Annotated in this window: 40 protein-coding genes (1 of these 40 running past the window's edge); 30 read left to right on the top strand and 10 right to left on the bottom strand. The window is 74.6% G+C overall.

Annotated elements, in window-relative coordinates:
* Both HCK00_RS21470 and HCK00_RS21465 read right to left on the bottom strand, forming a co-directional pair.
* On the bottom strand, window positions 1-155 hold the 5' end (the start) of the coding sequence (locus HCK00_RS21470) for a cryptochrome/photolyase family protein (RefSeq protein WP_168103664.1). Its footprint begins 1510 nt before the window's first position; the window shows 155 of its 1665 coding nt (coding positions 1-155); it begins with the start codon at window positions 153-155; its stop codon lies beyond the left edge, outside the window.
* A gap of 406 nt (window positions 156-561) precedes the next feature.
* Complete coding sequence (locus HCK00_RS21465) at window positions 562-1308, bottom strand: N-acetylmuramoyl-L-alanine amidase (protein WP_168103663.1); 747 nt, start codon at window positions 1306-1308, stop codon at window positions 562-564.
* A 355-nt stretch (window positions 1309-1663) separates the two neighbouring features.
* Here HCK00_RS21465 and mnmA point away from each other — a divergent pair, with 355 nt between their 5' ends.
* From mnmA to HCK00_RS21450, 3 genes are all read left to right on the top strand, one after another.
* A complete protein-coding gene (gene mnmA / locus HCK00_RS21460; RefSeq protein WP_168103662.1) occupies window positions 1664-2836 on the top strand; it encodes a tRNA 2-thiouridine(34) synthase MnmA in 1173 nt (390 codons plus the stop codon).
* A gap of 205 nt (window positions 2837-3041) precedes the next feature.
* Window positions 3042-4334, top strand: a complete 1293-nt coding sequence (locus HCK00_RS21455; protein WP_168103661.1) for an AAA family ATPase — start codon at window positions 3042-3044, stop codon at window positions 4332-4334.
* On the top strand, window positions 4331-5161 hold the full coding sequence (locus tag HCK00_RS21450) for an RloB family protein (protein WP_168103660.1): 831 nt from the start codon (window positions 4331-4333) through the stop codon (window positions 5159-5161). Before HCK00_RS21455 ends, HCK00_RS21450 begins: the two co-directional genes overlap by 4 nt.
* A gap of 225 nt (window positions 5162-5386) precedes the next feature.
* Here HCK00_RS21450 and HCK00_RS21445 read toward each other — a convergent pair whose 3' ends face one another.
* On the bottom strand, window positions 5387-5716 hold the full coding sequence (locus tag HCK00_RS21445) for a DUF427 domain-containing protein (RefSeq protein WP_168103659.1): 330 nt from the start codon (window positions 5714-5716) through the stop codon (window positions 5387-5389).
* Between the two features lie 381 nt (window positions 5717-6097).
* Window positions 6098-7183: an alkene reductase gene (locus tag HCK00_RS21440; protein ID WP_168103658.1), complete on the bottom strand. Its 1086-nt coding sequence runs from the start codon at window positions 7181-7183 to the stop codon at window positions 6098-6100.
* Window positions 7184-7515: 332 nt separating this feature from the next.
* Between HCK00_RS21440 and HCK00_RS21430 the strand changes: the two genes are divergently transcribed.
* From HCK00_RS21430 to HCK00_RS21375, 12 genes are all read left to right on the top strand, one after another.
* Window positions 7516-8124, top strand: coding sequence for a TetR/AcrR family transcriptional regulator (locus HCK00_RS21430; RefSeq protein WP_168103657.1), 609 nt, complete (start codon window positions 7516-7518; stop codon window positions 8122-8124).
* Window positions 8125-8375: 251 nt separating this feature from the next.
* Window positions 8376-9065, top strand: a complete 690-nt coding sequence (locus HCK00_RS21425; protein ID WP_168103656.1) for an SDR family oxidoreductase — start codon at window positions 8376-8378, stop codon at window positions 9063-9065.
* 343 nt (window positions 9066-9408) lie between these two features.
* Window positions 9409-10422 (top strand): methionine synthase, encoded by a 1014-nt coding sequence (locus HCK00_RS21420; RefSeq protein ID WP_168103655.1) that lies wholly within the window; start codon window positions 9409-9411, stop codon window positions 10420-10422.
* Window positions 10423-10583: 161 nt separating this feature from the next.
* Window positions 10584-12821 carry an NAD-dependent DNA ligase LigA gene (gene ligA, locus HCK00_RS21415; RefSeq protein WP_168103654.1) on the top strand — a complete coding sequence of 746 codons (2238 nt, stop codon included), beginning with the start codon at window positions 10584-10586 and terminating at the stop codon, window positions 12819-12821.
* A 252-nt stretch (window positions 12822-13073) separates the two neighbouring features.
* Window positions 13074-15593, top strand: coding sequence for a putative bifunctional diguanylate cyclase/phosphodiesterase (locus HCK00_RS21410; RefSeq protein ID WP_446459018.1), 2520 nt, complete (start codon window positions 13074-13076; stop codon window positions 15591-15593).
* A 244-nt stretch (window positions 15594-15837) separates the two neighbouring features.
* The gene (gatC, locus tag HCK00_RS21405; protein ID WP_168103653.1) at window positions 15838-16134 is read left to right on the top strand and encodes an Asp-tRNA(Asn)/Glu-tRNA(Gln) amidotransferase subunit GatC; all 297 of its coding nucleotides are present in this window, start codon (window positions 15838-15840) and stop codon (window positions 16132-16134) included.
* 3 nt (window positions 16135-16137) lie between these two features.
* Window positions 16138-17631 carry an Asp-tRNA(Asn)/Glu-tRNA(Gln) amidotransferase subunit GatA gene (gene gatA / locus HCK00_RS21400; RefSeq protein WP_168103652.1) on the top strand — a complete coding sequence of 498 codons (1494 nt, stop codon included), beginning with the start codon at window positions 16138-16140 and terminating at the stop codon, window positions 17629-17631.
* Entirely contained in the window at window positions 17628-17867 is a 240-nt protein-coding gene (locus tag HCK00_RS21395; protein WP_168103651.1) for a hypothetical protein, read from the top strand. The genes gatA and HCK00_RS21395 overlap by 4 nt, the downstream gene beginning before the upstream one ends.
* 11 nt (window positions 17868-17878) lie before the next feature.
* Window positions 17879-19387 (top strand): Asp-tRNA(Asn)/Glu-tRNA(Gln) amidotransferase subunit GatB, encoded by a 1509-nt coding sequence (gene gatB, locus HCK00_RS21390; RefSeq protein WP_168103650.1) that lies wholly within the window; start codon window positions 17879-17881, stop codon window positions 19385-19387.
* Window positions 19388-19919: 532 nt separating this feature from the next.
* On the top strand, window positions 19920-22220 hold the full coding sequence (locus HCK00_RS21385) for an MMPL family transporter (protein ID WP_168103649.1): 2301 nt from the start codon (window positions 19920-19922) through the stop codon (window positions 22218-22220).
* A 444-nt stretch (window positions 22221-22664) separates the two neighbouring features.
* Complete coding sequence (locus HCK00_RS21380) at window positions 22665-22904, top strand: hypothetical protein (protein ID WP_168103648.1); 240 nt, start codon at window positions 22665-22667, stop codon at window positions 22902-22904.
* 389 nt (window positions 22905-23293) lie between these two features.
* Window positions 23294-26464 (top strand): helix-turn-helix transcriptional regulator, encoded by a 3171-nt coding sequence (locus HCK00_RS21375; protein ID WP_446459019.1) that lies wholly within the window; start codon window positions 23294-23296, stop codon window positions 26462-26464.
* A 344-nt stretch (window positions 26465-26808) separates the two neighbouring features.
* Here the strand turns inward: HCK00_RS21375 and HCK00_RS21370 are convergent, their stop codons facing one another.
* The 3 genes from HCK00_RS21370 to HCK00_RS21360 form a co-directional block, all read right to left on the bottom strand.
* Window positions 26809-26982 carry a DUF6191 domain-containing protein gene (locus HCK00_RS21370; RefSeq protein ID WP_168103647.1) on the bottom strand — a complete coding sequence of 58 codons (174 nt, stop codon included), beginning with the start codon at window positions 26980-26982 and terminating at the stop codon, window positions 26809-26811.
* 124 nt (window positions 26983-27106) lie between these two features.
* Entirely contained in the window at window positions 27107-28249 is a 1143-nt protein-coding gene (locus HCK00_RS21365; RefSeq protein WP_311765419.1) for a PQQ-dependent sugar dehydrogenase, read from the bottom strand.
* 489 nt (window positions 28250-28738) lie between these two features.
* The gene (locus HCK00_RS21360; RefSeq protein ID WP_168103705.1) at window positions 28739-29818 is read right to left on the bottom strand and encodes an aldo/keto reductase; all 1080 of its coding nucleotides are present in this window, start codon (window positions 29816-29818) and stop codon (window positions 28739-28741) included.
* A gap of 143 nt (window positions 29819-29961) precedes the next feature.
* Here HCK00_RS21360 and HCK00_RS21355 point away from each other — a divergent pair, with 143 nt between their 5' ends.
* From HCK00_RS21355 to serA, 6 genes are all read left to right on the top strand, one after another.
* Window positions 29962-31002, top strand: coding sequence for a 2-hydroxyacid dehydrogenase (locus tag HCK00_RS21355; protein WP_168103645.1), 1041 nt, complete (start codon window positions 29962-29964; stop codon window positions 31000-31002).
* A gap of 362 nt (window positions 31003-31364) precedes the next feature.
* On the top strand, window positions 31365-34319 hold the full coding sequence (locus HCK00_RS21350; RefSeq protein ID WP_375781990.1) for a putative bifunctional diguanylate cyclase/phosphodiesterase: 2955 nt from the start codon (window positions 31365-31367) through the stop codon (window positions 34317-34319).
* Window positions 34320-34524: 205 nt separating this feature from the next.
* Window positions 34525-36390: an acetolactate synthase large subunit gene (locus HCK00_RS21345; protein ID WP_168103643.1), complete on the top strand. Its 1866-nt coding sequence runs from the start codon at window positions 34525-34527 to the stop codon at window positions 36388-36390.
* Window positions 36391-36501: 111 nt separating this feature from the next.
* Complete coding sequence (ilvN, locus tag HCK00_RS21340; RefSeq protein WP_168103642.1) at window positions 36502-37026, top strand: acetolactate synthase small subunit; 525 nt, start codon at window positions 36502-36504, stop codon at window positions 37024-37026.
* Window positions 37027-37289: 263 nt separating this feature from the next.
* Window positions 37290-38288: a ketol-acid reductoisomerase gene (gene ilvC / locus HCK00_RS21335; protein WP_168103641.1), complete on the top strand. Its 999-nt coding sequence runs from the start codon at window positions 37290-37292 to the stop codon at window positions 38286-38288.
* 343 nt (window positions 38289-38631) lie between these two features.
* Window positions 38632-40224, top strand: a complete 1593-nt coding sequence (gene serA, locus HCK00_RS21330) for a phosphoglycerate dehydrogenase (protein WP_168103640.1) — start codon at window positions 38632-38634, stop codon at window positions 40222-40224.
* A gap of 196 nt (window positions 40225-40420) precedes the next feature.
* Here serA and HCK00_RS21325 read toward each other — a convergent pair whose 3' ends face one another.
* Window positions 40421-41617: a helix-turn-helix domain-containing protein gene (locus HCK00_RS21325; protein WP_168103639.1), complete on the bottom strand. Its 1197-nt coding sequence runs from the start codon at window positions 41615-41617 to the stop codon at window positions 40421-40423.
* Between the two features lie 182 nt (window positions 41618-41799).
* On the opposite strand from HCK00_RS21325, the gene HCK00_RS21320 reads away from it, so the two are divergent.
* The 7 genes from HCK00_RS21320 to cimA all read left to right on the top strand — a co-directional run bounded on the left by HCK00_RS21320 (window position 41800) and on the right by cimA (window position 54399).
* Window positions 41800-42726, top strand: coding sequence for a proline dehydrogenase family protein (locus HCK00_RS21320; protein WP_168103638.1), 927 nt, complete (start codon window positions 41800-41802; stop codon window positions 42724-42726).
* A 181-nt stretch (window positions 42727-42907) separates the two neighbouring features.
* On the top strand, window positions 42908-44539 hold the full coding sequence (pruA, locus tag HCK00_RS21315) for an L-glutamate gamma-semialdehyde dehydrogenase (protein WP_168103637.1): 1632 nt from the start codon (window positions 42908-42910) through the stop codon (window positions 44537-44539).
* Window positions 44540-45379: 840 nt separating this feature from the next.
* Window positions 45380-49159: a phosphodiester glycosidase family protein gene (locus tag HCK00_RS21310; RefSeq protein ID WP_240965908.1), complete on the top strand. Its 3780-nt coding sequence runs from the start codon at window positions 45380-45382 to the stop codon at window positions 49157-49159.
* Between the two features lie 354 nt (window positions 49160-49513).
* Complete coding sequence (locus tag HCK00_RS21305) at window positions 49514-49654, top strand: hypothetical protein (RefSeq protein ID WP_168103636.1); 141 nt, start codon at window positions 49514-49516, stop codon at window positions 49652-49654.
* A gap of 98 nt (window positions 49655-49752) precedes the next feature.
* Window positions 49753-50796, top strand: a complete 1044-nt coding sequence (locus HCK00_RS21300; protein ID WP_168103635.1) for a 3-isopropylmalate dehydrogenase — start codon at window positions 49753-49755, stop codon at window positions 50794-50796.
* 356 nt (window positions 50797-51152) lie between these two features.
* Window positions 51153-52253 (top strand): branched-chain amino acid aminotransferase, encoded by a 1101-nt coding sequence (locus HCK00_RS21295; RefSeq protein WP_168103634.1) that lies wholly within the window; start codon window positions 51153-51155, stop codon window positions 52251-52253.
* A gap of 472 nt (window positions 52254-52725) precedes the next feature.
* Entirely contained in the window at window positions 52726-54399 is a 1674-nt protein-coding gene (gene cimA / locus HCK00_RS21290) for a citramalate synthase (protein WP_168103633.1), read from the top strand.
* A gap of 167 nt (window positions 54400-54566) precedes the next feature.
* Here cimA and HCK00_RS21285 read toward each other — a convergent pair whose 3' ends face one another.
* Window positions 54567-55169 (bottom strand): YceI family protein, encoded by a 603-nt coding sequence (locus tag HCK00_RS21285; protein ID WP_168103632.1) that lies wholly within the window; start codon window positions 55167-55169, stop codon window positions 54567-54569.
* A gap of 271 nt (window positions 55170-55440) precedes the next feature.
* Between HCK00_RS21285 and HCK00_RS21280 the strand changes: the two genes are divergently transcribed.
* Entirely contained in the window at window positions 55441-57024 is a 1584-nt protein-coding gene (locus tag HCK00_RS21280) for an acyl-CoA carboxylase subunit beta (RefSeq protein WP_168103631.1), read from the top strand.
* Between the two features lie 77 nt (window positions 57025-57101).
* Window positions 57102-57341 carry an acyl-CoA carboxylase epsilon subunit gene (locus tag HCK00_RS21275; protein ID WP_168103630.1) on the top strand — a complete coding sequence of 80 codons (240 nt, stop codon included), beginning with the start codon at window positions 57102-57104 and terminating at the stop codon, window positions 57339-57341.
* Window positions 57342-57483: 142 nt separating this feature from the next.
* Here the strand turns inward: HCK00_RS21275 and HCK00_RS27020 are convergent.
* On the bottom strand, window positions 57484-57671 hold a 188-nt coding region (locus tag HCK00_RS27020; protein ID WP_206320703.1), incomplete at its 5' end, for a hypothetical protein.

The raw sequence follows: 57671 nt of genomic DNA, 5'->3' as shown, positions 1-57671 counted from the left end.
CCGGTGCCGGTGCCGGTGCCGGTGCCTGGGTCCGTGCCTGGGTCCGTGCCTGTGCCTGAGCCCGGGGCCGGGGCCGGGCCCGGGAGGAAGTGTGGGCCGAGCTGGTCGCCGAACAGCCAGTGGAAGCGGGGGGCGCTCCGCTGCGAGGTGCTCATCCGGGCATGGTGGCGGATTCCGGGCGGGGCGGGGGTGCGGGGCGCGCGTGGCGCGGCGGGGTGCCACCGCTTGGCGGGCTGGGGAGCGGGCGAGGGTTGGCGCTCGGGATCGGGCCGGGCGGGGGAGTGGGCTCGGGCGTGGGTGCGGTGCTTCGGGTCCGCCCGTCTGCCGGCGCCGGTGTGCCTGACGGTCCCGCCTGCCGGCGCCGGTGTCACGTGGTGCCCGTCGGGCCGCCGGGGGACGCGGGCCGACGGGCCCGGTCGGGTCAGGCTCCGCTCTCCGGCTCCTCCTCTGCGGCGCCTCGGGTCCGTCCGCGGGCCGGCGGCGGTGCGCCCGGCCCGTCCCGCGGGCCGGTGCCGGTGTGGCGTGGTACCCGTCCCGGCCCGGGGCCCGTCCCCGCCGGGCTCAGCCCTCCGCCTCGTCCCCGTCCTCGGGCTTACGGCTGGTGACGGGCACGTCGCGGACCATCCGCAGGTAGCGGTCCCAGTCCCAGTGCGGCCCGGGGTCGGTGTGGTCGGTGCCCGGTATCTCGACGTGGCCGACGATGTGTTCGCGGTCCCGGGGCAGGTCGTAGCGGTCGCATATCCCGGCGGTCAGCGCGGCCGACGCGCGGTAGGTGGCGTCGGTGATGGTGTCGGCCCGGTCCACGAACCCCTCGTGCTCGATGCCGACGCTCCGCTCGTTGTAGGAGCGGTTGCCCGCGTGGTAGGCCACGTCCAGCTCGCGCACCATCTGCGCCACGTGCCCGTCGGAGGTGCGGACCACGTAGTGCGTGGAGGCCCGGTGGCCGGGGTCCTGGAAGACCTTCACCGCCACCGCGTAGTCCCCCTGGATGACGTGGATCACCACCCGGTCGATCCGGAAGTCGTACGGGCGGTCGGCGCGCCGCCAGTTGGCGCCCGAGGCCGCGATCCACTCGGCTCCACGGTGGTCCACCTCGCCCTCCTTGCGGGGGCGGTCGATGCCGGGGACGCGGTACATCCAGCGGGGCCGTTCGGCGGCCAGGTAGCCGGCCGCGCCGAGCCCCACCGCTCCGCCGGTGAGGAGCAGGGCGCGCCGGGTGACGCCCCGGCGCGGCTGTTCCGCGGCCCGCCGGTCCGCGCGCCGCCGCGGCGGCGGCTCCTCGGCCCGGCGTGACTGCTGTGCTTCCATCCGCGTCCTCCGGGTCGGTCTGGGGTCGGTCCGGGGCCGGTCCGGGGTCGGTCCGGTGCGGGTCCGGCGCCCTGCCGGTGCCCCCGCCCCCGATCGGCCCGCGGACGGGCACCGGCGGCGCCGATGGCCCTGCGGTCCGGTGCCGCGCGCCCGCCCTGGTGTGCGCTTCTTCGATCCCCTGTTCGTTCAGGGATCAACGCACGGTCGGCGTCCGCGGTTCCGCGCGGACCTGTTCCCGGGCCCGTTTCCGGCGTGGTCTGCCCCGGTGGACGGCTTCCCTGCCCGGCGGGACGCCCGGCCGGGCAGCGGGCACGCGTTGGGCCCGGCCGCCGCGGGCCCGTACGCTGGTGGGGTTATGAACGATTTCCCCGGCGCACCCACCACCCCTCGCGAGGGCACCCGGCTGCGGGTCCTGGCCGCCATGTCCGGCGGGGTCGACTCCGCCGTCGCCGCGGCCCGTGCCGCCGAGGCCGGCCATGACGTCACCGGCGTCCACCTGGCGCTCTCCGCCAACCCGAAGTCCTTCCGTACCGGGGCCCGCGGCTGCTGCACCATCGAGGACAGCCACGACGCGCGCCGGGCCGCCGACGTCATCGGCATCCCGTTCTACGTCTGGGATCTCGCCGAACGCTTCCGCGAGGACGTGGTGGAGGACTTCGTCGCGGAGTACGCCGCCGGGCGCACCCCCAACCCCTGCCTGCGCTGCAACGAGAAGATCAAGTTCGCGGCGCTGCTGGACAAGGCGCTCGCCCTCGGCTTCGACGCGGTCTGCACCGGCCACTACGCCACGGTCGTGGAGCGCCCCGACGGCGGCCGTGAGCTGCACCGCGCCTCCGACGAGGCCAAGGACCAGAGCTACGTCCTCGGCGTTCTCGACGAGCGCCAGCTCGCCCACGCCATGTTCCCGCTCGGCGACACCCTGACCACGAAGGACGAGATCCGCGCCGAGGCCGGGCGCCGCGGCCTGGCGGTCGCGAAGAAGCCCGACAGCCACGACATCTGCTTCATCGCCGACGGCGACACCCAGGGCTTCCTCGCCAAGCGGCTCGGCACCGCCGAGGGCGACATCGTCGACGAGGACGGCAACCGCCTCGGCGGCCACCAGGGCGCCTACGGATACACCATCGGCCAGCGCAAGGGGCTGCGGCTGGGCGTCCCGGCACCGGACGGCAAGCCGCGCTACGTCCTGGACATCTCGCCGGTGAACAACACCGTCACCGTCGGCCCGCAGGAGGCGCTGGACGTCACCGGGCTGACGGCGATCCGCCCCCGCTGGTGCGGCGCCCCGCCCACCGGTCCGGCCGTGTACACGGCGCAGCTCCGCGCGCACGGCGGCGAGACCGAGGTGTGGGCCGAGCCCGCCGAGGGCGCGGACGGCGCGCCGGAACTCCGCGTCACCTTCACGGAGCCGGTCCGCGGCGTCGCCCCGGGCCAGGCGGTCGTCCTCTACGACGGCACCCGCGTCGTCGGCTCGGCGACGATCGCCACCACGGAACGCCGCCACGCGCCGGCGACCGCGGAGAGCTGAGAGCTGCTGGGGCCGAGCGTCACCGGTGGTGACAGTTCGTCGGCCTGCCACGCTGTGGCGGTCTGTGACGGTGCCTTCCGCTGTGCACGAGTGCAGCGTTTCTCTGGCGTGGGTAGGTGTGGCGTCATACGCTGTCTTGTGAGGGTTACCCGCATGGAAAAGCCTGGGGCGGGCATCGAGACATCGCCTCGTTGGGAGGTCGGCCGTGCTGCTCAGCTTCAGGGTGGCCAATCACCGCTCGATCCGCGCCGAGCAAGAGCTGTCGCTGGTGGCCACGGAGTTCAACGAGGGCACGGAGCGCGACACCGGAGTGCGGGTGGACGGCAGACCGGTCTCGGTCCTGCCCGTGGTGGGCATCTTCGGGGCGAATGCCTCGGGTAAGTCGAACACCCTCAGCGCCCTGCGCTCCATGCGTCGTGCCGTACGGGAGTCCTTCGCCGACTGGGGGAAGCACCCGGAGCGGGTCCCACGCGAACCCTTCGCGCTCGACCCCGAGGCGCGCGAGGAGACCAGCCTCTACGAGGTCGAACTGCTGCTCGGCCCACGCGGCAGGCGGGTGCGCTACACCTACGGTTTCGAGTTGTCGGACGAACGGGTCGAGGCGGAGTGGCTGCACGCCTATCCCTCCGGCCGCCGCCAGGTGTGGTTCGACCGTGAGGCCGGGCGGCCACCGGAGGAAGGCGGCGAGTTCAGATTTCCCGGTGCGGGCCTCAAGGGCCGCAAGGAGGAACTGGCCGAGAGCACCCGGCCGAACGCCCTGTTCCTCACCGTCGGAGCCACCCTCAACCAGCCCCAGCTGGCGGCCGTGCACCGGTGGTTCAACGACAACATCTGGCTGCTGACCCCGGGGGAGGACGTCTCCGCCCGCACCCGCTGGACCCGCGAACTCCTCACCGGGGCCGCCAAGAGCGACACGACGCTGCCGGAACGCATCGCGCGCATGCTGGCCGTCGCCGACTTGGGCATCACCGGCCTCACCACCGACCCCGAGACCGGCGAACTCCAGCTCCTGCACCGCGCGCCGGACGGCTCGGAGCAGCCCATGGACTTCGCGGACCAGGAATCCCTCGGCACCCACGCCTGGTTCGCCTTCCTCGGCCCGCTGCTGCACTTTCTGGACCGGGGCGGCGTCATGCTCGTCGATGAACTCGACTCCAGCCTCCACCCGCTGCTGGCGGCCGAGGTGATCCGCCTTTTCCAGGACCGCGAGGCCAACCCGCACGACGCCCAGCTCGTCTTCACCACACACGACGCGACCTTGCTCGGCCCGTCCGTGGTCGAACGCCCCCTGGACCGCGACCAGGTCTGGATCACGCACAAGAGCGCCACCGGAGAGAGCGAGTTGTACCCGCTCACCGCCGCACGCAAGGCCCGTAAGGACGACAACCTGGAACGCCGCTACCTCCACGGCCACTACGGTGGCATTCCCCGGCTGACCGCCGGGGAGATCGCGAGGGAAGCGGTCCGGTTCGCGGAGGAGCTGAAGGCGACAGCGTGAGCAAGGGGGACAAGGCACAGGACAGGCGCGGCGGACGCCGCCGGGATCGCGGCGGGGTACCCGACAGGCTGCGCCGTGCGCCCGCCTCGTACGGTGACAGGTCGAACCGCGTGGTCTACGTGGCCTGCGAAGGCTCCAAGACCGAGCCGGACTACGTCAGCCTGCTGAACAAGACCTACGGCCGGGACAAGAACTTCTGGCTGAAGTACTGCTACCCCGGGCACACCAATGGCCTGGACCCCGTGGAAACCGTCGAGCAGGTGCTCATGGAGGCCGGTCCGGGGGATGAGAAGTGGGCGCTTTTCGACCGCGACGCCGACGACAACCGCGACCGGAAGATTCCCGACGCCATGCGCCTGGCCGCGGACGAAGGTGTCCAGGCGGCGCTGTCGCATCCCTCGTTCGAGCTGTGGCTGCTGCTCCACTTCCAGCACTGGACCGGCCAGGAGCACGGCCACGACGAGAAGGTGAAGGACAGGCTGCGCCGGCACAAGGACGCCAAGGGCTTCAAGGACTACGACAAGGCGTCCGGCGACCGGGGCAAGGGCCTCAACGACGAGCGGGGGAAGGCTCTCCTCGGCCGCGAGGCCGCCGCGGTCCGGAACGCCAGGAAACTCGTGAAGGCATGCCCCAGCGGCCGCTGCTCCGCGGACCGTATCGAGAAGATCGCGCCGCTCCCGGCCGACGGCACGGAGAAGTACGCCGAGTGGACGGCGCGCACCGGGCACGCCCCCGGATGCGACCCGCTCAAGCGCGATCCGTCCACCGACGTCTGGCGGCTCCTCGTCGGCCTCGGCCTCGGAACGGAGGAGGACGGCGGCCGGTAGGGAGCCGCGAACGGACAGTTTCCGTCCGGCGCCCCGTCCGGACCAGGCTGCCGGGGTTCTCCCGCCCCCGCGCGCCCGCACCTCGTACCTGACCAGTCGGCTCCGGCTGCACATCCGGGCCCGGATCACCTCCGGCCGTGCCGGTATGAGCGGTTCAGCGCACGACTGGAGGAAATCGTCCCAGGCGAACGGCCCGCTCCGCGCACGTGGGTGACGGGCGGAACCTCAGCCGGGGACGACCTCCGTCTCGTAGAAGCAGAAGTGGTCCTTGATCTCGGCCACGTCGGGCTTCGGGGTGGGGTAGGCCCACACCAGGTCGGGAGCGTCCGGGCGGGACCAGTACGCGGCGTCGCCCTTGAAGGGGCAGTGGGTGGTGGTCGCGGACGGCGTGAGGAGGTCGGTGCGGACGTCCTCCGGCGGGAGGTAGTAGCGGGGCGGGCAGCCCGTCTCGCGCAGGATCAGCGGGTGGCGGCTCTCGGCGAGCACCTCTCCGGCGTGTGTGACGCGTACGTGCGCCGTGCCCTGTTCGACGGTGATGCGGTGTCCTGCGGTCATGGGGGACTCCTGCGTGTCGGAACTGCGGGAACTGTGGGAATTGCGGGGCCTGCGGGAGCTGCGGCTTTGGGGCGGGGCCCGGAGGCAGGTGCCGCCGGGGGCCGTCGCCCGCTTCTCCTCCATGGACAGCAAGCCGGCCGCGTCCCTTCTTCCCCGCAGGCCGGGCGGCCTCTTCCCCGCGGGCCGGGCGACCAACCCGCGGGCCGGGCCGCCACCCGGGGGCCGGTGCGGGTGGCCCGGCCGCTCAGGTCCCGGCGGCCGGTCGCCGCTCGTCCGGCCCCTCGCCGCGGATCTCCGCACGCGGCGAGGGGCCGGAGCTCCGGGACGTACGAGGGCCCTGCACGCGTCCGGCATGCTGTGGGCCCGTCGCTCGTTCCTCGCTCAGCCGGCGGTGAAGGCGGGGTAGTCGGTGTAGCCCTCGGCGTGACCGGCGTAGTAGGTGTCCCGGTCGCCGTCGACGAGCGGGTGTCCCTGCGCGAAGCGCTCGACCAGGTCGGGGTTGGCGATGAAGGGGGCGCCGAAGGAGACCGCGTCGACGATGCGGTGGTCGAGGATCTCGTTGCCGAGGGCCTGGGTGAAGCCGAGGTTGGCGACGATGTTGCCCTGGTGGTGGGCGCGGTAGCGGGAGAAGAGGGCGATGCGCTCCTCGATGGTGCCGGGGGTGCCCAGGAGGTGCAGATAGGCCAGGTCGCTGTCGTTGAGCTTCTTGAGCAGCTGGTCGTAGCCGGCGAGTGTCTCCTCGTCGGCGGTGAACGCGGTTCCGCTGGTCCAGCAGGGGGACATCTTCACGCCGACGCGGTCGCTGCCCCACACGTCACCGACGGCGTCGAGGATGTCGAGGAGGAAGCGGGCCCGCTTCTCGCCGCTGCCTCCGTAGGCGTCGGTGCGCCGGTTGAGACGGGGGTTGAGGAACTGCGGGATCAAGTGCTGACCCTGGGCATGGATTTCCACCCCGTCGAAACCGGCGCGGCGGGCGTTCTCGGCCGCGTGACGGTAGTCGCCGATCGTGCCGGCGATCTCAGCGGCGGTGTACGCGCGCGGGGTGAGGGTGTCCTTCGGGCCGGAGGGGGTGAAGGACTTCTCGCCGGGGTTGACGGCCGAGGGGCCCGCGGGCAGGCGGCCGCCGAGGTGGTCGGGGTGGGAGGCCGCCCCGACATGGCCGAGCTGGGAGACGATCCGTCCGCCCGCCTCGTGGACGGCCTCGGTGACCTTCGCCCAGCCGGCGGTCTGTGCGTCGGTGTAGATGCCGGGGACGTCGATGAAGCCGATCGCGTCGGGGCTGACCCAGGTTCCCTCGGTGACGATCAGTCCGGCGCCGGCGCGCTGTGCGTAGTAGGTCGCGTGCAGGCCGGTCGGGGCCAGCTCGGCGTTGTGAGCGCGGGCGCGGGTCATGGGGGCCATGACGACGCTGTTGGGGAGCTCCAGCGCGCCGAGGCGGACGGGGTGCAGCAGGGGCTGGGTGGTCATGGGCGACTTCCTTGTGCCGAGGGGGGGGGGATGGGGAGGCGGGCGAGGGAGGGGCGAGGCGCAGTCCTGTTGGAGGGCGGAGGCGGGCCGCCGAACTGCATGAGGCGTCCGCCCTCGCGCAGGGAGCCGAGGCTGACGGGGGCGAAGCCGAAGGCGGCGGTGAGGTCTTTGACCGTCGCCTTGGCGTCGCCCTCGTCACCCGCGAGGAACAGCACCTGGCGGCCGGCCTGGTGGTGCGGGCCGCTTATTGATGATGGGCATCATTGGAATGCCCGCTATGATGAGAGTCATCATCGAAAAGGTCAAGCCGAGAGCGACGCGAGAGGACGGCGATGCCGCGCATCACCCAGGAGGACAAGGCCCGCAATCGGCGGAACATCCTCGAAGCGGCGGGCCGCATGTTCCGCTCGCAGGGGATCGACGCGGTCGGCATCGCCGAGCTGATGAAGGAAGCCGGACTCACCCACGGCGGCTTCTACAACCACTTCGCCTCCAAGAACGACCTGGTCGTGGAGGTGTACGGAGCCTCCTTCGCCGCCTCGCTCGGAAGCCTGGCGCGGACGGTCGAGGACGGTTCCGGTCAGGGCGGCGCTCCGCTGAAGCGGGTCCTGGACGGGTACCTCTCCACGGCGCACCGCGACGCCCCGGACGGCGGCTGCCCCTCCGCCTCCCTGGTCACCGACGCCGGGCGGCACAGCGTGGCCGTGCAGAGCGCGTACGCCGAAGGGGTCGAGGGGTATCTCCGCGGCTTCGCCGCCGAGTTCCTGCGCGAAGCCGAGGAGAAGGGTGACGCACTCGACCCGGATGAGGCCCGGAGCAGGGCGATCCGCCTGCTCAGCGAAATGGTCGGCGCGCTGATGCTCGCCCGGGCCGTACGCCACGTCGAACCCGGGCTCTCCGACGAGATCCTGCGGACCGGCCGCGGCCGGGCCCTCGACTGACGCGACGTGGCCTGACGTCTGCCCGCCGGGATCGGCCGGCTCCGCCGATGCCCCGGAGGTGGCCGCGACGTTCGACGTGACTGCCGGAAACGGTCCACGGCATCCGGGGTGGTGCCCGTGTTCGAGGATCATGACCACACCGGCGGAGCGCCCGGTCCCTCGGCGGGTGGTCGGCCTCTGGTCGGATGGACGTGCCCTCGGCCGAGGGCGGTTCAATCCCTTGCAACCACTCCATCGACAGGGAAGCAGGTATGAGCGCACTTCTGATCACCGGGGCCGGGTCGGGCATCGGCGCGGCCGTGGCGCGCCGGCTGGACGAGCGGGGCGACGAGCTGTGGCTGCTGGCCCGCGACGCCGGGCGCGCCCGGGAGCTGGAGCGGGAGTTCCCCGGAGCGCGGACGGTCGTCGGGGACCTCGCCGCTTCCGAGAAGCTGTCCTGGGCGTTCAGCCACCAGGAGCTGCCCGGGCGGCTCGACGGGCTGATCCACTCCGCGGGCGTGGTCGACCTCGGCACCGTGGGGGAGCTGACCCCGCAGATGTGGAACCGGCAGCTCGCCGCGAACCTCGTCGCGCCGGCCGAGGTCACCCGGCTGCTCCTGCCGCAGCTCCGCGCGTCCCGCGGGCACGTCGTCTTCGTCAACTCCGGCTCGGGGCTGCGCGCCAATCCGAACTGGGCGGCGTACGCGGCGAGCAAGCACGGGCTGAAGGCGCTGGCCGACGCGCTCCGCGCGGAGGAGGCCGCGCACGGGGTGCGGGTCACCTCGGTCCACCCGGGTCGCACCGCCACGCCCATGCAGGAGAAGGTGCACCGCCAGGAGGGCAAGGAGTACGAGGAGGGCCGGTGGATCCGCCCCGAGTCGGTGGCCACGACGGTGCTCACGGCGCTCGACCTGCCCGGGGACGCGGAGGTCACCGACCTGTCGGTGCGGCCGGGTCCCTGAGCCCGGGGGCCCCTGGGCCGGGTCCCTGAGCCCGGGGGCCCCTGGGCCGGGTCCCTGAGCCCGGGGTTCACGGTCCCGGGCCCCGGCCTTCGCTCGCGGGCCCCGGGACCGCCGCTCGCGGGCGCCGTCACCCGGCCACCGCCCCGGGACGCGGAGGTCGCACCGGCCCGTCCTTCCGGCCCGGGTCCCGGCCCCGTCCCGCGGTGGCCACCGCGCCATCCCGGCTCCGCGCAGACCGCTCTCCGCTCCACCGGGAGCGTGGCCTCCGTGGCCGGGCGCCCGGGGCCCGGCCCTCACCACCTCCCGGTCCGCCCCCTCGCGCGCCGTCTCGTACGCTGCACCGGTGAGTGAGAAGAGCAGGTTCATCTGGGGCCCGGCCGCCGCGACCGGGGTGGGGTCGATGCCGGGGCAGGACGCGCGGGAGGCGGCGAAGACCGTCACCGGCTCGCTGGAGTCGTTCCCCTTCCTTCCCGAGCTGCCCGCCCGCGGGCCGGGCGCCGACATGCTGGGCCGCACCATCGGGCTGCTGGCCGAGCTGTACGCGCACGTCGAGCCCAGTGGCTGGCGGCTCGCGGACCGGCCCGGCCGGGACACCCGGCGCGCCCGCTCCTGGATGCGCGAGGACCTCGACGCGCTGGAGGAGTTCACGCAAGGGTTCGAGGGCCCGCTGAAGGTGCAGGCCGTCGGCCCGTGGACGCTCGCCGCCGGGCTGGAGCTGCGGGGCGGGGAGGCGGTGCTGAGCGACGCCGGGGCCTGCCGTGACCTGGCCGCCTCGCTCGCCGAGGGGCTGCGCGGCCACCTCGCGGACGTGCGGCGCCGGGTGCCCGGCGCGCGGCTCGTCCTCCAGCTGGACGAGCCGTCGCTCCCCGCGGTGCTGCACGGCCGGGTCTCCTCCGCCAGCGGCTACCGCACCCACCGGGCCGTGGACCGCGGTGTCGCCGAGGGCGCCCTGCGCGAGGTGCTCGGGGCGGCCGGGGACGCGCCGGGGGTGGTGCACTGCTGCGCCCCGGAGGTGCCGTTCCGGCTGCTCCGCCGCGCGGGCGCGGCGGGGGTCTCCTTCGACGCCGCGCTGCTCACCGAGCGTGACGACGAACCGGTCGGGGAGGCGGTGGAGGGCGGAACGGCCCTGTTCGCCGGGATCGTGGCGGGCACCGACGGCCCGTTGTCGGACCCAGGCCGTAGTGTCATGGGGGTACGGACGCTCTGGCGCAGGCTGGGGCTGGCGCCGGGGGCTCTCGCCGAGTCCGTGGTGATCACCCCGGCCTGCGGTCTCGCGGGCGCCTCACCGGCCTACTCCCGGGCCGCCCTCGCGCACTGCGTGCGGGCGGCCCGGTCCCTCGCGGACCACCCGGAGTGACGGAGCGGCGCGGCTGAACGGCCGGGCGCCGCCCTCCGGCCGGGCCACCGCGGTGGCCCGGCGCGCGGACGGGTGCGGGGGTCGCGGGGCGGCCGTGGGGCGGCCGGGCAGGGTCGAGAACGGCCGGGGACGGCCGAGACGGTCGAACGGGAGGACACACGGTGGCCGGTGAAGAGCAGCGGACCGAGCGGGCAGCCGCGGAGACGGGAACGGCGGCGCCCCCGGAGGCCCGGGAGCGCCACCGGCAGCTCGCCGAAGAGGTGGAGGAGCACCGCTTCCGGTACTACGTGAAGGACGCCCCGGTCGTCAGCGACGCCGAGTTCGACCGGCTGCTGCGCTCCCTGGAGGAGCTGGAGGAGGAGTATCCGGAGCTGCGCACCCCGGACTCGCCCACGCAGAAGGTCGCCGGGGCCTACGAGACCGAGTTCACCGAGGTCGCCCACCGGGAGCGGATGCTCAGCCTGGACAACGCCTTCGACGACGAGGAGCTGTCCTCCTGGGGCGAGCGCATCGGCCGGGAGCTCGACGGCATCGAGCACCACTTCCTCTGCGAGCTGAAGATCGACGGCCTGGCGGTGAACCTCACCTATGAGCGGGGCCGGCTGGTCCGGGCCGCCACCCGCGGCGACGGCCGCACCGGTGAGGACATCACGCCCAACATCCGCACCATCGCCGACGTCCCGGAGCGGCTCCACGGTGCCGGGGACGGCGAGAGCGGCGAGGACGGCGGCTTTCCCGAGCTGCTGGAGATCCGCGGCGAGGTCTTCTTCCCCATGGAACGGTTCACGGAGCTCAACGCCCGTCTGGTGGAGGCCGGCAAGCCGCCGTTCGCCAACCCGCGGAACGCCGCCGCCGGCTCGCTCCGCCAGAAGGACCCGAAGGTCACCGCGAGCCGCCCGCTCCACCTCGTGGTGCACGGCATCGGCGCCGCCGAGGGTTTCCGCGCCACCCGGCTCTCCGAGGCGTACGACAAGCTCAGCGCCTGGGGCCTGCCCACCACCCCGTACGCCCGGGTCGTACCGGACCTCGCCGGGGTGCGGGAGTTCATCGCCTACTACGGCGAGCACCGGCACTCCGTGGAGCACGAGATCGACGGCGTCGTCGTCAAGCTCGACGAGGTGCCGCTCCAGGGCCGGCTGGGCTCCACCTCGCGCGCGCCCCGCTGGGCCATCGCCTGGAAGTACGCGCCCGAGGAGGTGAACACCAAGCTGCTGGACATCCGGGTGGGCGTCGGCCGCACCGGCCGGGTCACCCCCTACGCCGTGGTGGAGCCGGTCACCGTGGCCGGCTCCGAGGTCGAGTTCGCCACCCTGCACAACCAGGACGTCGTCAAGGCCAAGGGCGTGCTCATCGGGGACACGGTCGTGCTGCGCAAGGCCGGGGACGTCATCCCGGAGATCCTCGGCCCGGTGACGGACCTGCGGGACGGCGGCGAGCGGGCGTTCGTCATGCCCGGACACTGCCCCGACTGCGACACCCCGCTGCGCCCCATGAAGGAAGGTGACATCGACCTGCGCTGCCCCAACGCCCGCGGCTGCCCGGCGCAGCTGCGGGAGCGGGTCTTCTACCTGGCGGGCCGCCGCGCGCTGGACATCGAGCACTTCGGCTACGTCGTCGCCACCGCCCTCACCCAGCCGCTGGCGCCGGCCGAGCCGCCGCTGCGCGACGAGGGGGATCTCTTCGACCTCACGGTCGAGCGGCTGCTGCCCATCACCTCCCATGTCCTCGACCCGGACACGGGGCTGCCCAAGCGGGACGCGAAGACGGGCGAGCCCAAGGTGGTGACCCTCTTCGCCAACCAGAAGGGCGAGCCGCGGAAGAACACCCTGGCCATGCTGGAGAAGATCGCCGCGGCGAAGACCCGGCCGCTGGCCCGGATCATCACGGGGCTGTCGATCCGTCATGTGGGGCCCGTCGCCGCGGAGGCGCTGGCGCGGGAATTCCGCTCGCTGGACCGGATCGCGGCGGCGGACGAGGAGGAGCTGGCGGCCGTGGAGGGGGTCGGGCCGACCATCGCGGCCTCCGTCAAGCAGTGGTTCGCGGAGGACTGGCACCGGGGGATCGTCGAGAAGTGGCGGGCCGCGGGTGTGCGGCTGGAGGAGGAATCCGGCCATGGTGAGGGCCCCCGCCCCCTGGAGGGCCTCACCGTCGTGGTGACCGGAACGCTGGCCTCGCACACCAGAGATGGCGCGAAAGAAGCGCTCCAGAGCAGAGGCGCCAAGGTCACCGGGTCCGTCTCCCGCAAGACGGACTTCGTCGTGGTGGGCGACAACCCCGGCTCCAAGCACGACAAGGCCGTCCAGCTCAAGGTTCCCGTGCTGGACGAGGCCGGGTTCGCCGTTCTCCTCGAACAAGGACCCGACGCGGCGCGCGATGTCGCGCAGGTGTCCGCCGAATAGCCCGCGTATGACACCCGTTCGGCGCATACCAGAAGGACCGCTCCGTCTGGTGTGCATTCGGGCAACCCCTGCGGATCGCTGCCCGTCCGGCGGCCGGGCATCCTACTGTTGAGGGTGTGTGCCCGCCGTGCGCGGCCGCGCGGTGGACTCGCAGGGGACACCACCCCGACCGAGCCGTCGGGTGCCCGGCCACGCTCCACTCCGCACCGGCCCCGCACGGGGACGGGCACCGCCGGCTGTGAGAGGACGGGAATGAAACCGACCGACAGCGCCGACGCGGCGTCAGGGCTACGCCGGGCCGGCGAGCCCGCGCTGCTGCCGACGGCCGTGGTGGCCGTGGCCGCCTGCGCGCTGGCCGCCGGTGTGGTCCGCGTGCTGCTGAGCGGGAGGGCGCTGTTCCCCACGGGCGCCGAGGGATGGAGCCTGGCCGTCCTCACCGGGGTCATCGTGGGTCATCTCGTCGCCCTCGGCCGCGGCCGCTGGTGGGGCGGCACGGGCTCCGGCGCCGCGCTCACCCTCGCCGTGCTGCTGCTCTACGGCTGGGTGCCGGCCGTGCTGGTCAGCCTCGCGGTGATCGTCCTGGTCAGCGCCGCGCGCCACCAGCGCTGGAGACAGGGGCTGCTCCACGGCTCCGTGGACATCGTCGGCATCGGGGCGGCCGCACTGGTGCTGGCCGGCTGGGGCGTCCGCCCGTCGGTCGAACAGCCCTGGTCGCCCGCCGAGTGGGATCTCCTCGTCCTGCCCGAGCTGCTGCTCGCGGCCGTCGCCTACCTGCTGGTGACCCGCGTCCTGCTCTGGCAGTGCCTGGCCCCGCGCGGCGGCGGGCTGCCCAGCGTCGCCCGCACGGCGCTGATGCGCCAGGCGCTCGTCGCCGTGGCCCTGCTCGGCATCGCGCCCCTCATCTGCGTGGTCGCCGTCGAGATGCCCGTGCTGCTGCCGCTGTTCGCCGTCCCCCTGATCGCCCTCGACTCCACCTTGTGGATCGCCCGCGCCCGGGCCGAGGAGCAGCTCCGCGACCCGCTGACGGGGCTGCCCAACCGTCAGTGGCTGCTGGAGCGCACCTGGTCCGCACTGGACGACGCCGAACGGATCGGGGCCCGCGCCGCGCTCGTCCTGATCGACCTCGACCGTTTCCGGTCCGTCAATGACACCCTCGGTCACCTCGCGGGCGACCGGCTGCTGCTCCAGATCGCGGAGCGGCTGCGGGTCGCCCTGCCGCCCGGGGCGGAGGCCGCGCGCCTCGGCGGGGACGAGTTCGCGGTGCTGCTCCCCGTCGCCGACTCCATCACGAGCGCCCAGCGCACGGCGCGCCAGCTCGTCGGCCGGCTCGGCTCGCCGCTCGACCTCGACGGGCTGACGCTCGTCCTGGAGGCCAGCGCCGGAGTGGCCGTCTTCCCCGACCACGCCCTGGACGCCGAGGACCTGCTGCGCCGCGCCGACGTGGCGATGTACCAGGCCAAACGCGACCGCAGCGGCTGCGAGGTCTACGAGGCAAAACGTGACGGCAACACCCCCGACCGGCTGGGGCTGCTCGGCGACCTCCGCCGCGCCCTCGACGCGGGGGACGTGGAACTGCACTACCAGCCGAAGGTCGGTTTCGACGGCCGGGTGCGGGGCCTGGAGGCCCTGGTCCGCTGGGTCCACCCGGAACGCGGCCGGGTCAGCCCGGACGAGTTCATCGCCATCGCCGAGTCCTCCGGGCTGATGCCCCATCTGACGGAGTACGTGCTGGAGACGGCGCTCCGGCAGGTCGCCGCCTGGCGCGAGAAGGGCCTCATGGTCCCCGTGGCCGTCAACGTCTCGCCGCGCGACGTCCACACGCCCGGGTTCGCCGGATCGGTGGCCGCCCGGCTCGCGCGCCACGGCGTGCCGCCCTCCGCGCTCCAGCTGGAGATCACCGAGCATGTCCTGCTGGAGGACCCGCAGCGCGCCGCGGACACCCTCGCCGGGCTGACCGGGCACGGCGTCAAGATGTCCCTGGACGACTTCGGCACCGGCTACTCCTCGCTGGTGCACCTGCGGCGGCTGCCGGTGAGCGAACTCAAGATCGACCGTTCCTTCGTGGCCCGGCTCGCCGTCGACGCCGAGGACGCCGAGATCGTCCGCTGCACCGTCGACCTCGCCCACTCCCTCGGGCTGCTGGTGGTCGCGGAGGGCGTGGAGGACGACGAGACCTGGGAGCGGCTGCGCGCCCTCGGCTGCGACGCCGTGCAGGGCTGGCTGGTCGCCGCCGCCATGCCGCCCGACGAGACCACGGCCTGGCTGCGGCTGCGGGGGGAGAGCGGCTGGCGCCGCGAGCCGGCGGCGCGGACCGCGCCCGCCCGCCCCGAACTGCCGGTCCGCCCCGACCCGGCGACCCGGGCGGAGCCCCCGCGGGCCGAACCGCCACGGGCGGAGCCGCCCCGCGTGGAGCCTCCTCGACTGGAACCGCCCCGCCCGGAGCCCTCTCGACTGGAACCGCCCCGCCCGGAGCCCTCTCGCCTGGAGCCGCCCCGCCCGGAGCCCTCTCGCCTGGAGCCACCCCGCCTGGAGCCGCCCCGGCCCGAGCCCTCCCGTCCCGAGGCCCCCCGCGCCGAGCCGCCCCGCGCCCCCGACGCCGGGCGTGGCGAACCGCCCCGCCCGGAGCCCGCCCGGCCCGAACTGGCCGCCGCCTCCGCCCCGACCCCGGAGCGCACCGACCGCCCCCGCCCCGCCCCGGGCCCCGGCCGGCCGCCGGGCCGCCGCCCCGCGTCCGAGGGCGCCGACCGGCCTTCGGGACAGCGCGTCACCTGAACCGCGCCCGTCCCTGAACCGCGCCGTCCCCGGGCCGCGCACGTCACGGCGTCGCCGCTGCCGGGCGGCGGCGGGAGGTCCTTCGGGCCCCGCGTCCTCCGGCCGGCGCCCGCGTCCCCGCGCCCTCCGGGCGAGCGGCGGACCGCTCCGCCGCCCCCGCCGGGTACGGGGGTTTCGCCGCCGGACCTCCCGCCGCCATAGGATTGGCCGGATCACCCACACATCAACCCCTGAGGATCGCCGAATGCCTGGCATCACGCGCGAGGAGGTCGCCCACCTCGCCCGGCTGTCACGTCTTGAGCTGAAGGACGAAGAGCTCGACCACTTCGCCGGACAGCTCGACGTGATCATCGGCGCGGTAGCCCGCGTCTCCGATGTGGCCGACGAGGACGTACCGCCGACCTCGCACCCCCTGCCGCTGACCAACGTCATGCGCGCCGACGAGGTCCGTCCGTCGCTCACCCCCGAGCAGGCGCTCTCCGGAGCCCCGGCGCGGGAGCAGCAGCGTTTCAAGGTGCCGCAGATCCTGGGGGAGGACTGAGCGATGACCGACCCCATCCGGCTGACCGCGGCGGAGACCGCGGCGGCCATCGCTTCCGGAACCTTCACCGCCGTCGAGGTCACCGAGGCCCATCTGGCCCGCATCGAGGCCGTGGACGGGAAGGTGGGCGCCTTCCTCCACGTGGACCGCGAGGGCGCGCTGGCACAGGCCCGCGCCGTCGACGAGCGCCGTGAGCGCGGCGAGGCGCTCGGCCCGCTGGCCGGCGTCCCGCTGGCGCTCAAGGACATCTTCACCACCGAGGGGGTCCCCACCACCTGCGGGTCGAAGATCCTCGAAGGCTGGCTGCCGCCCTACGACGCCACACTGACCAAGCGGCTGCGGGACGCGGGCGTCGTCGTCCTCGGCAAGACCAACATGGACGAGTTCGCCATGGGCTCCTCCACCGAGAACAGCGCCTACGGGCCCACGGCCAACCCCTGGGACCTCACCCGGATCCCCGGCGGCTCCGGCGGCGGCTCCTCCGCGGCGCTCGCCGCGTACGAGGCGCCGCTGGCCATCGGCACCGACACCGGCGGCTCCATCCGCCAGCCCGCGGCGATGACCGGCACCGTCGGCGTCAAGCCGACCTACGGCGCCGTCTCCCGCTACGGCATGGTGGCGTTCTCCTCCTCCCTCGACCAGGGCGGGCCCTGCGCCCGTACGGTCCTGGACGCGGCGCTGCTGCACGAGGCGATCGCCGGGCACGACCCGCTGGACTCCACCTCCATCGACCGCCCGGTGCCGCCGGTGGTCGAGGCGGCCCGCGACGGGGACGTCCGGGGCATGCGGATCGGCGTCGTCCGGGAGTTCGCCGGCGAGGGCTACCAGGCCGGGGTCATGCAGCGGTTCGGCGAGGCCGTCGACCTGCTGCGGGAGCTGGGCGCCGAGGTCACCGAGGTGTCCTGCCCGTCCTTCGACAAGGCGCTGGCCGCGTACTACCTCATCGCGCCCTCCGAGGCCTCCTCCAACCTGGCCCGCTTCGACGCCATGCGGTACGGCCTGCGCGTCGGCGACGACGCCACCCGGTCCGCCGAGGAGGTCACGGCCCTGACCCGCGAGGCGGGCTTCGGCGCCGAGGTGAAGCGGCGCATCATGCTGGGCACCTACGCGCTCAGCTCCGGCTACTACGACGCCTACTACGGCTCCGCGCAGAAGGTCCGGACCCTGATCACCCGGGACTTCGAGCGCGCCTTCGCCGAGGTCGACGTGCTCGTCTCGCCGACCTCGCCGACCACGGCGTTCCCGCTCGGCGAGCGGACGGACGACCCGCTGGCGATGTATCTCGCCGATCTGTGCACCATCCCGGCGAACCTGGCAGGCAACGCGGCCATGTCCCTGCCCTGCGGCCTGGCGCCGGAGGACGGGCTCCCGGTGGGCCTTCAGGTCATCGCGCCCGCGCTGGCCGACGACCGGCTCTACCGGGTCGGCGCCGCCGTCGAGGCCGCGCTCACCGACCGCTGGGGACACCCGCTGCTTGAGGAGGCACCCGCACTATGAGCTCGTTCGCCAAGGCCAAGGGCTTCAGGAAGTCCAGGTTCGGCACCTACCTGTCCATCGGCACGACGCTCTTCGGCGTCGTGAGCATCTGGAAGCAGGTGCGCACCGCCCGCAGCGAGAACGACGCGCTGATGCTGGCCGACGCGGTGGCCTCCGGCGCCGCCGTCGCCACCGGCGTGGCGGTCCTCGTCCGTGAGCTGCGCCGGGCCGACTCCGACGACATCCTGCTGGGCTGAGGGGAGAGTCCGTGACCGTCACCGACCTGGTGTCGTACGAGGACGCCCTGGCGTCCTTCGACCCCGTCATGGGCCTGGAGGTCCATGTCGAACTCGGCACCGCCACCAAGATGTTCTGCGGGTGCTCCACCGCGCCGGGCGCCGAGCCCAACGCGCACACCTGCCCCGTCTGCCTCGGCATGCCCGGCTCGCTGCCCGTCGTCAACGCGACGGCGGTCGAGTCGGCCGTGCGGATCGGCCTTGCCCTCGGCTGCGACATCGCCTCCTGGTGCCGCTTCGCCCGGAAGAACTACTTCTATCCGGACATGCCGAAGAACTATCAGATCTCCCAGTACGACGAGCCGATCGCCTTCGACGGCCACCTGGACGTCGAACTGGAGGACGGCGAGGTCTTCCGTGTCGGCATCGAGCGCGCCCACATGGAGGAGGACACCGGCAAGTCCACCCACATCGGCGGCGCCACCGGCCGGATCCACGGTGCCGTGCACTCGCTGCTCGACTACAACCGCGCCGGCATCCCGCTGATCGAGATCGTCACCAAGCCGATCGAGGGCGCGGGCGCGCGGGCCCCCGAGGTCGCCCGCGCGTACGTCGCCGAACTGCGTGAGCTGATCCGGTCCCTCGGCGTCTCCGAGGCCCGGATGGAGATGGGCCAGCTCCGCTGTGACGTCAACCTGTCGCTGCGCCCGCACGGCCGGGAGACGTTCGGCACCCGCTCGGAGACGAAGAACGTCAACTCGCTGCGGAGCGTGGAGCGGGCCACCCGCTTCGAGATCCAGCGCCACGCGGCGGTGCTCTCCTCCGGCGGCACGATCGTCCAGGAGACCCGCCACTTCCACGAGGAGGACGGCTCCACGACCTCGGGCCGGATCAAGGAGGAGGCGGAGGACTACCGCTACTTCCCCGAGCCGGACCTGGTGCCCGTCGCCCCGGAGGGGGCGTGGGTGGAGGAGCTGCGCGCCGCGCTGCCGGAGCTGCCGCGGCTGCGGCGGCAGCGGCTCAAGGCCGAGTGGGGCCTGAGCGACCACGAGATGCGCTCGGTGCTGAACGCCGGGGCCATCCAGCCGATCCTGGACACCATCGCGGCGGGCGCCCCCGCCGACCAGGCCCGCAAGTGGTGGATGGGGGAGCTGGCGCGCCGCGCCAACGAGTCCGGCACCGAGCCGGCCGCCCTGCCGATCACCCCGGCGCAGGTGGCCCGGATCACCGCGCTCGTCGCCGACGGCTCCCTCAACGACAAGCTGGCGCGCCAGGTCATCGAGGGCGTGCTGGCCGGTGAGGGCGAGCCGGACGCGGTGGTGGAGCAGCGCGGGTTGAAGATCGTCTCGGACGAGGGCGCGCTCGGCGCGGCCGTGGACGAGGCCATCGCGGCCAACCCGGCGATCGCCGACAAGGTGCGCGGGGGCAAGGTCGCCGCGGCCGGCGCGCTGGTCGGCGCCGTCATGAAGACCACCCGGGGCCAGGCGGACGCGGGCCGGGCCCGGGAGCTCATCCTGGAGCGGCTCGCTCCGCAGGGCTGAGGTTCGGGCCCGGAGCTCCCGGCGGGGCTGAGGTTCCTGAGCGGAGCTCCCCGCGGGGTCGAGGCTCCGCTCCCGGGCTCGCCCGGGGCTCTCCGCGGGGCCGGGGGCGGCGGGCCGTACGGCCAGGCCTGCCGTCCCCCGGCCCCCGGCCGGCGGGCCGGGCGGGCACCGCCCGTGCCCGTCCGTCCGGGCCGTCCGGGCAGTCCGGACCGGCCGGCCCGCACGCCGTCCGGCGGGGGCCGGGACCGGGTGGATATGGGCCCGACCGCACCGCTCACCGGGGCGGTCCTCCCGACGGGGAGGGCCGCCCCCGCGGCGTTCCCGGGCCCGGGCTACGCGGGCGTTCCCGGCCGGCCCCCGCGGCGATTCGGGCCGGGTCGCGTGCCGTCGTGGCCAGGGCCGGCAGGGCTGTGAGTTCCCGCACAGCGGCCCCGTTGATCTCCCCGCCCGGGTAAAAGTGGAATTCGTACTTCCGGCGCACCGCGGGGCACACTGCCTCCACCCGTGCCCCCCGTCCCAGGGAGTCCTGTCCATGGCCGCTCTGGCCCGCTGGTGTATCCGCCGCCGCCTGATCGTCGTCCTCCTGTGGTTGCTGGCCCTCGGCGGGACGGCCCTCGCCTCCTCCCTGGCCGGCGCCGACCCCTCGGACGACTACCGGATACCCGGCACCGAGTCCGGCCGGGCACAGGCCCTGCTGGAGAAGAACTTCCCCGGTCAGGACGGGGACCGCGCCACGATCGTCTGGCACACCGACGACTCCACCGTGACCGCCGGGGCGGTGCGCGAGCGGATGACCGGAGCCCTGGACGAGATCGCCGGGCTCCCCGGCGTCTCCTCCGTCACCAGCCCCTACGGCGCCCAGGACACCGGCCGGATCAGCACCGACGGCCGGACCGCCTACGCCACCGTCGTCTTCGACGCCGACCCCGGCGAGGGCGCCGCGCAGACCGAGCGGCTGGTGGAGACCGCCACCGCCGCCCGGACCGGAACCCTCGACGTGGCGGTGGGCGGCAACGCCGTCGACCAGCCCACCCAGAACCTGAACCACACGGCGGAGATCGTCGGCCTCGCCGTCGCCGCCGTGGTGCTCTTCCTCGCCTTCGGCTCGCTCGCCGCCACCGCCCTCCCGCTGGCCACCGCGCTGGCCGGGGTGGGCACCGGGTACTTCACCCTCGGCCTGCTCGGGAACCTGTTCACGGTGGCCGACTTCGCGCCGGTGCTGGCCGTGCTCGTCGGCCTCGGGGTGGGGATCGACTACGCGCTGTTCATCGTCACCCGGCACCGCCGCGGTCTCCGCGAGGGCCTGAGCGTCTCCGAGGCCGCCGAGCGGGCGGTGGCCACCTCCGGCCGCGCGGTCGTCTTCGCGGGCGGCACGGTCTTCATCGCCCTGCTCGGGATGCTCGTGCTGCGGGTGGACTTCCTCAACGGGGTGGCCGTCGCCGCCTCCACGACCGTGCTGCTCTCCGTCGCCGCCTCCATCACCCTGCTGCCCGCCCTGCTGAAGGTCATCGGCCTGCGGGCGCTGAGCCGCCGCGACCGCCGCCGGCTGGCCGAGCACGGTCCCGAGCCGGAGCGGCCCACCGGATTCTCCGCGCGCTGGTCCGGCTTCGTGGAGCGGTGGCCGAAGCTGCTCGGTCTCGTCGCCGTGGCCGTGATGGCGGCCCTCGCGCTGCCCACCCTCGGCCTCCACCTCGGCACCTCCGACCAGGGCAACCATCCCGCCGGCTCCACCACGCGGCAGGCCTACGACCTGATGGCCGACGGCTTCGGCCCCGGCAGCAACGGGCCGCTGACCCTCGTCTCGGAGATCGGCTCCCCCGCGGACCGGGCCGCCTTCGAGGCGCTGCCCGGCACCCTGCGCGCCACCGACGGCGTCGCCGCGGTCACGGCACCCACCACCGACGCCGACGGCGACACCGGCATCGTCACCGTCGTGCCGGAGACCTCACCGCAGTCCGTCGACACCTCCGACCTCGTCGAGCGGCTGCGGACCGACGTCCTGCCGGCCGCCCAGGAGGGCAGCGGGCTCCGTACCCACGTGGGCGGTCCCACCGCCGCCTTCGACGACATCGCCCGCGTCATCACGGACAAGCTGCCGCTCTTCGTGGGCACCGTGATCGCCTCGGGAAGCCTGCTGCTCCTGCTGGCCTTCCGCTCCATCGGGATACCGGTGAAGGCCGCCCTGATGAACGTCATGGCCGTCACCTCCTCGCTGGGCATCGTCACCGCGATCTTCCAGTGGGGGTGGGGGAGCGAGGCCATGGGGCTGGGACGGGGCGGGCCGATCGAGCCCTTCCTGCCCGTGATCATGGTCTCGGTGCTCTTCGGGCTCTCCATGGACTACCAGGTCTTCCTGGTCAGCCGGATGTACGAGGAGTGGCTGCGGACCCGCGACAACCGGCGCTCGGTGCGGGTCGGCCTCACCGAGACCAGCCGGGTCATCAACTCCGCAGCGGTGATCATGATCGCCGTCTTCGGCGCCTTCGTCCTCACCGGCGACCGGATCATCGCGATGTTCGGCCTCGGGCTGGCGGCGGCCGTCGCCCTGGACGCCTTCGTCCTGCGGACGCTGCTCGTGCCGGCGCTGATGCATCTGCTCGGCAACGTCAACTGGTGGCTGCCGAAGTGGCTCGACCGGCTGCTTCCCCGGCTGAGCATCGAGGCCCCGGACGTGGCCGGGGGCCCGGAGGGGCCGGAAGGACCCGAGGGACGGCGGGAGGACGAGCGGGACGGCCAGGGCGGGCCGGGTGGGCCGGGTGGGCCCGGCGGGCCCTCGTCCGCGCTCCCCGGTCCGCGGCACGCCGACGGGGCCACCGTGCCGCTGCCGGGCTGAGACGGGGCGGGACGGGGGCGCGGCGGGGCGGGTCCGGCGGGTCCTGGGGAGCGGAAGCGCCGGCCGGGGGTGCCAGGAGCGGGTGAGCGGCCTCTCGGGGCCGGCGCCGTGGCCGCGGTCGCGGCGCGGCGGCTGACGTGCGGGAACGAGGGCGGCGGGGGAGCGGGACGGGACGCTTGCGGGCCGACGGAACCGACGGGGTCGAGGGAGCCGGCGGGGTGACGGCGCCGATCCGGGGCCCGCGTCCTTCCGTCCTGAGGCTCACCGGGGCCGGGTCTGAGGACCGCTCCCGGCGGGCCTGAGGCCGGCGCGTCCGGTCCTGAGCCCTGGGCCGCCGGTCCTGAGGCTGCCGGAGGGGTGAAGATCGGTCACCGTCCCGATGCGGGACCAGGCCCCGGAGGGCGAGGGTGGAGCCACCGACCCTCTCGAATCCGGAGGCCCGTCATGTTCGACTACGAGCTGCACCTCTTCCGCCAGGCCGAACTCCGCCGGGAGGCCGCGGAACAGCGCAGGGCCCGGGAGGCCGTCCGGGCCGCCGAGGCCGCTCGCGGGAGTGAGGCCGGCCCCGGGGACCCGGGGAGCGGCGGCGCCCGCCGTTCCCGCCGGGGTGGCGGCCGTCCGGGCGGGCGGCGGACGCGTGGGGCCGGACCACCGCGGGCACCCGGCCGCACCGCCCGCGCCTGACCGTCCCGCTCGCCGTGTCCCGCGCCGGATCGTCGCGCTCGCCGTGTGCCGGGCCTGACCGGTCGCGGCCGGCGGGGCCCGGTGTACCACCGGCCCTGTGCCACCCGCTCCGGCGCCGCCGTCCCGGTCCCGGTCGCCTGCCGCCGGCGCGTGCTCGTCCCCGCCGGCGGCGGCCGCGGTCCGCCGCGTGGCGCGGGCCCCTGGCAGGGATCCGGCCCGGTCGGTCCCGGCGCCCGGGGCGTGCCGTCCCGCGGGGCCGCCGGGCCCCGTCCGCTCCTCCGTCGCGCGGGGCCGCCCCGCCCCCGTCCGCTCTTCCGTCCCGAACGGCTGTGCCCGTGTCCTCCCCCGATGCCATGCTGTACGGCGTGCGAGCAGCCTCCGTCAGTCCCGTGTTCGTCGGCCGTGCCGAGGAACTGGCCACGCTCACCGGCGCGCTCGCCCGCGCCGCCGCGGGCGAGCCGCAGACCCTGCTCGTCGGTGGCGAGGCGGGGGTGGGCAAGAGCCGCCTGCTGGAGGAGTTCCTCGCCGTCGCCCGGCGGGACGGGGCGGAGACCGCGGTGGGCGGCTGTCTCGAACTCGGCGCGGACGGTCTGCCGTTCGCCCCCTTCGCCACCGCGTTCCGTGCCCTGCGCCGCCGGCTCGGCCCGGAACTGGAGCAGGCGGCGGCCGGCCGTGAGGGTGATCTGGCGCGGCTGCTGCCCGACATGGCGCCGCCGGAGCCCGCGCCGCGGACCGGCCTGGGCCGCGAGGGTGAGGAACAGGAGGGCCGCGCCCGGCTCTTCGAGGTCACCGCCCAACTCCTGGAGCGGCTCGCCGGCGGGCGCACGCTGGTCGTCGTCATCGAGGACCTCCACTGGGCCGACCGCTCCACCCGGGAACTGCTCGGCTACCTCTTCCGGTCCCTGCACTCCTCCCGCCTGGTGCTGCTCGCCAGTTACCGCACGGACGACGTCCACCGCCGCCACCCGCTGCGGCCCTTCCTCGCCGAGCAGGACCGGCTGCGCACGGTGCGCCGTGTGGAACTGCCCCGGCTCAGCCGGGAGGAGGTCCGCCGCCAGCTCGCCGGCATCCGCGGTGCCGAGCCCGGCGACCGCCTCGTCGATCAGATCTTCGAACGCTCCGAGGGCAACCCGTTCTTCGTCGAGGAGCTGGCCACCAGCGACCCGGCCTCCTGCGGGCTCAGCGACTCCCTGCGCGACCTGCTGCTGGTCCGGGTGGAGGCGCTGCCCGAGGACGTCCAGCGCGTCGTGCGGCTCGCCGCCCGCGACGCGGCGGTGGGGTACCGGCTGCTCGCGGCCGTCACCGGCATGGGGGACGACGAACTCATCGAGACGCTGCGGGCCGCCGTGGGCGCGGGTGTCCTCGTCCCCACCGGCGACGGGGACGGCTACCGCTTCCGCCACGCCCTGCTCCGCGAGGCCGTCCTGGACGATCTGCTGCCCGGTGAGCGCTCCCGCCTCAGCCGGCGCTATGCCGAGGCGCTGGAGGCCGATCCGGCGCTCGTCCGGCCCGAACAGCGCGCCGCCCGGCTCGCCAGTTACTGGTACACCGCCCACGACGCGGTCAAGGCGCTGCCCGCGGTACTCGCTGCGGCCGGGGAGGCCCGCCGCCGGCACGCCTACGCCGAACAGCTGAAGCTGCTGGAACGCGCCATGGAGCTGTGGGAGGACGTCCCGCCCGGCGAGCGGCGCGGCCTGCCGGAGCTGGGCCACCCGGAGTCCTACCCCCGCTGCGGCTGCGCCGGGGAGGGGTGCGACTGCCGCCCCACGCTGGTGGACGTGGTGGCCGACGCCGTGGTGGCGGCCCGCTGGGACAACTCCGCGGAGCGCTCCCTCGCGCTGGCCGGGAAGGCGCTGAAGATGCTCGACGAGCGGCGCGACCCGGTCCGCGCCGCCTGGTTCTGGGCGCAGCGGTCCCGGCTGATGACGGCCACGGGCCGCGGGGACGGCTGGGCGGAGATCGCCCGCGCCCAGGAGCTGCTGCGCGGGCTGCCGCCGTCCGGCGTCCACGCCGACGTCCTGAACCTCGCCGTCACCTGGCATTCCGTGCACGCCTCGGACGGCGACACCCTGGCCCTGGCCGAACGCGCGGTGGAACTGGCCGGGCTGGTCGGCACCGCGGCGGTGAAGATCTCCGCCCGGGTGACGCTCGCCTGGCTGCGCATCGGCGCGGGCGAACAGGAGCAGGGCATCGCCGAGATGTACGCCGTGCGGGACGAGATCGCGCGGTCGCCCGTCCCCCGGGTGATGGGCCGGGTCCACGGCAACCTCGTGGACCTCCTCCACAAGACCGGCCGCTCGGCGGAGGCGGTGGAGGCCGCGCGGGAGGGCATCGCGGCCCTGGAGGACGAGGGCCTGCGCGACGGCGCCGCGTTCGTCGCCGGCAACCTCGCCGAGGCGCTGCTGGAACTCGGCGCGTGGGAGGAGGCCGCCGGAGTCCTCGGCGCCTACCGCGGCCAGGCCCGCACCTCCTGCGCCCGCGCCTCGATCGCCCTTCATGACGCCGCGCTCGCCCTGGACCGGGGCGATCACGACCAGGTGGGCGCCCACGTCGACGACTGCCGCCGCCACCTCGGCCGGAACAGCTCGGAACCGCAGTACGAACTGCCGCTCGCCGTGCTGGGGATACGGCGCGCCTCGGCGGCGGGCCGGTTCGAGGAGGCCCGCTCCGTCCTCGAACGCGCCCTCGGCCCGCTGCCCCTGCTGGGCCAGGAGCCGTACGTCTGGCGGCTGCTGGTGGCCGGCGCGGCTCTGGCCGCCGACGCCCGGGGGCTGCCGGGCCACGACGAGGCGGAGTGGCGGGCCCTGACCGGCCGGCTGTGGGCGGCGGCCCGCCGCGTCGCGCACCGGGCGCCGCTCTGGGCCGCCTGGTCCCGCCGGTTCGACGCCGAACTGGCCCGCGCCCGCGGTGAACACGACCCCGGCCGCTGGGCGGAGGCGGCCGCGGCCTTCGAGCCCTACGGCTACCCGTACGCCTCCGCCGTGATCGCGCTGCGCCGGGCCGAGGCCGTGCTCGGCGCGGCCGGCTCCTGGGGACCCGCGGCGGCCGGCCCGCTGAGCGCGGCGGACGGGCCGGCCGGCGCCGGCGGGGCTCCGGAGGCGGGCCGCGGGACGCGCGGGGAGCAGGGCCGGGAGGCGGTACGGGAGGCGGCGCGGGAGACGGCCGGGCGGCTGCTGGCGGAGGCGTACTCCACGGCGGTGCGGCTGGGCGCCCGTCCGCTCCGCGAGGACATCACGATGCTGGCCCGCCGGGCCCGGCTCCCCCTGCCCGGGCCGGGCGCGCCAGCCGGGGCGGAACCCGGCGCCCCCGGTCCGCGCGCCCCCGGCGACCCGGCCGCGTCGCTCGGGCTGACCCCCCGGGAGCGGGACGTCCTGCGGCTGGTCACCGCCGGGCGGAGCAACCGGGCGATCGCCGGTGAGCTGTTCATCTCCCCGAAGACCGTCAGCGTCCACGTCTCCAACATCCTGGCGAAGCTGGGCGTGGCCGGACGCGGCGAGGCCGCCGCGCTCGCGCACCGGCTGCGGCTGTTCGCCGGGGAGGAGACGGAGAGCGTCCGCTGAGAAGGGGCGGGACGGGGCGGGGCGGCGGGGGCCGGCCGGCGAGGGCGGGGCGGCGGGGCCGCGGTGACCTGCCGGCTCGCGGGGGCTCGTTCCCAGGGGTGGTGCGGCGCGAGCGGCGCGGGCCGGGTGCCCACGGGCGGCGCGCGCCGGGGCCCGCCGGGCGGGCGGAGAGCGCGTCCCACGGGGGCAGCGGCGGGTGGTGTCCTGTCACGCCGGAGACGCCGAGGACGCGCGGGCCGGGCCTCCGGGGGCCCACCCGGTGGCACCCCGGCGGGCCGTGCGCCCAGGCCCGCCGGTGCCCCGGGAGGAGCGGGGGAACGCCGAGGCGAACGACGGGGAGCCGCTCAGGCGGTGCCCTCCCGGGGCGGCCGGATCAGCACCCGCCCCGAGGCCAGGTCCACCGGGCCGCGCCCCGGGTCGGCGTCCCCGGGGGAGCGCACGACCAGTTCGAGACGGTTGCGCTCCTCCTCGGTGTGCGCCCGGCCGGGCGCGAACAGTTCGTGGAGGATGTTGAACATCGGCGTCGTCCCGTCTTAGGTCCCGCTCGGAGTCTCCCGCGCCCCGTGCACCGCGGGGGCGATTCGCCGCGCCGCGCCCCCCGGCGTCGCCGGAGTACCGCCCGTACGGCCGCGCCGCCCCGTCTCAGGAGACCTCGAGCCGCAGGATGCGGTCGTCGTCGCCGTCCGGCGAGCCCCGTCCGTCGGTCTCGCTGGTGACCACCCACAGATCGCCGTCGTCCGTGGCGACGACGGTGCGCAGCCGGCCGTACTCGCCCTCCAGGAACGCCTGCGGGTCCGCCGCCGGGCGGGCGCCGTCCAGCGGGATCCGCCACAGCCGCTCCCCGCGCAGACCCGCCATCCACACCGAGCCCTTGGCCACGGCGATGCCGCTGGGCGAGGCCTGGTCGGTCCGCCACTGCTCGACCGGGGCGGTGAACTCGCCGCCGCTCCCGTCGCGGCCCTCCGCCTCCGGCCAGCCGTAGTTGCCGCCCTTCTCGATCAGGTTGAGCTCGTCCCAGGTGTGCTGCCCGAACTCGGAGGCCCACAGCCGCCCCTGGGCGTCCCAGGCCAGCCCCTGGACGTTGCGGTGGCCCCAGGAGTACACGACCGACCCGGGGTCGGGGTTGCCCTTCGCCGGCTCCCCGTCCTCGGTCATCCGCAGGATCTTCCCGCCGAGGGAGTCGCGGTCCTGGGAGAGCCCTTCCCGGCCGCTGTCGCCGGTGCCCGCGTAGAGGTCGCCGTCCGGGCCGAAGGCGATCCGGCCGCCGTTGTGGATCGTCCCCCGGGGGATGCCGCGGAGCACCGTGTCGACGGCGCCGAGCTGCTTGCCGGCGGGCCGGTCCGGGGAGTAGAGCATGCGCACGATCCGGTTGTCGGAGGCCGTGGTGAGATAGGCGTAGATCATTTTCTCGCCGTCGTCCGGGACGGCGATGCCGAGCAGGCCCCCCTCGCCCTCGGCGGCCACCCCCGGCACCGTGCCGGCCTCGGTCTTCTTCCCGCTGCCGGCGTCCACGCGGAGGATCTTGCCGGAGTCGCGCGAGGAGACCAGGAGATCCCCGCCGGACAGCGGCGCGAGCCCCCACGGGGTGTCCAGGCCCGTCGCCACCGTCCCGGTGACCTTCGCCGACCCCTTGGCCGGGGCGGGGGAGGGGGACGCCGACGGGGTGGAAGAGCCCTCGGAGGTCGGGGACGCGGAACCCGCGGCCCCACCGGCCCCGCCCCCGTCCGAGGAGCAGCCGGCGGTGAACACCAGCGCGGCCGCGGCCAGCGCGGCGGATACGGTCACAGCGGGGCGTCGTCGCACGACGGGCTGTCCTCTCCTCGGGTCCGGGCGGCGGCGCGGGGGAAACCGCCGCCTCTGTCGGCGTCCACTCGGCCGGCACCTACTCGATGACTCGGCACCACCGAGTGTGCAGGCTTTCCCCACGGAAGCGGAAACACCCCACCGGACGCGGAGGGCCGGCCGGGCGGTGGCGGGGCCGGGAGGTGGCGGTGGGGAGGCGGGACGGAACGGCACCGAACGGTACCGAACGGCGCCGAACGGCACCGAACGGCACCGAACGGCGCCGCGGGCGGCGTGAAACTGCGCCGGGCCGCCGGGTCGCCGGGCGGAGCCGCCCCGCCGAAGCGGCGCTCCGTCCGGGCGTTTCCGGTCCGCGGCGCCCGTGACCGCCATCCCGTCGCAAAGGGCCGAAGGGCCAAAGGGCCAAAGGGCAGAGCGGCAGGCGGGAGCACCGGCGGAGCCGCGTGGAACCGCACCGGCGAGCCCGGTCGTTCACGGCCGGGTGGCCGGCTCCCAGGAGCCCTGCGCCGCCGGGAGGCCGGCGATCTCCGCGAGGTCCCGCTCCGTCAGCCGCAGGGCCGCGGCGGCCGCGTTCTCCACCGCCCAGTGGGCGTTCTTCGTCCCCGGCACGGGCACCACGTGCCGGCCCCGGGACAGCACCCAGGCGAGTGCCACCTGGGCCGGCGTCGCCCCGTGCCGGGCGGCCACCCGGCGCAGCCCGGCCACGATCGGCTGGTTCGCCGCCATCATCTCCGCCGTGAACCGTGGGTGCCGGGCCCGCAGGTCGTCCGGTTCGAACCCCTGACCGGGGGTCAGGGTGCCGCTGAGGAAACCGCTGCCGAGGGGCATCGCGGCGAGGAAGCCGACCCCGCGCGCCTCGCACCAGGGCACCAGGGACGTCAGGGCCTCCGGCGACCACACCGACAGCTCCGCCTGGACCCCGCTCACCGGGAAGACCTGCTGCACCCGCTTCAGCTGCCGCAGGGTGCCCTCGTACACGCCCGCCGGCCGGGGCGGTCCGGTTCCGGCCGCTGCTCCGTTCCCGCCGGTGGGGCGGCGGCGCGCCCGGGGCGCCCGGCCTTCCGGCCCACGCGGCCGCACACCCACCGCGCACAGCCCCAGCGCCCGGACCTTGCCCGCGGTGACCAGGTCGGCCATCGCCCCCCAGGTCTCCTCCACCGGGACCTCCGGGTCCGCGCGGTGCAGCTGGTACAGGTCGATCACGTCGGTCTGCAGCCGGCGCAGCGACGCGTCGCAGGCCCGCCGCACGTAGGCCGGACGGCCGTTGGCGACGATGTGCTGGTCGCCGGCGAGCAGCCCGCACTTCGTGGCCACGAAGGCCTCCGCGCGCCGCTGCCGGAGCACCCGGCCCACGAGGAGTTCGTTGGTGAACGGCCCGTACATGTCCGCGGTGTCCAGGACGGTGCAGCCGTGGTCCAGGGCGGCGTGCACGGCGCGCAGCGAACGCTCGCCGTTCTGCTGCGAGGTGGTGTAGCCCCAGCTCATCGGCATACAGCCGAGACCCGTCGGCCCCACCGAGAAGGCACCCGCGCCGATCGTCCTGCGCTCCACCTGGTTCCGCACCCCTCCTGGGCCCCGCCCGGCCCGCCCGCGCGGGGCGAAGGGGCCGTGGTCCTGTGCCGTGGCCAGGGGCGACCGCCCCCCGCAGCACAGTAACCTCTGCCGGCCGGGCCCCCGGCACTAGGCTCCTGGGCATGAGTTCCGACGTGTGGCTGCCCGTTCCGCTCGACGCCCCCGGGGACCCCGACGGCTCCGGCGGGCCCCCCGGTCGCTTCCGCTACCTCCACTGGGACGGTGAGTCCGGCTTCCCCGGTGACCCGGCCCGCTGCGTCTTCTACGGCGTCCCGTACATGAAGAGCCAGGAGACGGTCCTCCGGCCGCTGAAGCAGATGACCTCCCTCCAGGTCGTCCAGACCCTCACCGCCGGCGTCGACCACGTCCTGCCGGCCGTGCCGGAGCTGCCGCCCGGCACCCGGCTGTGCAACGCCCGCGGTGTCCACGAGGCCAGTACGGCGGAGCTGGCGCTGACGCTCATCCTGGCCTCGCTCCGCGGCGTCCCGTCCTTCGTCCGGGCCCAGGACGCCGGGGAGTGGCGGCCCGCCTTCCGCCCGGCGCTGGCCGACAAGCACGTGCTGATCGTGGGCTACGGTTCGATAGGCAGCGCCGTCGAGGACCGGCTCACGCCTTTTGAATGTGCGCGGGTGACGCGCGTCGCGCGCTCTGCCCGAGCCACCACGCGCGGCCCCGTGCATCCGATGGAAGAACTGCCCGGACTCCTGCCCGAGGCCGATGTGGTGGTGCTCGTCACCCCGCTCACGGAGGAGACCCGGGCCATGGTGGACGCCGGTTTCCTGGCCCGGATGAAGGACGGGGCGCTGCTGGTGAACGTCGGCCGGGGCCCCGTCGTCGACACCGGCGCCCTGCTCGCCGAGACCGCGGCCGGGAGGCTGACCGCGGCGCTCGACGTCACCGACCCCGAGCCGCTGCCCGCGGGCCATCCGCTGTGGAGCACGCCCGGGGTGCTCATCACCCCGCATGTGGGCGGTCCCAGCTCGGCGTTCCTGCCGCGCGCCCGGCGACTGCTGCGGAGCCAGTTGGAGCGCTTCGCCGCGGGGCAGACGCTGGACAACGTCATCGTCGAAACCGCCGTGACGGCCGCGGACGGTGCTTCCGACGGGGACGGCGCGGCCGCCGGTGGCGCGGGCGCGGGTGCCGCGGCGGAGAGGGAAGGCTGAACGGCCCCGCACGGGGACGGCCCTGCGGGCGGCTCCGCCCGCGGGGCCGGGGACGGTTCACGCGGGCGGGGCGACACGATCTGCTGCCGCACGAGCGCGGAGTGTACTTGACTCCGAGTAAATTGTCACGCAGCGTGTGTGAGCTATGTCGCTGCGTGACGATGCTGGTGTATCGTCCCGACCGGGGACCGTGCCGCGAACCCTTCGCGGTGCGGCGAAGGACCGTGACTCAAGGGGGGCGACGGCATGCGCGGCCGATGGAAGAACGAGGATCAGGTGGGGACCGGCCGCCGGCGACAGCCGGCCCCCGGGCCCCGGAGGGGCGAACCGCACCGCAGGACAACACCGCCCTGGGGGGTCCGGTGAGCGCCCGGGGGGCGGCGGCCCCCGGACTCCGCAGAGGGCTCCTCCCGCAGCTGTTCTTCGCGCTGGCCTGCGCCGGATACGCCACCGGCGCCGCCCTCGGCTGGGGGTCCCCGACCCTCGCCCTGGCCATGGGGGACTTCGGTCTCAGCGCGGCCGCCCTCGTCGCCGCCGTGTCCTGCGCCTGTTATGCCCGGATCCGCCCCTGCCAGCGCCCGGCCTGGCTGCTGTTCGCGCTCTCCTCGGTGATGGCCGCCGCGGGGAACTTCGTCTGGGGCTGGTACGAGGTGGTGCTGGGCCGGCCGGTGCCCGAGCCCTCGGCCGCGGACTACTGCTTCCTGCTCTTCGCGCCGCCCGCCATCGTCGGCCTGCTGGTCCTGGCCAAGCGCCCCGTGACGAGGGCCCGCTGGGTCTGCCTGGGGCTGGACGCCTGGCTCATCGGCGGCTCGCTGCTCACCCTCTCCTGGAGCCTGGCGCTGGCGCACGCCGCGGACGGGCCCGGCGGCAGCGTGGCCCAGACCGCCCTCGCCCTGGCCTATCCGCTGCTCGACATCGCGCTGGTGAGCATGGTGCTCGTGCTGCACTTCCGGCGGTCCTCGCCGAACCGCAGCGCCATCAACACCGCCATCGCCGCGCTCGCGCTGACCGTCCTGTGCGACGCCCTCTTCACCTCACCCCTCTTCCGTGAGGGCTACCATTCCGGGCAGTTGCTGGACGCGGGCTGGTTCACCGGATCCCTGCTGCTCGCCTACGCCCCCTGGGTCGGCCGGCACGACAAGGCCGAGGAGGAGCGGGAGCGCCGTACCCACGCCGCCGTCCGCGACGGCACGGCGCCCTACCCCGGCGGCATGCCCTTCGCCGGTTCGCTCGCCGCGCTCGCGCCGTATCTCGCCGCCGCCGTCTGCACCCTGGGCATCCTGCAAACCGTGATCGCCGGCGACCGGGTCGACCCCGTCGTGATCGTCACGGCCTGCACCGTCGTGCTCGCCCTCGTCGTGCGCCAGGGCATCATGCTGATGGACAACATCTCCCTCACCCAGGAACTGGCCTACCAGGAGAGCCACTTCCGCTCGCTGGTGCAGGGGTCGAGCGACGTCATCATGATCGCGACCCCCAGCGGCACCCTGCGCTACGTCTCCCCGGCCGCGGCCGGGGTCTACGGCATCGGTCCGGAGGACCTGGTCGGCTCCCGGCTCTCCTCGCTGATCCATCCCGAGGACGTGGACGGCGTGATGCGCGAGGTCGGGCGGCTGCTCTCGGCACCGCCGGAGACCGAGCCCACCACCCGGATCGAGTGCCGGTTCCGCGCGGGAGGAGGGCGCGCCGCCGGCGGCGCCTGGCTCAACGTCGAGTCCACCGTCAACCGGCACGAGGGCGGGCTGATCTTCAACAGCCGTGACGTCACCGAGCGGGTCCGTCTCCAGGCGCAGCTGAGGCACAGCGCCGAGCACGACCCGCTGACCGACCTCCCCAACCGGGCCCTCTTCACCGAGCGGGTGCGCCGCGCCCTCGGCGGCCGCCGGTCCACCGACCCCGGCACCGCCGTGCTCTTCATCGACCTCGACGGCTTCAAGGCGGTCAACGACACCATCGGCCACCAGGCCGGTGACGAACTGCTGATCCACGCGGCCCGCCGGCTGCGGGAATCCGTACGGGCCGGGGACACCGCCGCCCGCCTCGGGGGCGACGAGTTCGCCGCCCTCATCCTCGGGGACGGCTGCCGGAACCGGGCCGACTGCGAGCTGCGCATCTCCGAGATCGCCGACCGGCTCCGGCTGGCGCTGTCCGAGCCCTACCGGGTCGCCGGCACCGAGGTCCGGGTGGCGGCCTCGATCGGTGTCGCCTTCGCCGAACCAGGCATCAGCCCCGGCACGCTGATGCGCAACGCCGACCTCGCGATGTACCGCGCGAAGGCCGCCGGCAAGGACCGGGTCGAGCTCTACGTCCCGGCGATGCAGGAGGAAGTGGTCCGCCGGACCGAACTGGCCGGCCGGCTCCGTGCCGCGCTCGACGACGGTGAGTTCGCTCTGCTCCACCAGCCGGTGGTGGAGCTGGTCGGCGGCCGGCTCAGCGCTCTCTCCGCGCAGGCCCGCTGGCGGTCCGCGCAGGGCATCCTCTTCGCCCCCGCGGAGTTCCTGCGGGTCCCGGAGCCCGGCAAGGGCAAGGGCGGCGACCGCGGCGCCGAGCTGGACCGCTGGCTCCTGGAGCACGCCGTGGAGCAGGCGGCGGCCCGGCACCGTGCCGGATACCCCGTCCCGGTGACCGTCCGGCTCTCCGCGGCCCGGCTGATGGACCGCACCATGCCGCTGGGTACGGTCGAATCGCTGCTCAGCCGGCACGGGCTGCCCTCCGGCGGGCTCGTCATCGAACTCTCCGGCGGCGACCCCAAGGTCCCGCTGGACGAGCTGGAGCGCCGTCTCGCCGCCCTGCGCAGGCTCGGGGTCCGGATCGCCCTGGACGCCTTCGGCAGCGGCTACGCCGCGATCAGCGCGCTGCGCCGGCTGCCGGTGGACGTGCTCCGGCTCGACCGCGAGCTGGTCGAGGGCCTGGTGGAGTCCCCGCGCGCCCACAAGATCACCGCCGGGCTGCTGAGGATCGCGGCCGATCTGGGTCTGGAGACGGTCGCCGACGGCGTGGACCGGCCCGAACAGGTGGCCGCGCTGCGTTCCCTGGGCTGCACCCATGGCCAGGGCATGGCCTTCTCGGGGCCGGTCGACGAGTACCGGCTGCGCCGCGCGCTGGCGCGCGGCGGCTACCCGGTGCCGCACGCCGGCGCGGGAGGACTCCGCGAAACCGTGCCCGCGGGCCGGGCGGGGACGCCGTCCCTGCTGGTCCCGGAGGTACAGGCGGTGCCGAGGCACTCGCTGGGCGGGGAGCCGTGGGAGGGGACACGGGACACCATGCCCGGTACGGCGCTCCGCTCGAATAGTGAGACGCCGGTCCCACCCACTTGACACTCCCCGCGGGCCGGGGAAGAGTCGGAGCCATGCGCACCCGAATCCTCGTACTTGGACAGCGCGTCGGCTGAAGCAGGTCCCGCACCACGCCTGCTGACCACACCGGCGCGCTCCCCTCGCTTGCCTCGCGGCACGAGGGGTTTTTTGTTGCACCGGTGACCACAAACCGGAACAAACCCAGACAGACCATCTCGGAAAGAGAATGCCGATGACCGAGCAGGCCACCGGGGTCCCGCACCCGCACCCCCGGCCCCGTGGCGGTGCCCCCTCCAGCAGCACCGTCGAGAAGGACGTCACGGGCGCGCAGTCCCTCATCCGGTCTCTTGAGGAGGTGGGCGCGGACACGGTGTTCGGCATCCCCGGCGGCTGCATCCTCCCGGCGTACGACCCGCTGATGGACTCCTCCCGGGTCCGGCACGTCCTGGTCCGGCACGAGCAGGGCGCGGGCCACGCCGCCACCGGCTACGCGCAGGCCACCGGCAAGGTCGGCGTCTGCATGGCCACCTCCGGCCCCGGCGCCACCAACCTGGTCACCCCCATCGCCGACGCCCACATGGACTCCGTCCCGCTGGTCGCGATCACCGGCCAGGTGGCCTCCCGGGCCATCGGCACGGACGCCTTCCAGGAGGCGGACATCTGCGGCATCACCATGCCGATCACCAAGCACAACTTCCTCGTCACCGACGCCGACGAGATCCCCCGCACCATCGCCGAGGCCTTCCACATCGCGGCGAGCGGCCGCCCCGGCCCGGTCCTGGTGGACATCGCCAAGGACGCCCTCCAGGCGAAGACCACCTTCACCTGGCCCGCGCCCGTCGAACTGCCGGGCTACCGGCCGGTCACCAAGCCGCACGCCAAGCAGATCAGGGAGGCGGCCAAGCTCATCTCCCAGGCCCGCCGTCCCGTGCTGTACGTCGGCGGCGGGGTGCTGAAGGCCCGCGCCACGGCTGAGCTGCGGGTGCTCGCCGAGCTGACCGGGGCGCCGGTCACCACCACCCTGATGGCGCTGGGCGCGTTCCCCGACAGCCACCCGCTGCACGTGGGCATGCCGGGGATGCACGGTTCCGTGACCGCCGTCACCGCGCTGCAGAAGGCCGACCTGATCATCGCCCTCGGCGCCCGCTTCGACGACCGCGTCACCGGCAAGCTGGACTCCTTCGCGCCGTTCGCCAAGGTGGTGCACGCCGACATCGACCCGGCGGAGATCGGCAAGAACCGCACGGCGGACGTGCCGATCGTCGGCGACGCCCGCGAGGTCATCGCCGATCTGATCGTCGCCGTGCAGGCCGAGCACGAGGAGGGCCGCGCGGGCGACTACCGCGACTGGTGGACCAGCCTCAACCGCTGGCGGGACACCTACCCGCTCGGATACGACCTGCCGGAGGACGGCAGCCTCTCGCCGCAGCAGGTCATCCAGCGCATCGGCGAACTCGCCCCGGACGGCACCGTCTACACCGCGGGCGTCGGCCAGCACCAGATGTGGGCCTCGCACTTCATCCGCTACGAGAAGCCGGGCACCTGGCTCAACTCCGGCGGCGCGGGGACGATGGGCTACGCCGTCCCGGCCGCCATGGGCGCCAAGGCCGGCCTCCCCGGCTCCACCGTCTGGGCCATCGACGGCGACGGCTGCTTCCAGATGACCAACCAGGAGCTGGCCACCTGCGCGCTGAACAACATCCCGATCAAGGTCGCGATCATCAACAACGGCGCTCTGGGCATGGTCCGCCAGTGGCAGACCCTCTTCTACAACCAGCGGTACTCCCACACCGCGCTGCACTCCGGGACCGTCCCGACGGACGGCGCGGCGGCCTCCCAGGGCACGCGGGTCCCCGACTTCGTGAAGCTCTCCGAGGCCATGGGGTGTGTCGGACTGCGCTGTGAGAACCCGGAGCAGCTGGACGCCGTCATCGAGAAGGCCAACTCGATCAACGACCGGCCCGTCGTCGTGGACTTCATCGTCCACGAGGACGCGATGGTCTGGCCGATGGTGGCGGCCGGCACCTCCAACGACGAGGTCATGGCGGCGCGCGGCGTCCGTCCCGACTTCGGCGACGGCGAAGACGACTGATCCCCCGGATCCGCGAGCCCGGTCCCGGGCCGCGGGCCGCGCGGGCCGGCCCGGCTCTGCCGGGTCACCCGGTCCGTGCGGCCCGCGCGAGAAGAAGAGAGACCCAGCCCCATGACCAAGCACACCCTCTCCGTCCTGGTGGAGAACACCCCCGGCATCCTGGCCCGGATCGCCGCGCTGTTCTCCCGGCGGGGATTCAACATCGACTCGCTGGCCGTCGGCGTCACCGAGCACCCGGACATCTCCCGGATCACCATCGTGGTGAACGTCGAGTCGCTGCCGCTGGAGCAGGTCACCAAGCAGCTCAACAAGCTCGTCAACGTGCTGAAGATCGTCGAGCTGGAACCCGGCTCGGCGGTGCAGCGGGAACTCGTCCTGGTGAAGGTCCGGGCGGACAACGAGACGCGCTCGCAGATCGTCGAGATCGTGCAGCTTTTCCGCGCCAAGACCGTCGACGTCTCCCCCGAGGCCGTCACCATCGAGGCGACGGGCAGCAGTGACAAGCTGGAGGCCATGCTCCGGATGCTGGACCCCTTCGGTATCAAGGAACTGGTCCAGTCCGGCACGATCGCCATCGGCCGCGGCGCCCGCTCCATCACGGACCGGTCGCTGCGCGCGCTGGACCGATCCGCATAGCGAGACCCCCCGCCCCGGCGCCGTCCATCGGCATACGGTGGGGCCGCACCCCGCGGCCGCGCCGGGACGCGCCGGACGCACCCGGCGGGACCCGCCGGCACGCGGCGCGGGCAGGATGGCACACCCGCGGAACACGCCGTGGGCAGGACGACGCACACGTGCGGGACCGCGGGGAACCGCGGGGAACCGCGGGGAACCGCGGGAACCGCAGAAGAAAACAGCACACACCGAAGCACGACAGGAACATCAAGGAGATACCCGAAGTGGCCGAGCTGTTCTACGACGACGACGCCGACCTCTCCCTCATCCAGGGCCGCAAGGTGGCGGTGCTGGGGTACGGCAGCCAGGGCCACGCCCACGCGCTGTCGCTGCGCGACTCGGGCGTCGACGTCCGCGTCGGCCTCCCCGAGGGTTCCAAGTCCCGCCCCAGGGCCGAGGAGCAGGGGCTGCGCGTGGTGACCCCCGCCGAGGCCGCGGCCGAGGCCGACGTCATCATGATCCTGGTGCCGGACCCGATCCAGGCCCAGGTCTACGAGGAGTCCGTGAAGGACCACCTCGGCGAGGGCAAGGCCCTCTTCTTCGGCCACGGCTTCAACATCCGCTTCGGCTTCATCCAGCCCCCGGCCGGTGTCGACGTCTGCATGGTCGCCCCCAAGGGCCCCGGTCACCTCGTCCGCCGCCAGTACGAGGAGGGCCGCGGCGTGCCGTGTATCGCGGCCGTCGAGCAGGACGCCTCCGGGAACGCCTTCGCGCTGGCCCTGTCCTACGCCAAGGGCATCGGCGGCACCCGTGCCGGGGTCATCAAGACGACCTTCACCGAGGAGACCGAGACCGACCTCTTCGGCGAGCAGGCGGTGCTCTGTGGCGGCGCCTCGGCGCTGGTGAAGGCGGGCTTCGAAACCCTGGTCGAGGCCGGCTACCAGCCGGAGATCGCCTACTTCGAGTGCCTGCACGAGCTGAAGCTCATCGTGGACCTCATGTACGAGGGCGGTCTGGAGAAGATGCGCTGGTCGGTCTCCGAGACCGCCGAGTGGGGCGACTACATCACCGGGCCGCGCATCGTCAACGACGCCACCAAGGCCGAGATGAAGAAGGTGCTGGCCGAGATCCAGGACGGCAGCTTCGCCCGGAACTGGATGGAGGAGTACCACTCCGGCCTGCCCAAGTACAACCAGTACAAGAAGGCCGACGCCGACCACAAGCTGGAGACCACCGGCAAGGAGCTCCGCAAGCTGATGAGCTGGGTCGACGAGCAGGCGTGACGCCTCCGCGGCGCGGTACGCCGAGCGGGTGCGGCCCCGGGCCGTGCTCCCGCCCGCCGGCGTACCGGTCCCGGGCGGCGTGGCCGCCACGCCGCCCGGAACCCGTCCGTCCAACCGGGCGGACGGGTAACGCCGTTCACGCCACGGGGTTCCCCCGGGCGGGGCACACTCCACCGGGGGGATCTTTCGTGGAGGCGCGGGCCGCGTACCCGCACGCGGATACACTGCAGACACAAGCGCGTCAGGCTCACAGCGTCGTGCGTCTTCCACGCGGCTGCCCCCTTCACCGCCTTCGGCCGTCGGGACGGCCGTCCGTCAAGGACAAGTGAGGACTGAGGACCACGTGAGCCCGAAACCTGTCGTACTGATCGCTGAGGAGCTGTCGCCGGCCACGGTCGACGCTCTCGGACCCGACTTCGAGATCCGTCACTGCAACGGCGCCGACCGGGGCGAGCTGCTCCCCGCCATCGCCGAGGTGGACGCGATCCTGGTCCGCAGCGCCACCAAGGTCGACGCCGAGGCGATCGCCGCCGCGCGGAAGCTGAAGGTGATCGCGCGCGCCGGTGTCGGCCTGGACAATGTCGACGTCTCCGCCGCCACCAAGGCCGGCGTGATGGTGGTCAACGCCCCGACCTCCAACATCGTCACCGCCGCCGAACTCGCCTGCGGCCTGATCCTCGCCACGGCCCGCAACATCCCGCAGGCCAACTCCGCCCTGAAGAACGGCGAGTGGAAGCGGAGCAAGTACACCGGCGTCGAGCTGGCCGAGAAGACCCTGGGCGTGGTGGGCCTGGGCCGGATCGGCGTGCTGGTCGCCCAGCGGATGTCCGCCTTCGGCATGCGGGTCGTCGCCTACGACCCCTACGTTCAGCCGGCCCGCGCCGCCCAGATGGGGGTCAAGCTGCTCTCGCTGGACGAGCTGCTGGAGGTCTCGGACTTCATCACCGTCCATCTGCCGAAGACCCCGGAGACCCTCGGGCTCATCGGGGACGAGGCGCTGCGCAAGGTCAAGCCGGAGGTCCGCATCGTCAACGCGGCGCGCGGCGGCATCGTCGACGAGACCGCGCTGGCCAGCGCCCTCAAGGAGGGCCGGGTCGCGGCGGCGGGCCTGGACGTCTTCGCCAAGGAGCCCTGCACGGACTCCCCGCTCTTCGAGTTCGACAACGTCGTGGCGACCCCGCACCTGGGCGCCTCCACGGGCGAGGCCCAGGAGAAGGCGGGCATCGCCGTCGCCCGCTCGGTGCGGCTGGCCCTCGCCGGTGAGCTGGTCCCGGACGCGGTGAACGTCCAGGGCGGCGTGATCGCCGAGGACGTCCGCCCGGGGCTGCCGCTCGCCGAGCGGCTGGGCCGGATCTTCACGGCCCTCGCGGGCGAGGTGGCCGTCCGGCTCGACGTCGAGGTCTACGGCGAGATCACCCAGCACGACGTGAAGGTACTGGAGCTCTCCGCCGTCAAGGGCGTCTTCGAGGACGTGGTCGACGAGACGGTGTCCTACGTCAACGCGCCGCTCTTCGCGCAGGAGCGCGGGGTCGAGGTCCGGCTCACCACCGGGTCGGAGTCCCCCGACCACCGCAATGTCGTCACGGTGCGCGGCACCCTCACCGGCGGCGAGGAGATCTCGGTCTCCGGCACGCTGGCCGGCCCCAAGCACGTCCAGAAGATCGTCTCGGTGGGTGAGCACAGCGTGGATGTGGCGCTCGCCGACCACATGGTCTTCCTGCGCTACGCCGACCGGCCGGGCGTGATCGGCACCCTCGGCCGCATCCTGGGCGAGGCCGGGCTGAACATCGCCGGGATGCAGGTCGCGCGGGCCGCCCAGGGCGGCGAGGCGCTGGCCGTACTGACGGTGGACGACAGCGTTCCGCAGACGGTGCTCACCGAGATCGCCGAGGAGACCGGCGCCACCTCGGCGCGCGCGGTCAACCTCGCGGACTGAGCCGCCGCGGGCCGGGCGGGCGTGCGCGCACGCGCCACGTGCCACGCGCCGGCCCGCCTGGCCGACTTCCCGCGTCCACCGCCGGGCCGCCCTCTTCGGGGCGGCCCGGCGGTGTCGTAGCGGGGGCGCGGGCACGCGCCGGTCCCCGGCGGCTGCCGGTCCTCGGCTACCTCCGGTCCTCGGCCGCCGCCTGTCCTCACAGCCGGGCGCGTTTGAGCGCCATGTGGAGCAGCAGCCGGTGCTCGCCGTCGGCGAGGTCGAGCCCCGTCAGCCGCTCCACCCGGGACAGCCGGTAGTAGAGCGTCTGCCGGTGGACGGCCAGCGCGGCCGCCGCCCGGCCCGCCTGGCCGGCGTGGTCGAGGTAGACCTCCGCCGTACGGGCCAGTTCGGCGTGGGCCGGGCGGAACAGCGCGGCCACCGCCGCGTCGGGGGCGCCCCCCGGTGGCAGCTCCGCCAGCGTCCGGTACGGCCCGATGGCCTCCCACCGGGCGACCGGACCCAGTCGCGGCTCGGCCCGCGCCGCCCGGGCCGCGGCCCGCGCCTCCCACCAGGCCCGCTCCAGCTCGTCCAGCCCCTCCCGCGGCGCGCCGACGCCCGCCGCGGCGCCCGCCGCCCGGGGTGAGCGGAGCAGCCGCTCCACCGCCGCCTGCGCCGGGGCGCCGGTGGCGGGGGCCGGACACGTCAGCACGGCGAGTCCCTGGCCGGGGACGGCGCGGACGGCGAGCGCCCCCGGCAGTCCGGACAGCCCCGGCACCGGTTCGCCGCCGTCACCCTCCGCCCCCGCCGGGTCCCAGGGGACGACCGCGGCGAGGTACAGCGTCCCGTCCGCCGCGCCGCCCAGTCTGCTCCGCAGCCCGGCGCGCGCCGCGTCGCGGGCCGCGGTCCGCGCGGTGAGCAGGTCCTCCAGCAGCTCCCCACGTTCGGCGCCGGCCCGCGCCTCGGCGGCGAGCAGTTCCCCGATCCGGCCGGCCGTCTCCATGGCCTGGGCGAGCCGGGGGTCGGGCGGCCCGCCGCCGGCGCCCGTCTCCAGATCCGCCAGGTGCCCGTCGTCGAGCAGCCAGACATAGCCGTGGACCACGCCCCGGTGGCGGACCGGGAGGCAGATCCGGCCGATGAGGACCCCGGCGGAGGGATCGGCGGGGATGCGCAGCGGCCCGGTGGCCCGGCTGATCCCGAACGCCTCGAACCAGTCGCGCACCGCGGTGGTGGACCGCCGGTGCAGGATCGAGCGGGTGCGGACCGGGTCCAGCACCGGGCCGCCCGGCCTGTCGTCGCCCTCCGGCGCCTCGTGCGCCCCGAAGGCGATCAGGCGGAAGCCGCGGTCCTCCAGGGTGGCGGGGGCGGCCAGGACCGCCGAGATCTCATCGACCAACTGCTGGTAGTCGCCGCGCATGGCCCCGCCTTTCCCGTTCCTGCGGCCATTGTCGCCCCTGCCTCATACAACTGTCTGAGAGGGCGGCCGCGGGGACGTGACAGCTGTCGATGGCGGCCCCGCGCCCGCCGTCCCTACGGTGCTCACAGGTTCTCCCCGCCCCCGGCGTACCCGCCGGAGGCCGTACGCCCCGGAGGTGCCCCGTGCTGGGACCCGTGCTCCTCGCCGCCGCGCGCAGCGGCCGTGTCCGCCGTCTGGTGTCGTCGGCGCCCGTCACCCGCCCCGTCGTGGACCGTTACGTCCCGGGGGAGGCGCTGCCCGACGTGCTGGCCGCCGTCCGGGACCTCACCGGCCGCGGCCTGGAGGTCACCCTCGACCACCTGGGCGAGGACATCACCGATCCGGCGGAGGCGCGCCGCAACCGGGACGCCTATCTGGCGCTCTGCGAGGGACTGGCCGGGCTGGGCCTGGGGGAGCGCGCCGAGATGTCGGTCAAGCTCTCCGCCTTCGGCCAGGCGCTGCCCGGCGGGCACGACCTGGCGCTGGCCAACGTCACCCCGGTGGTGGAGGCGGCCGCCGAGGCCGGTACCACCGTCACCCTGGACATGGAGGACCACACCACCGTGGACTCCACCCTCGCCGTCCTCCGCGAGATGCGGCGCCGCTTCCCGCAGACGGGCGCGGTGCTCCAGTCCTACCTCTTCCGCACCGAGGACGACTGCCGCGCGCTGGCCGGGGAGGGTTCCCGCGTCCGGCTGGTGAAGGGCGCGTACCGGGAGCCCGCGAGCGTGGCGTATCAGCGGCGGGCGGAGGTGGACCGGGCGTTCGTCCGCTGTCTGGGGGTCCTCATGACCGGGCAGGGATACCCCATGATCGGCTCGCACGACCCGCGCCTGATCGCCATCGGTGAGGAGCTCGCCCGGCGGGCCGGCCGCAAGCCCGGCGCGTACGAGTTCCAGATGCTGTACGGCATCCGGGTGGGGGAGCAGGAGCGCCTGGCGGCCGAGGGCCACCGGGTACGCACCTACGTCCCGTACGGCACCGACTGGTACGGCTACTTCATGCGCCGGCTCGCCGAGCGCCCGGCGAACGTCGCCTTCTTCCTGCGCTCCCTCGCCGGCCGCGGCTGACCCCGCGCGGCGCCGGCGGAGGACGGCCGTGGGGCGCCCCTGACACCGGGCGGCGCCCGGCTCCGGCCGGGGTCCCCTGCCGGCCCCGATCGACCTGCCCGAACCGACCCCGCGCCCCGAGCGGAACCCGCGAGCAAGACCCCGAACAGACTCCCGAAAGACTGAGGAGAGAACAGCCATCATGGACGCTGTCACCCAGGTCCCCGCGCCGGTGAACGAGCCGGTGCACAGCTACGCACCCGGCAGCCCCGAGCGCCGGCGGCTGGAGGCCAAGCTCAAGGAGCTGGCGGACCACCCGATCGACCTGCCCATGACCATCGGCGGCGCCCGCCGGATGGGCGGCGGCGAGCGTTTCGACGTCGTCCAGCCGCACGAGCACCGGGCGCGCCTGGGCACCGCCGCGCAGGCCACGGCCGAGGACGCGCGGGACGCGGTGGACGCCGCCCTCGCCGCGGCCCCGGCCTGGCGGGCGCTCTCCTTCGACGACCGCGCGGCCGTCTTCCTCCGCGCCGCCGAGCTGCTGGCCGGGCCGTGGCGGGAGACGCTCGCCGCGTCCACCATGCTCGGCCAGTCCAAGACCGCGCAGCAGGCGGAGATCGACACCCCCTGCGAGCTGATCGACTTCTGGCGCTTCAACGTCCACTACGCGCGGCAGATCCTCGCCGAGCAGCCGGTGGCCAACTCCCCCGGGGTGTGGAACCGCTCCGACCACCGGCCGCTGGAGGGGTTCGTCTACGCGATCACCCCGTTCAACTTCACGGCCATCGCGGGCAACCTGCCCACCGCCCCCGCGCTGATGGGCAACGTGGTGGTGTGGAAGCCGTCGCCGACGCAGACCCACGCGGCCGTCCTGCTGATGCGGCTGCTGGAGGAGGCGGGTCTGCCGCCGGGTGTCATCAACCTCGTCACCGGTGACGGCGTGGCCGTCTCCGAGGTGGCCCTGGCCCACCCCGACCTCGCGGGCATCCACTTCACCGGCTCGACCAGGACCTTCCAGTACCTGTGGAAGACGGTCGGCGAGAACATCGGCGGCTACCGCACCTACCCGCGGCTGGTCGGCGAGACGGGCGGCAAGGACTTCGTCGTCGCCCACCCCTCCGCCGACCCCGCGGTGCTGCGGACCGCGCTGGTACGCGGCGCGTTCGAATACCAGGGCCAGAAGTGCTCCGCCGCCTCGCGCGCCTACATCCCGCGGTCGCTGTGGGAGAACGGGCTGCGCGAGGAGCTGGCCGCCGAGGTCGACGGGCTGCCCATGGGGCACGTGGCGGATCTGTCGAACTTCCTCTCCGCGGTCATCGACGAGCGGGCGTTCGCCAAGAACAAGGCCGCCATCGACCGCGCCGGGACGGACCCGACGATCGAGGTGCTGGCCGGCGGGACCTGCGACGACAGCGAGGGCTGGTTCGTCCGCCCGACCGTGCTGGTCTCCACCGACCCCTCGAACGAGATCTTCCGCGACGAGTACTTCGGCCCGATCCTCGGCGTCCACGTCTACGAGGACGACGCCTACGACGCGATGCTGGAGCAGATGGAGTCGGTCGCGCCGTACGCGCTGACCGGCGCCGTCATCGCGAACGACCGCGCCGCCGCGGCCGCCACCTGCGAGAAGCTGCGGTACGCCGCGGGCAACTTCTACATCAACGACAAGCCGACCGGCGCCGTCGTGGGCCAGCAGCCGTTCGGCGGCGGGCGTGCCTCCGGCACCAACGACAAGGCCGGGTCCCTGCAGAACCTCCTCCGCTGGACCTCGACCCGTTCCATCAAGGAGACCCTGGTGCCGCCGGTGGACTACCGGTACCCCCACATGGGCTGACGGCGCGTTACGGCCTTCGCGGGGCACGGCCTTCGCGGGGCACGGCCTTCGCGGGGCACGGCCTCCGCGGTCACGAACTCCGCGGGTCACGGCCTTCGCGCGCGGCGGCCGGGTGGTGTGCCCGGCCGGCGCGGAGGCCTTTCGGACGCCGGGCAACGCCGCGGGCGCCCCCCGCCCTCCGCTGCCAGGCACCCGCCGTCCGCCATCCGGCACCGTCGGCCGGGCGGGATCAGCCGCCGCCCGGGCGGCCGGGCCCCGGCGGTCCGGCGCGGGGCCCCGGGTGGCGGGGTGCCGGGGGGCGACAGGGTGTGTCCGGGGAGGACGGGGTTCGCGCGCCGGGAGGTGCGCGGACCCCGTCTGCCGGATGGGGCACCGTCACCGGAGACCCCGGCCGGGCTCCGGCCGGGGCCTGTTCAGCCGTGGCGGAGGTCCCGCGCTCGTTTCTGCGGTCCGCCGCCCCCTGGCCGCCCGCAGTCCGCGTGTTCCTCGGCCCCTTCCGGCCCCGCGCGCTCGTCCCAGAGGCCGCCACGGCCTGCGCGGACCCGACCCGTGGCCGTGGCCGACCCGGGCCCTCCGCCGGGGCCGCGCGCGACGGCCCCGTCACGGGGCCCGGAGCGCGCGTCCGCGTGACCACGGTGGATCGCCTCGTCCCGGCCACCGTTGGCGCCACGGCCACGGCCACGGCCGGTGCCACCGCCCAAGGCCAGGGCCGCGGCCACCATCGGCGGTGGCTCCCCGGGCCGCGTCGCGGCGGAGGTGGTCTGGCGGGCCACCGGCCCGCGCGGGAACCTGTCGGCAGGACCGGGCCGTCCGCAGGGCCCGGCCGGGACAGGGGGAAGCATGTCCGCCGCCCGCCACGGAAGCGCCGCCCGCGCCGAAAGCGCCGGCCGTGCCGGACCCACCGCCCGCACCGCGGGCCCCGGCTCCGCGGCCGGGGCCACCGGCGCCCGTCCCGCCGCCGGACGCACCGCCACCGGTGGTCGCTCCACCGCCCGGGCCGCCGGACGCACCGCCACCGCCCGCTCCACCGCCCGCTCCACCGCCCGCCCCACCGGACGCACCGCCGCCGTCCGCGCCGCCATCCGCCTGCGGCGCGGTCCCGCCGCGGGTGTCACCGGGGTGGTCCTCGCGACCGCTGCCGCGCTCCTCCTCGGCGCCGTGCCGCCGGCCGCCGCCGCGGACACCGATCCGCGCCCGCTCACCCGGGCGGACGTCCTCCGTCCCGTCGCGCCGCCGCCCGCGGGGACGCCCACCGGCGCCGGTGCGGCGGAACGGCCCGGGACGGCCGCTGAGCCGGACGGCGCGCTGGAGACCTCGCGCACCACCCGGCCCGTGGCGCCCGGCGTCGACCTCACCTCCTTCGACCGGCTGACCCCCGGTGCCTGGCTGCGCGCCGACGCCCTCTCCGTCGACCTGCGCGGCGGTGCCCGCGTGGACCACCTCTCCTCCGGGGAGGTGACCCGGCCCGGCACCGTCTCCGCCCTGGTCTCCGCGCACGACCCCGGCCCGGGGCGGACCACCGTGGCCGCCGTCAACGCCGACTTCTTCGACCTCGGCACGGGGGCGCCGCTCGGCCCCGGCCTGCGCGACGGGGCGTTCGTCACCGCCCCCGGCGGGGCCAACCGCACGGTCGCGGGGTTCGGCCCGGACGACGCGGGCCGGATCCTCGACCTGTACTTCGACGGCACGCTCACCCTCCCCGCCGGTGACCGGCCCCTGGACGCCTACAACCCCGCGTCGGTGCCGGCCGGGGGCATCGCCCTCTACACCCCGCAGTGGGGCGGCGCCGACCGCGCCCAGGCCGTCGCCGGGGCGGAGCGCGTCACCGAGGTCGTCCTCGCCGGCGGCGTGGTCCGTGAGGTCCGCACCACGCCCGGCGGGCGGGTCGAGGAGGGGACCACCGTGCTGCTGGGCCGGGAGGCCGGCGCCGGCGCCCTCGCCGCGCTGGCACCGGGCGACCGGGCCGGGGTGGAGTACCGGCCGCGGACCGGGGGCGGACCCGTGCCGCGCACGGCGGTGGGCGGCCGCGGGCTGGTCGTCGTCGACGGTGAGCCGCAGGACTGGGAGGGGAGGCCGAACAACGCTGCGGCGCCCCGCACCGCCGTGGGCTTCTCCCGCGACGGCTCCACCGTGCACGTCCTCACCGTGGACGGCCGGCAGGCGGACAGCGGCGGGGTCACCCTCACCCAGCTGGGCCGCATGATGCGGGAGCTGGGTGCGCACAACGCGCTCAACCTGGACGGCGGCGGCTCCTCCACCCTGCTCGCCCGGGCCGCGGGCGAGTCCGCCCCCCGGCTGGAGAACAGCCCGTCGGACGGGCGGGAGCGCCCGGTGGCCAACGGCCTGGCCGTCACCGTGCCCACGGGCGGCGGACGCCCGGCGGGCATCCGGGTGGAGACCGCCACCGCCGCCGGGGACGCCCCCACCACCGGCCCGGTCCGCGGTGGCCGGCCCGACCGGGTCTTCCCCGGCCTCACCCGGAGTCTGCGCGCCACCGTCCACGACGAGACCTACGGGCCCGCGGCGGGCCGGCCACGGTGGACGGTGCGGCCCGGGGGAGCCGGCGCGGCCGGCCGGGTCGACGGGGCGGGCGTGTTCACCGCGCGGCGGTCCGGCACCGCCGAGGTGGAGGCACGGCTCGGCGCGGCCCGGGGGAGCGTGGCGCTGAGCGTGATCGGGCCGCTCGACCGGATCGTCCCCACCACCCCCCGGGTCGGGCTGGCCGACGCGGACGCCACCGGCGTGTTCGGCCTCACCGGCCTGGACGCGCAGGGCACGGAGGCCCCCGTCGAACCGGCCGATGTGGCCCTGGAGTACGACCGCTCGCTGTTCACCGTCGTCCCCGACGGCCGTGGCTCCTTCACGGTGACGGCGAAACGGGACGGCGGTTCGGGCCGTATCGAGGCGACCGCGGGGGGCCGGACGGCCGTGGTCGGCGTCACCGTCGGGCTGACGGAACGTACGGTCGCCGCCTTCGACGACGCCGGCCGCTGGACCTTCTCCCAGGCCCGCGCCGAGGGATCCGTCGCCCCGGACCCGGACGGCCGGGACGGCACCGGCCTGCGCCTGGCCTACGACTTCACCCGCTCCACCGCCACCCGGGCCGCCTACGCCAACCCGCCCGAGCCCGTCCCGGTGGCGGGGCAGCCGCAGGCCTTCCGCCTGTGGCTCAAGGGGGACGGTCACGGCGCCTGGCCCTCCCTCCACCTCCTCGACGCGCAGAACACCGACCTGGTGCTGCGCGCCCCGTTCGTCACCTGGACCGGATGGCGGCAGGTGGAGTTCGCGGTGCCGCCGGGCACGGTCCACCCGCTGCGGGTGCGCCGCCTGTACCTGGCCGAGACCGACCCGCTGCGGCAGTACACCGGCGAGGTGGTGCTCGACGGTCTCACCGCCCTGGTCCCGCCGGACGTCGACCTGCCCGCCGCCGGGCCGGTGCCGGACCGGCTGATCGGGACGGGCGCGGAGACCGCCCGCCGTGACTGGCGGTTCGCCGTCCTGTCCGACGCGCAGTTCACCGCGCGGGACCCGGACGGGCCGATCGTGCGGCAGGCCCGCCGCACCCTGCGCGAGATCCGGGCCGCCGCGCCCGACCTGGTGCTGGTCAACGGCGATCTGGTGGACGAGGGATCGGCCGCCGACCTCGCCCTCGCCCGGCGGGTGCTGGAGGAGGAACTCGGGGACGCGGTGGAGTGGACGTATGTGCCGGGCAACCACGAGGTGATGGGCGGCTCGACGGAACTCTTCGAGCGGGAGTTCGGCCCGGCCCACCGCGTCCTCGACCACCGGGGCACCCGGTTCCTCACCCTGGACACCTCCTCCCTGTCCCTCCGCGGCGGCGGCCTCGGCCAGCTCCGGGGACTCCGCGCCGAGCTGGACCGCGCCGCCCGGGACGCGGCGGTGGGGTCCGTGGTGGTCGTGCAGCACGTACCGCCCCGTGACCCCACCCCGCAGCGGGCCTCACAGCTCTCCGACCCCAAGGAGGCCGCGCTGCTGGAGAGCTGGCTCGCCGGGTTCCGGCGGGCCTCCGGCAAGGGGGCCGCGCTGATCACCGGCCACGCCGGTGTCTTCCACGCCTCGCGGACCGACGGGGTGCCGTGCCTGGTGAACGGGAACAGCGGCAAGGCGCCCGCGGCCCCGCCCGGCCGGGGAGGCTTCACCGGCTGGTCCCTGGCCGGCGTCGACCGGGTGAGCGAGGCGGAACGGGACCGCGCCCGGCAGCGGCCGTGGGAGGGCGGACCGGACTGGCTGACCGTCCAGACCCGCCCGCACGTCGACGGCCTGCGGCTCGACGGCCCCGCCGGGCTGCCCGCCGGCTCCACGGCCCGGGTCACCGCCACCGTCCTCCAGGGCGAGGGCGGCACGGCCCGCGCGGTACCGGTGGGCTTCCCGCTGAGCGCCGACTGGACCGGCTCGCCACGGCTGCGTATCGGCCCCGCGGACGGCGCCGGGCCCCGGCACGTCGCCGCGTACGACCCCGCCACCGGGGTGCTCACCGCGCTGCGCCCGGGAAAGGCGACGCTGTCGGTGACGGTGAACGGCGTCACGGAGCGGACGGAGCTGCGGGTCGCCGCCCCCGCGGCGGGCGGCGGCGGGGAGCGGGGCGCGGACGCGGCCTGAACCGGGCGGGCTCCCGGTCCCGGGCCGGGGGCAGGCCCCCGTGCCCCCGTGCCCCGTGCGCCCGGGCCCGCCGCGCGGCGTCGGGGTGCCCGGTCCGCGCCTCGGCCGGGCACCCCCGCCGTCTCAGATAGTAGGAAGTCCGACTAGTTGTGGAGACAGCGCGACCGGCGTGCCTTAGCGTTGTGGGGAGCCGAGCTTGTCGCCGATCCGGCGAACGGTGGATGTGGGCCGCGCCCCTCGCAGGTGACCCCTGCCGCGTGTGAGCCCCCCGCCCTTCCGGCGTGTCCCGTGCTCCCCCGGAGCCTTCCGTGCCCGTCGCGCCCGCTTCCGCCGTTCCCGCATTGGAGACATGTCATGAACGCCACCGCCACCCGTGCCCGCCGCCGCTCCGCCTCCCGTACCGCCGACACCACCGCCCGGCAGGAGGCCGCGGCCGCCCTCCAGCGTGCCCTGGACCGCCGGGACAACGGCGGCGCCACCGGCCACGGCCGCTGACCGGGGCGGCCCGGCCCAGGGGGACGCGCCCCGGCCGGCCTTATCCACATCGTGGACGGCTCATGTCATCAAATGGGACGGGGAGTAAGGTGCCCGCCATGTCGCGCAGCATCGATCTCGCAGTGATCCCCGGTGACGGCATCGGCGGAGAGGTGGTGGCGGAGGGCCTCAAGGTCCTGGCCGCCGCACTCCCGCAGGATGTGAAGCTGGAGACCAGCACCTACGACCTGGGGGCCAAGCGCTGGCACGCCACCGGCGAGACCCTGCCGGACGCCGAGCTGGAGGCGCTCCGGCGGCACGACGCGATCCTGCTCGGCGCCGTCGGCGACCCGTCCGTGCCCTCCGGGGTGCTGGAGCGCGGGCTGCTGCTCCGGCTGCGGTTCGCCTTCGAGCACTACGTCAACCTCCGTCCGGCCCGGCTCCAGCCGGGGACGGACGGGCCGCTCGCGGGCCGTCCCGACATCGATTTCCTGGTGGTGCGCGAGGGCACCGAGGGGCCCTACGCGGGCAACGGCGGGACGCTGCGCACCGGCACCGCCGACGAGATCGCGACCGAGGTCAGCCTCAACACCGCCCTCGGCGTCGAGCGCGTGGTGCGGGACGCCTACGAGCGGGCCGCGGCCCGGCCGCGCCGGAAGCTGACCCTGGTCCACAAGGACAACGTGCTCGTCCACGCCGGCCGGCTGTGGAAGCGGATCTTCGAAGCGGTCGGCGCCGAGTACCCGCAGGTCACCACCGACTACCTGCACGTGGACGCGGCGACGATCTTCTTCGTCACCCAGCCCGAGCGGTTCGACGTCATCGTCACCGACAACCTCTTCGGCGACATCCTCACCGACCTGGCCGCCGCCGTCACCGGTGGCATCGGCCTCGCGGCCTCCGGCAACATCAACCCGGCCGGCGCCTACCCGTCGATGTTCGAGCCGGTCCACGGCTCCGCGCCGGACATCGCCGGCCAGGGCAAGGCCGACCCGACCGCCACCGTCCTCTCCGTCGCCCTGCTCCTGCACCACCTCGGCTACGGCGAGGAGGCGGCCCGCGTCGAGCGCGCGGTCACCGAGGACCTCGCGGCCCGCGGCTCCGCCGGCCCCCGCACCACCGAGGAGATCGGCGACGCGCTCGCCGGCCGGGTATCCGGCTGACGCCGCCGCCCGGGACTCGTATCCCCTGACGCACTGCCCCCGCGGCCCCGCCCCTGTCGAGGGCGGGGCCGCGGGCGGAGCGGTCCGCGCACCGGGCCGCCGGGTGACCCCCGGCGGCCACCGGAGGGCGGCCGGTGACCCCCGCGCCCGGCCCCCGCCGACCACAGCGCCACCGGGTGCGATCATCGACCTCGGCCCGCGCCGTCCGCCGGTCCGGGACGACCGGTTTCCTCAGGCCCGTGCCATTCGCGATAATCGGGTGGAGCGGCCGCTCCACGAGAGAAACTCGGACGTCCTAGCAACTGCCGGTGGCGCTGCGCGCGGTCCGCCATGACTCACGGTGAAGGACAGCAGACATGACGACGCCCACGATCGAACTCAAGCCCTCCTCGCACCCGCTGCCGGCCGGGGAACGGGAAGCGATCCTGGCCGACCCCGGCTTCGGCCGCCACTTCACCGACAACATGGTGACCATCAGGTGGACCGAGGGGCGCGGCTGGCACGACGCCGAACTCGTCCCCTACGCGCCGCTCTCGATCGACCCGGCCAACATGACGCTGCACTACGCGCAGACGATCTTCGAAGGGCTGAAGGCGTACCGGCGCCCCGACGGTTCCGTCGCCACCTTCCGCCCCGAGCAGAACGCCGGGCGGTTCAACGACTCCGCGCGCCGCCTGGCCATGCCCGAACTGCCCACCGACCTGTTCCTCGCCGCCGTGGACGCGCTGATCAGCCAGGACCGGGCCTGGGTGCCGGGCACCGGCGAGCAGTCCCTCTACCTGCGGCCGTTCATGTTCGCCGCCGAGGTCGGCCTCGGGGTCCGCCCCGCCAACGAGTACCTCTTCATCGTCATCGCCTCGCCCGCCGGGGCGTACTTCCCGGGCGGGGTGAAGCCCGTCTCCGTCTGGCTGACGGAGGAGTACGTCCGCGCCTCCCCCGGGGGCACCGGTGCGGCCAAGGCGGGCGGCAACTACGCCGCGTCCCTGCTCGCGCAGGCCCAGGCCGCCGAGCACGGCTGCCCGCAGGTGGTCTACCTGGACGCCGTCGAGCGCCGCTGGATCGAGGAGATGGGCGGGATGAACCTCTACTTCGTCCACGCCGAGGAGGGCGGCCGGCGGCGCATCGTGACCCCCGAACTCACCGGGACCCTGCTCCCCGGCATCACCCGCGCCTCGCTGCTCCGGATCGCCGGGGACCTCGGCTACGAGGTCTCCGAGGGCCGGATCTCCGTCGACGACTGGCGCGAGGGCAACGCCGACGGCTCCCTCACCGAGGTCTTCGCCTGCGGCACCGCCGCCGTCATCACCCCCGTCGGCGCTGTGAAGTCCACGCGGGGCAACTGGACGGTGGGTGACGGCGAGCCCGGCCCGGTGACCCTGGAACTGCGGAAGGCGCTGCTCGACATCCAGACCGGTGCCGCGCCCGACGTCCACGGCTGGATGCACCAGGTGTGCTGAACGGCCGGGGTTCCCCACGTTCTCAGGCCCCTCGGGGCTCGTGGGGCTCCCGGAGTTCCCGGAGCCGTCCGGCCGTCTGTGCCCCCGGCCGTGGGGGTGGAGGCGGCCGGACGGCTCCGGGGTGGATCTGTCCGGACAACTGCCCGCATCTTGAGACACCGGCCTCCGTCCCGTGGCGGGTGTGCGAGACTGCGTCCGTGCTCTCGTTCGCCACGATTATTGGCAGCAGGCGCGCCGGTCCGCAGTGACCGCTGAACCGCAGCAGGCCCGCGGCAGCGGACACCGTGTCCCAGGACCCGCGCGCAGACCTCTCGCACCCGCGAGAGGTTTTTTCGTTTTCCGGCCCCACCCCTCGCCGGAGACGCGGAGCGCCGGGGATTCCCGTGGAGGACGGTGGAACCGGTTCCCCCGTGCCCCTCGAGCACGGGGGATCTCAGGCAGACCGAGAACCCGACAGGAGTTCGGAAGAGTCATGACGGACGCAAGCGGCCCCGTTCCGGGGGGCGACAGTGACCACGACGACCACGACGACCAGGACGAGCACGGCCAGGCCGGCCGGGACGGCTTCCACGTGTTCGACACCACGCTGCGCGACGGGGCACAGCGCGAGGGCATCAACCTCTCCGTGGCGGACAAGCTGACCATCGCGCGCCATCTCGACGACTTCGGCGTGGGCTTCATCGAGGGCGGCTGGCCGGGCGCCAACCCCCGCGACACCGAGTTCTTCCAGCGCGCCCGGACCGAGATCGACTTCCGTCACGCCCAGCTCGTCGCCTTCGGCGCCACCCGCCGGGCGGGCATCCGCGCCGCGGACGACCCGCAGGTGGGGGCGTTGCTGGAGTCCGGGGCCCCGGTGATCACGCTGGTCGCCAAGTCCCATGACCGCCATGTGGAACTGGCGCTGCGCACCACCCTGGACGAGAACCTGGCGATGATCCGCGACACCGTGGCGTACCTGCGCGACCAGGGCCGCCGGGTCTTCGTCGACTGCGAGCACTTCTTCGACGGCCACCGCGCGAACGCCGGCTACGCCGAGCAGGTGGTGCGCGCGGCGCACGAGGCCGGGGCCGACGTGGTCGTCCTCTGCGACACCAACGGCGGGATGCTGCCGGCGCGGATCCAGGAGGTCACGGCCGGGGTGCTGGCCGCGACCGGCGCCCGGCTCGGTATCCACGCCCAGGACGACACCGGGTGCGCCGTGGCGAACACCCTGGCCGCCGTGGACGCCGGCGCCACGCATGTGCAGTGCACCGCCAACGGGTACGGCGAGCGGGTCGGCAACGCCAATCTCTTCCCGGTGGTCGCCGCGCTGGAACTGAAGTACGGGCGCCGGGTGCTGCCCGGGGGCGCGCTCGCCGAGATGACCCGGATCTCGCACGCCATCGCCGAGGTCGTCAACCTCACGCCCTCCACCCATCAGCCCTACGTGGGCGTGTCCGCCTTCGCCCACAAAGCCGGTCTCCACGCCTCCGCCATCAAGGTCGATCCGGACCTCTACCAGCACATCGACCCCGAGCAGGTCGGCAACACCATGCGGATGCTCGTCTCCGACATGGCGGGCCGCGCCTCCATCGAGCTCAAGGGACGGGAGCTCGGCATCGACCTGGGGGGCGACCGTGACCTGGTCGGGAAGGTCGTGGCGCGGGTGAAGGAGCGCGAGCTCGCCGGCTACACCTACGAGGCCGCGGACGCGTCCTTCGAGCTGCTGCTCCGCGCCGAGGTGGACGGACGGACCCGCCGTCACTTCCGGACCGAGTCCTGGCGGGCCATCGTCGAGGACCGCCCCGACGGCACCCACGCCAACGAGGCCACCGTGAAGCTCTGGGCCAAAGGGGAGCGGATCGTGGCGACCGCCGAGGGGAACGGCCCGGTCAACGCCCTCGACCGGGCACTGCGCGTGGGGCTGGAGCGGATCTACCCCCAGCTCGCCGGGATGGAACTGGCGGACTACAAGGTCCGCATCCTGGAGGGCCGGCACGGCACCGGGTCCACCACCCGGGTGCTGGTGCTCACCGAGGACGGCGAGGGGGAGTGGTCCACCGTGGGCGTGGCGGAGAACGTCATCGCCGCCTCCTGGCAGGCGCTGGAGGACGCCTACACCTACGGTCTGCTGCGGGCCGGGGTGGAGCCGACCGAGGAGATGTAGGGCCCCCGGGCGCGGCTGCCGGCGAGCCGCGGGCAGCCGCGGGGAGGGGAACCGCGCGGCTGCCGCCCCCCGCCGGCATCGCTGCCACCGCTGTCACCGCTGCCCACGCCCGCGCGCCGGGTCCGCGGCGTGCGGGGCGCGCGGCGTGGGCGGCGGAAGCGGTGGGCTCAGGCGGCCGGCGCGGACTTGACCGCGGAGATGTCGAAGGTCAGCTTGACCTTGTCGCTGACCAGCACACCACCGGTCTCCATGGCGGCGTTCCAGGTCAGGCCCCACTCGGTGCGGAGGATCTGGGTGCTGCCCTCGAAGCCGACGCGCTCGCTGCCGAAGGCGTCGGTGACCGCGCCGTTGAACTCCAGGTCGACGGTGAGCGGACGGGTGACGTCCTTGATGGTGAGGTCCCCGGTGACGCGGTAGACGTCGTCACCCACGGGCTCCACCGCGGTGGAGCGGAAGGTCATCAGCGGGAAGGCGTCGGTGTCGAAGAAGTCGGCGCCCCGCAGGTGGCCGTCCCGGTCCGCGTTGCCGGTGTCCACGCTCGCCATCCGCACGTCGATGGCGGCGGTGGAGCGGGACGGGTCGGAACCGTCCAGGTGGAGCCGGCCCTCGTGGTCGCCGAACGAGCCGCGCACGTTGGTCACCATCGCGTGGCGCACGGTGAAACCGATCTCGCTGTGGGCGGGGTCGATGGTGTAGTCGCCGGTCAGAGCGGAGAGGTCGGTGCCGGTACCGGCGGGGGCGTCGGCGCTCTTGCGCTGGAACAGGGCCATGACGTGCCTCCGAAAGATTGTTCAGGATTCAACTAGGAACTGCGGTCGACTCTAGAGGCAGATGATTCAAAGTTCAAGTACGGTCTCCGGTGCGGTTCGGGTCCGTCCGGCGCCCGTGCGTTTTTATGGGAACCGCACAACGGTGCGGAGTGTCCGTAGTCGGAGCCCGGCTCCCTGGAGGCCGTTCTGTGCGAGACGGCCAGGAATCCGGTACGGAGACTGTACGGAATCGACGGCCGGTTTCCCGTGCGGCGTTTCGTAGGGTCGATACATGACCCTTCTGGACGAGACGCCGCCCGGCCCGAGCGATGCCCGTGGGCGGGTGGCGGAACTGCGCGCCATCCGCGAGCAGGTCCGGCGCGGGCCGAGTGACCGGGCGACCGAGGCGCAGAAGGCCAAGGGCAAGCTGACCGCCCGGGAGCGCATCGACCTGCTGCTGGACGAGGGGTCCTTCCACGAGGTGGAGCCCCTCCGCCGGCACCGCGCCACCGGCTTCGGCCTGGAGGCCAAGCGGCCCTACACCGACGGCGTGATCACCGGCTGGGGCACCGTCGAGGGCCGGACCGTCTTCGTCTACGCCCACGACTTCCGCATCTTCGGCGGCGCGCTGGGCGAGGCCCACGCCGCCAAGATCCACAAGATCATGGACAAGGCCATCGCGGCGGGGGCCCCGCTGGTCTCCCTCAACGACGGCGCCGGCGCCCGTATCCAGGAGGGCGTCTCGGCGCTGGCCGGATACGGCGGCATCTTCCAGCGCAACACCCGGGCCTCCGGTGTGATCCCGCAGATCTCCGTGATGCTCGGCCCCTGTGCCGGCGGCGCGGCCTACTCCCCGGCGCTCACGGACTTCGTCTTCATGGTCCGGGAGACCTCGCAGATGTTCATCACCGGCCCGGACGTGGTCCGCGCGGTGACCGGCGAGGAGATCAGCCAGAACGGCCTGGGCGGCGCCGATGTCCACGCCGAGACCTCGGGCGTCTGCCACTTCGCCTACGACGACGAGGAGACCTGCCTCGCCGAGGTCCGCTACCTGCTCTCCCTGCTGCCGCAGAACAACCGGGAGAACCCGCCCGCGGCCGAGAGCGACGACCCGGCCGAGCGGCGGGGCGAGGAACTGCTCGACCTGGTCCCGGCCGACGGCAACCGCCCCTACGACATGCGGCGGGTCATCGAGGAGATCGTCGACGACGGCGAGCTGCTGGAGGTCCACGAGCGCTGGGCCACCAACGTCATCGTGGCGCTCGCCCGGCTCGACGGGCAGGTCGTGGGCATCGTCGCCAACCAGCCCCAGCGTCTCGCCGGCGTGCTGGACATCGAGGCCAGCGAGAAGGCCGCACGCTTCGTCCAGATGTGCGACGCCTTCAACATCCCGCTGGTCACGCTGCTGGACGTGCCGGGCTTCCTGCCCGGTGTCTCCCAGGAGCACGGCGGCATCATCCGGCACGGCGCCAAGCTGCTCTACGCCTACTGCAACGCCACCGTCCCGCGGATCTCGGTCATCCTGCGGAAGGCGTACGGCGGTGCCTACATCGTCATGGACAGCCAGTCCATCGGGGCCGACCTCACCTATGCCTGGCCGACCAACGAGATCGCGGTCATGGGGGCGGAGGGCGCGGCGAACGTCGTCTTCCGGCGGCAGATCGCCGAGGCCGAGGACCCCGAGGCGATGCGCGCGGCGATGGTCAAGGAGTACAAGGCCGAGCTGATGCACCCGTACTACGCCGCCGAACGCGGTCTGGTCGACGACGTCATCGAGCCGGCCGAGACCCGCGAGGTGCTGATCAGGTCCCTGGCGATGCTGCGCACCAAGCACGCCGACCTGCCCGCCCGCAAGCACGGCAACCCGCCCCAGTGAACCGCCCCGCACCGGCCCTGCCGGTCCCCGGCGTACCGCACCGGATCCCGGTGTCCCGCAGTGAAACGGAGCCCACGATGAACGCCGCCACCGCCACCCTCCCCCGCACCGCCGAGGCTGACTTCCTGCGGGTGGAGAAGGGCCACGCGGGCCCGGAGGAACTGGCCGCCCTCACGGCGGTGCTGCTGGCCCGCGCCACCGCGCCGGAGCGGCACGAGCGCCGCCCGGGCGGCTCCCGCCCGCACCGCACCGCTCCCCGCTGGCACCGCCCCGAGCGCGTCCCGGCCTTCCGGGCCCCGCACAGCTGGCAGGGGTGACGGGGGCGGAAGCGGCCCTGGCCGCGCGCCGGGAGGCCGGTGGCCCGCGGCGCGGGTGAGATACGGCGGTGGTCTCCGCCCCGCCGGTCCCTGTGGGCCGGGGGCGACGCGGTGCCACCGGGCACGTCGCGGCGGGCCGGGATCAGGAGGGCGACCTCCGGTCCCGGCCCGCCGCTTCTCCGTGCTCGCGGCGGCGGGCGGACACCACGACGGTGTGGGCCGTCCGCTGGATACCCGCACCCGCACGGCGAAGGTCCCCGCACCCCTCGGAGGGTGCGGGGACCTTCGCCGTGCGGGTGAAGTGCCCGGTGAGGAGCGGGACCGTCAGCG

The organism is Streptomyces zingiberis (genome assembly GCF_012034935.1).
Taxonomy (GTDB): domain Bacteria; phylum Actinomycetota; class Actinomycetes; order Streptomycetales; family Streptomycetaceae; genus Streptomyces; species Streptomyces zingiberis.
This window is presented reverse-complemented; position numbering and strand designations above follow the sequence as displayed.

Excerpts from the sequence above, each read along its gene's own strand:
- cimA (WP_168103633.1), top strand. The coding sequence starts at position 52,726 with ATGACGGACGCAAGCGGCCCCGTTCCGGGGGGCGACAGTGACCACGAC.
- HCK00_RS21395 (WP_168103651.1), top strand. The coding sequence starts at position 17,628 with ATGAGCTCGTTCGCCAAGGCCAAGGGCTTCAGGAAGTCCAGGTTCGGC.
- gatC (WP_168103653.1), top strand. The coding sequence starts at position 15,838 with ATGCCTGGCATCACGCGCGAGGAGGTCGCCCACCTCGCCCGGCTGTCA.
- HCK00_RS21275 (WP_168103630.1), top strand. The coding sequence starts at position 57,102 with ATGAACGCCGCCACCGCCACCCTCCCCCGCACCGCCGAGGCTGACTTC.
- HCK00_RS21430 (WP_168103657.1), top strand. The coding sequence starts at position 7,516 with ATGCCGCGCATCACCCAGGAGGACAAGGCCCGCAATCGGCGGAACATC.
- HCK00_RS21295 (WP_168103634.1), top strand. The coding sequence starts at position 51,153 with ATGACGACGCCCACGATCGAACTCAAGCCCTCCTCGCACCCGCTGCCG.
- HCK00_RS21445 (WP_168103659.1), bottom strand. The coding sequence starts at position 5,716 with ATGACCGCAGGACACCGCATCACCGTCGAACAGGGCACGGCGCACGTA.
- ilvN (WP_168103642.1), top strand. The coding sequence starts at position 36,502 with ATGACCAAGCACACCCTCTCCGTCCTGGTGGAGAACACCCCCGGCATC.
- HCK00_RS21300 (WP_168103635.1), top strand. The coding sequence starts at position 49,753 with ATGTCGCGCAGCATCGATCTCGCAGTGATCCCCGGTGACGGCATCGGC.
- HCK00_RS21440 (WP_168103658.1), bottom strand. The coding sequence starts at position 7,183 with ATGACCACCCAGCCCCTGCTGCACCCCGTCCGCCTCGGCGCGCTGGAG.
- HCK00_RS21370 (WP_168103647.1), bottom strand. The coding sequence starts at position 26,982 with ATGTTCAACATCCTCCACGAACTGTTCGCGCCCGGCCGGGCGCACACC.
- HCK00_RS21465 (WP_168103663.1), bottom strand. The coding sequence starts at position 1,308 with ATGGAAGCACAGCAGTCACGCCGGGCCGAGGAGCCGCCGCCGCGGCGG.
- HCK00_RS21285 (WP_168103632.1), bottom strand. The coding sequence starts at position 55,169 with ATGGCCCTGTTCCAGCGCAAGAGCGCCGACGCCCCCGCCGGTACCGGC.
- HCK00_RS21385 (WP_168103649.1), top strand. The coding sequence starts at position 19,920 with ATGGCCGCTCTGGCCCGCTGGTGTATCCGCCGCCGCCTGATCGTCGTC.
- HCK00_RS21380 (WP_168103648.1), top strand. The coding sequence starts at position 22,665 with ATGTTCGACTACGAGCTGCACCTCTTCCGCCAGGCCGAACTCCGCCGG.
- HCK00_RS21355 (WP_168103645.1), top strand. The coding sequence starts at position 29,962 with ATGAGTTCCGACGTGTGGCTGCCCGTTCCGCTCGACGCCCCCGGGGAC.
- HCK00_RS21425 (WP_168103656.1), top strand. The coding sequence starts at position 8,376 with ATGAGCGCACTTCTGATCACCGGGGCCGGGTCGGGCATCGGCGCGGCC.
- pruA (WP_168103637.1), top strand. The coding sequence starts at position 42,908 with ATGGACGCTGTCACCCAGGTCCCCGCGCCGGTGAACGAGCCGGTGCAC.
- HCK00_RS21410 (WP_446459018.1), top strand. The coding sequence starts at position 13,074 with ATGAAACCGACCGACAGCGCCGACGCGGCGTCAGGGCTACGCCGGGCC.
- mnmA (WP_168103662.1), top strand. The coding sequence starts at position 1,664 with ATGAACGATTTCCCCGGCGCACCCACCACCCCTCGCGAGGGCACCCGG.
- HCK00_RS21345 (WP_168103643.1), top strand. The coding sequence starts at position 34,525 with ATGCCGATGACCGAGCAGGCCACCGGGGTCCCGCACCCGCACCCCCGG.
- HCK00_RS21305 (WP_168103636.1), top strand. The coding sequence starts at position 49,514 with ATGAACGCCACCGCCACCCGTGCCCGCCGCCGCTCCGCCTCCCGTACC.
- HCK00_RS21310 (WP_240965908.1), top strand. The coding sequence starts at position 45,380 with ATGTCCGCCGCCCGCCACGGAAGCGCCGCCCGCGCCGAAAGCGCCGGC.
- HCK00_RS21325 (WP_168103639.1), bottom strand. The coding sequence starts at position 41,617 with ATGCGCGGCGACTACCAGCAGTTGGTCGATGAGATCTCGGCGGTCCTG.
- HCK00_RS21280 (WP_168103631.1), top strand. The coding sequence starts at position 55,441 with ATGACCCTTCTGGACGAGACGCCGCCCGGCCCGAGCGATGCCCGTGGG.
- gatA (WP_168103652.1), top strand. The coding sequence starts at position 16,138 with ATGACCGACCCCATCCGGCTGACCGCGGCGGAGACCGCGGCGGCCATC.